Here is a 57,671-nt window from a genome sequence, read left to right on the forward strand (position 1 = left end):
CGGTCAGTCCGGAGCGCATCACGGCCTTGCCCTTGCCCAGGCCGACGAGCGCCGAGGTGGCGGTGGCCCCGATCGACATCATGACAACGGCGCAGGCCAGGATGTAGGGGAAGACGCCCAGTTCGTCGAGGGTGGTCTCCGGCACCCCGCCGATGCTGCCGATGACCGGAACCGCCCCGACCGCGACCGCACCCAGCAGGCCCACGAAGATGCCGAGCCACATGCCGTTGCGCAGGACCGGCAGCAGCGCGTCGACGTCGTCCTTGTGCGCCGAGACGAACGGCATCACACCGCGCATCGCCCCGGACACCGCCGCGGTGGCCGGGCTGAAAACGGCCAGCGTGACAGCGAAAGCCGCGAGCGAGCCCGTGGCATGCCGCCCGAGGACGGCCGTGTCCACCAGCGCCGCCGCCGACGACGCGATCATGGTGAGGTAAAGAGGAAGCGCGGCGCCGACTATACGCCACATTCTCCCTTTCTCCTCGGTCCCGTCCGAAGTGACAGACGCTTTCTCACTCACAGCTCTACACCTTTCATTTCCCGCACCGCCTGCGGCGCGCCCGGCATGGCGGAACACACATCCGCCACCAGATTTTCGGTAAAAATCTTGCTCTGCTCAAAAAGATAGAAATGTCCACCGGGCCAGGACCGAATGTTCACGGCGCTTCGGCTTCTCTCGCGCCACCCGCCGAGGAGCTCGACACCGGCCAGTGGATCAGCGGTTCCCGAATAGACAGATATCGGAGTGCGCAGCGGCGGCCCGTCGACGTGTTCATATGTGTCCACGGCGTACAGATCGCTCCGCAGCACTTCCACCATATAGTCGACGACATCCGGCATGGCGAGCATTTCTTCCGGGGTACCGCCCAGTTCCCGCAGGAACGCCAGGAGTCGCTCGCGCGACCACAGATCCCGCCGCTCCAGACGGCGTTGCGCAACCAGCTGGGGCGCGGGGCTGCCCGACACCCCCAGCCACACGGGTCCGACCTCGCTCCGCTCCAACTCTCTGACCAGCTCGTATGCGACCAGTGCGCCGAGACTGTGCCCGAAAACCGCGATCCGCCCGGTCCCCTGAGCGAGGACCGCGGGCGCCAGCCGGTCCACCAGTTCCGCGATGCTGCGGTCGGCGGGCGGCTCCGCCGAGCCGCCCCGACCAGGCAAATCCACGGCCAACGACCGCCACTTCACCGGAAGGTGGGGAATCAACGGTGAGAAACTGGCGGCCGAGCCTCCCGAATGGTGAATCAGGAAGCAGGTCACCTCCGGTTCCCGCACGATTGTCGGGCGTACACGCCCGGTCCGTAATTCTCTGAACATCAGGTGGCTTGGCATTGTCTCCGGTCCTCATGCTCGATATGGTGAGCCGCCACGGCGAAATCCGCGCTGAACCCAGCTGTCACGACACGTGCGAGGTGGCCATGGACAGGATTGCCTTTCTCTTTCCCGGACAGGGATCCCAGATACCCGGCATGGGTAAGGACTTCGCGGAGGAACACGCGGACCGGGTGGGAAAGTACTACACTGTCGCGGACGAGATACTCGGATTTCCACTGAGCCGGGTGTGCTTCACCGGCGGCGAGGAGGATCTGCGGGACACCTCGATCACACAGCCCGGAGTCTTCCTCACCAGTGTGGTGGCCTCCGCCGTCCTGCGGGACCTCGGTGTGCGGCCCGCCGTGGTGGCCGGGCACAGCCTCGGCGAATACACGGCGCTGGTTCACGCAGGGGTCCTCGCCTGGGAGGACGCCCTGCGCCTGGTCCGCCTCCGCGGCGAGCTGATGGCGGCGGTCAACCGGCGTACACCTGGACGCATGGCGGCGGTCCTGGGGCTCACGCCGGAGCGGGTCGATGAGCTGTGCGCCGAGACCTCCTCCGCGTCCGGCGAGGTGGTGGCCGTGGCCAACTACAACTCGCCCACACAGACGGTGGTTTCGGGCAGCGTGGCCGGGGTGGAGACGTTCACCGCGGCCGCCCTCGCGCAGGGGGCCCGGCATGTGACACCACTGAAGGTGGGGGCCCCGTTCCACTCGCCGCTGATGAAGGAGATCGAGGAGGAGTTCGGCGCGCACCTGGACGCGACGCCGTTCGCCACTCCCGCCCTGCCCGTCGTCGCCAACAGCAGTGCCGGGTACGTCCACAGCGGCGACGAGGCACGGGAGCTGCTGAAGCGTCAGCTGTCCTCGCCCGTGCTGTGGCAGCAGACGCTGGAGCTGCTGGTGAAGGAGGATGTGGCGGCGTTCGTCGAGGTCGGACCGGGCCGGGTGCTGACGAACATCTGCCGCGGCGCCGCCCCGAAGGTGCCGGCCATGACCGTCGGCACGGTACGGCAGGCCGAGCAGGTGCTCGAACGGCTCACCGGTCGGCAACCGTAAGGTCCAGGCCGTGGGCGGCCCGAACCGCGCCGCCCACTCGGGCCGACCGGCCATTCTGTCGGCACGCCTCATGGTCACAGTTCCTCGCACCTTTCCTTCAGCACGGCGAGATGCCGCAGCGCGGCCAGCACTTCGTCCGCGCCCACCCCGAAGTCGATCAGACAGGCGACCTCGTCGATGCCGAGTTCGGCCAGTGACTCGACGAGCGGAAGACAGCCGTCGACGGAGCCGATGAGGCAGCGTGTCCGCGCGTACTCCTCATAGGCGTGTTCCAGCAGCTCCCGCATCGCGGTCTCCGACGGCTGACCGCCGCCGGCCGACTGGGGCGACTTGAGACCGAAGAGGTTCATGGAGGAGCGCATGTACGCCGTCATGGGCGCCCGCGCGGTCTCCAGCGCGGCTCGCGCGTCGTCCGTCACAAAGGTGTGGAGCATGATGGCCACCCGCTCCAGCTCGATGCCGTGGCCCGCCTCCTCCAGCGCCTCGCTGTAGTCCCCGAGATTGTCCTCCAACTGGTCCCAGGACTGGCCGAGCAGGTGGGTGAGCACTCCACAGCCGAGTTCGCCGGCGAGGGCGAAGGTCTGGGCCGATCCCGCCGCCGTGACCCACAGCGGGATGTCGTCCTGGCGCGGGCGCGGATACGTTCGCACGCCGTGCTCCTTGGCGTCGGGGCCGAGCCTGGACATCGCCTCACCGGCCCACAGGGCGCGCAGGGTGTGAACCCCGTCGCGCACCAGTTCCTTGTTCTTCTCGAAGTTGCCCGGGGCCAGGACGAAGTCCTGCGGGTTCCAGCCCGAGGCGAGGGCGAGCCCCGACCGCCCACCGGAGATCTGATCGACGACGGCCCACTCTTCGGCGACGCGCAGCGGGTCGTGCAGGGGCAGCACCACGCTCCCCGCCCGGACTCCGACCTGTGAGGTGACGGCCGCGACCGCCGCCGAAGTCACCGAGGGGTTGGGGAACGGCGCGCCGAAGTCGTGGAAATGGCGTTCCGGCGTCCACACCGCGGAGAACCCCTCGCCGTCGGCGAAACGCGCCGCCTCCAGCAGGAGTCGGTACTGCTCCTGCGTGTCCTGCCCGTTGGCGAAGAAGAAAAGGCCGAATCTCATAGCTCCTGCCCGGCGTCGGCCGAGGCCATGAGGTCCTCGGGAGTGATGTCCGCCTCGAACACGAGGGCGTACAGGGTGGTGCGGTACAGGGCCGTCAGGCGGGCGTCCTGCCGTTCGGTGACGCCGGCGCCGTATTTGAGCAGCGCCCGGAAGGAAGCGGGGCCGTCGGCGACCGTGAAGTGCACGCGCTGTCGGGGGGCCAGCGGGTCGGGGCCCACCGCCCGCAGCCGTTGCCCGCCCAGGCGCAGTTCTCCCCCTTCGTTACGCGCGTAGTTGAACACCACGGGCAGGTCGTGGAAGGCATCGAGCCGTCCGTCGGCCACCGCGAGGTCTGCGTAGGGCACGGTGCGGACGGTGTCCACCTGGTGGAAGACGGTGCGCACGGCCTCCACGGCCCGGTGCAGCGGCCGGTCCCGCTCCAGCCGGAACGGCAGGGGTACGACGTTGGCGAAGGCGCCCACGGTCCCGTCCAGGTCCGGGTTGACGCGCCCGTCGAGGGCGATCGCGCAGACGGACTCGTCCGCCCCCCTCGACCACACCAGCGCGATGCAGAACACGGTGAGGTGCAGTTGGAACGGCGTGACGCGGTACTCCCGGCAACGGGTGCGCAGGTACTGCTGAATCCGCTCCCCCGGCGCCCAGGAGGCGCTTCCGGCGACGACACCGGCAGTTGCCGGGCCCAGTACGTCCAGGTCCCCCGGCGCGTCGGGCAGGAGCGAACGCCACACCTCGGCGGCTCGCCTCGCGCGCTCGCCGCCGACGAGGGCGTGGCGCCAGGTCACGTACCGCAGGAAGCCGTCGTCGGGCGCCGGTGGGACAGGCCGGCCGTCATGGGCGTCGGCGAGGGAGCGGCACAGGGTGTTCAGGCCGCGTCCGTCGAGCGCGGCGAGGTGCACGGTCAGGGACAGCAGGGAGGTGCCGCCGGGCGCGTGGGCCAGCGCGAGGCGTATGAGGGGTTCGCGGCTGGGGTCGATGGGCACGCGCTGGGCCTCGTCGTACAGCCAGGCGGCTGCGGTGACCGGGTCCTTGCCCGCGGGCAACTCGTGTACGGCGACGACCTGTCGGCCGGGCTCCCGCGCGCCGCGGTCCGGATACGGCGGGTCGACGGCCCGGTGCCGGGCGATGACCGCGGCCACGGCGGCCCGCAGGCGCTCTGGATCCAGACGCTGTCCGGTGTCGAAGACGAAGGTCTTCTGCCGGGCAGCCGACGGGCTGCCGTCGATGAGCCGGCCGAGTCCCGGCAGAAGCAGAGACTCAGCGACTTGGGGCAGTTCCTCGCCCGGCTCGCCGGCAGGGGTGCCGGCGGAGACGGCGGCGGCGATGCGGGTGGCGGTTCCGGCGTCGTAGAACTCGTCGGCCGAGAGCCGTACGCCGAACTCCTCGCGGACCGCGTGGATGACGCGGGTGGCGAGCAGCGAGTGGCCGCCGGCGTCGAAGAAGTCCTCGTTCGGTGCGAGCCGTGGCTGGTCCAGCACTCGGCGGCAGATGGCGAGCACGCCCTGCAGAACGCCGCCGTCCGTCCCGTCCATGTCGGCTTCCGGTGCCGGGGCGCCGCCGGGTGCGGGCAGCCGCGCCGTGTCTATCTTGCCGTTGACGTTGACCGGGAGCCGGTCGAGGACGGTGAACGACGACGGCACCATCGCGGCGGGCAACTCGGTCCGCAGCCGGTGGCGCGTGCGCCCGGTGACACCGGCGTCGGCCGACGTCACGAGGTAGGCGTCGATGCGCTGGTCGCCTTCCTGGCCGCGCACCACCAAAGTGACGTCGCGGATGTCGGGGTCCTTGCGGATCGCCGTCTCCACCTCGCCGAGTTCCACCCGGAATCCACGGATCTTGACCTGCTTGTCGCCGCGGCCGAGGAACCGCACATCGCCGGAGGGCAGCAGTCGGGCCCGGTCTCCGCTGCGGTAGCCCCGGCCCTCGCCGGGGACGGCGTGGTCGGCGCAATGGTCCAGGAAGCGCTCTGCTGTCAGTTCCGGCTGCCCGAGGTAGCCGGTGGCCACGCAGACACCGCCGATGACCAGTTCGCCGACTGCGCCGCGTGCCGCGGCCTGCCCGTCGGCGTCCAGGACGGCCAGGGTGACGTTCTGGATGGGCCGGCCGATCGGGGCGTGCCGGGGCCACGTGTGCGGCGGCCCCGTGAAGCGGTAGGAGGTGACGACGTGGGTCTCGGCGGGGCCGTAGTTGTTGATGAGCCGACAGTCCGGCAGGGCCTCGAAGAGAGCGACCATGGACTCGCTCAGCCGCAACTGCTCGCCGGTCGAGGCGATCTCCCGCAGGGAGGCGAAAGGAGAGGCGTCGGAGGCGAAGCGGGCGGCGAGTGCGTGCAGCAGGGACACCGGCAGGATGGCCTTCTGCACCTGTTGGTCATGGACGAAGCCCGCCAGCATGTCGTGGTCGTGCTTGGTCTCCTCGTCGGCGATGTGCAGGGAGCCACCGGAGCACAGGGCGCCGAACATCTCGTGGAACGCGGCGTCGAAGCCGAAGGAGGCGAGCTGGAGCCACCGGCGGGCGGCGGTGTGGCCCTCGGTCTCCCAGTGGATGAGGTTGGTCAGCGCGTGGTGGGGGAACTGGATGCCCTTGGGTCGTCCTGTCGTACCGCTGGTGTAGGTCAGGTAGGCGCCGATGGAGGGGGCCACGTCGTCTCCGGCGGCGCTACGACCGGTGCCCCGTACGTCGGTGAGGTCCGGAAGTTCCAGCGGTGTCGCGGCCGCCGCGAACGCTGCGTCGGCGCTGCGGGCACAGAGCACGAGGCGGGCTCCGGAGTCCTCCGCCATCACGGCCAGCCGCTGCCGCGGGTGGGTGAGGTCGAAGGGCACCGGGGTCGCCCCGGCGCGCAGCACTCCCAGGACCGCCGCCACGACGGGTACGCCGCGTGCCATGGCGACGCCCACACTCTCACCGGGGAGTACGCCGCGTTCTGTGATCAGTTCGGCCACGCCGACGGAGATCCGGTCGAGTACGCCGTACGACAGGGAGGTACGGCCGTCGGTGACGGCGAGGCGGTCGGGGTGCTCGGCGGCCAGGTCGGCGAAGACGGCGTGCACCGGGCGCGGCGGCACCGGCACGGTCGGGCCGGTCAGCGCCGCGGCGGTGCGCGCGGCCGCGGCGGGCGGTTCGGTGGGGATCTCCCGCATCGGGCGGTCCGGGGAGCGGGTGAGGGTGTCGAGCAGGAAGGCGAAGGAATCCTGCCAGTCGGCGACGGTCCGGCGGCCGAAGCTGTCGGTGTCATAGAGGAAGCGACCCGAGATGGCCCCGTCCCGGGCGAACCACCAGTCGAGCGACACCTCGTAGGGGCTGGTGTGCCGGTCGAAGGGCAGCGGGCGGCGTTCCAGACCGGCTGGGGGTTCGGCGCCGCCGGCGTCCAGGCTGAGCATGTTGAACAGCACCTGGAACAGCCCGGCGCCCTGCGGGCCACCGCCACGGCCGAGATGCCGGGTGATCACCTCGACGGGCAGGTCCTGGTGGTCCAGGCCGGCCGTGACCCGTTCGGCGAGCCTGCCGACCAGCGAGCGGAAGTCCGTGGCATCGCCGGTCCTGGCACGGATGGGGAGGGTGTTGACGAAGTTGCCGATCAGGTCGCGGGTCTCCGGCCGGTGCCGGCCGGAGACCGGCACTCCGACGACCAGGTCCGGCCGTCCGCCGAGCCGCGTCAACAGCACCGTGAAGGCGGCGAACACCACCACGAACGGGGTGGTGTCGAGCTGTTCGGCCAGCTCCCTGACCTGCCGGGACAGCCTGGCGGGGAGAGTGAAGTCGAGCAGATCCCCACGGTAGCTGCGGGCGATGCCGGACGGGCGGTCGCCGGGCAGTTGGAGGGGTTCCGGGAGGTCGGCCAACTCCTCAAGCCAGAAACGCAGTTGGCGGTCGGCGTCCGCGGAGGCGAGCCAGTCGGCGGTGAACCGGGCGTGGGTGGCCAGCAGCCCGTCGATCGCGGGCAGGGTGACCGGCGCGCCGGTGGTACGCCCGGTGTAGCAGGCGTACAGGTCGCGCAGCAGGACTCCGGTGGAGTGAGCGTCCGCACAGATGTGGTGCACGGAAAGGGCCAGAACGTGGCGGTCGGCGCCGAGCCTGAAGAGACGGGCGGCGAGGACCGGGGCCTGGTCCAACGACAGCTTACGGTCGAGGAGTTCGGCGAGGGCGGCCCGCAGCGCAGACTCGTCCGCGACGGCCTCGACGGGCAACTCCGCAAGGGCCGTGGGCAGGATCTTCTGGGTCGCGCCGTCCACGGTGGTGCGGAACACCGCACGCAGGCTCTCGTGCCGGGCGACGACGTCGGCGAGCGCCGCGTGCAGCGCCGCCACGTCCAGCGGGCCCCTCAGGTCGGCGAGGACCGGCACGTTGTAGGCCTCTCCCGCCCCGTCGATCTCGTCCAGGAACAGGAACCGCTCCTGCTGGGGGGTCAGCGGCAGCACGCCGCCGGGGAGCGGAGCGGCGGCCCGCTGCTCCGGCAGTCGCTCCGTCTCCGCGGCCAGGCGGGCCAGGTTCTTCGGTGTGGGCGCGCGCAGGAAGGTGCCGAGAGGGATGTTCGCGCGCAGCCGCGAGCGGGCCATGGAGACGACCCGGGTGGCCAGCAGGGAATCGCCGCCGAGGGCGAACAGGTCGTCCGCGGGGTCGACTTCGTCGAGTCCCAGGCACCGGGTGAAGATGTCGACGGCCTGCCGCAGCGCGGTGTCGCCGTCCGGTTCCGCATCCCGGTCGGGCCGCGCAGCGTCGGCCGTCTCCCGTGCCGGGTGGGGCTCCAGCCAGTGGCGCCGCCGGTCGAAGGGGTAGGCGGGCAGGTCGACGATCCGGCCCCCGTCGGCGTCCGCGATGCCCCTGTGGTCTTCCAGCAGTCCCAGGGCCCAGGCTCGGCCGAGGCGCGCGAGCAGCGCGGGGTGGCCGCCGCGCGCGGTGCACGAGCCGTCGACGGCGACGGCCGTTGCGAAGAAGTCGGGTACGGCCGTCGCCGGCAGGGCCCGTGCCGCGCCGAGCAGCACCAGAGCGCGCACGCGGGGCGGCAGGGTGCGGCGGCCCGGTACGACAGCGCCCTCGCCGAGGATCCGGTCGAGGTCGGGAAGGTGTCCGGCCGGCCAGAGTTCGGTGCCGTCCTCGTCGTAGCAGGGGATGTCCGCCGGGCGCGGTGTGACCCGGCGCAGGCTTTCTGCGAGCGGGACGCCGTGGGCGAGGTGCGCGAGTGCGACGGCGAGGTCGTGCTCGGTCAGGGCGCCCGCGAGGACTGCGGCGGCGGGCCGCGCGGTCCGGTCCGTCACGAGGGCGCGCGCCGCCGTGCCCCGGTGCTCGGCCCATACGGCCGCCTCGCCCAGGCACAGCACGGCGGCCACCAACTCCTCGGGTCCCTGTGCGGCGAGGACCTCGAGGGCCTGCCGGAGGCCGGTCCCCCGGGCGGCGGCCCACGGCCCGGCCAGCCGCTCGGCCGTGCGGCGGAAGGCCGGGTGGGCGTCGAGGACCTCGCGCAGCGCCTGCGCGTCCGGCGCGGCGTGCCGCAGCACGAACGCGCACGTCGCCGGGTTCGCTGGCGCCGGGTCCGAGTCGAGTACGACGGGTTCGGCGCCGGGGGTCGTGAGAAGGGCGCGGCGGTGCGTCAGAACGGTGTGCGCTCGCGTGAGGGTGTACGCCATGTCGCGGGCACCGTCGGGAGTCTCGTCCGCGAGCCGCTCCCGCAGGGCGGTCTCCCAGGCATCCAGGGCCGGGCGGGAGGCGGCCGAGAAGGGCAGCAGCCGTGCGGGCTGCGTCGGCGCGACCCGCACGGCCGGCGGGGCGGGCGGTTCCTCGACGAGGAGGTGGACGTTGGTCCCGCCCACGCCGAACGAACTGACGCCGGCGAGCAGGGGGCGCGGGCCGTCCCACTTCTGATGTTCGGTGGTCACGCGGAACGGCGAGGAGGCGAAGTCGATGTGCGGGCTGGTCTCCTCGCACCCGAGCGTCGCGGGCAGCTCACCGTGGCGCAGGGCGAGCACCACCTTGATCAGTCCGGCGATGCCCGAGGCGGAGTCGGTATGGCCGATGTTGGACTTCACCGACCCGATCCCGCAGAAGCCCCGCGCGGCGGTGGTGTCCCGGAAGGCCTCGGTGAGGGCGTTCACCTCGATGGGGTCGCCCAGGGCGGTGGCGGTGCCGTGCGCCTCCACGTACGACACCTGGTCCGCCGTCACGCCCGCCAGCTGATGCACCGAGGCTATGAGCTCGGCCTGGCCCTGGGCGCTGGGCGCGGTGTAGCTGCTCTTGCGTGCTCCGTCGTTGTTGATGTCACCGGCCCGGATGACCGCCAGCACCCGGTCCCCGTCCGCCAGGGCGTCCTCCAGCCGCCGCAGCACCACCACACCGACGCCGCTGGCGAACACCGTGCCCGTCGCTCGGGCGGAGAAGGGTCGGCAGCGGCCGTCCGGGGAGCCGATGCCGCCTTCCACGTACGGGTAACCGAGGTCGGTGGGCTTGATCGCGGCAGCGCCCGCCACCGCCGCGTCCGTCTCGAAGTCCAGCAGGGCACGGCAGGCGTGGTGCACCGCGGCCAGGCCGGAGGAGCATGCGCAGTCGACGGCCGTGCTCGGGCCGGTCAGGCCCAGCCGGTAGGAGATGCCGGTGGCGGTGAATCCGCGGTCGTTGCCCATCAGGACGCGGTGCCAGCCGAGACTCGCCACGACCTCGGGGTGGCTCATCACATGGTGCAGCAGGTAGTCGGAGTGGTTCATGCCGAGGAACACCCCGATGCCGCCCGGGAAGGAGCCGGGGTCCAGGGCCGCGTCCTGGAGTGCGTGGACGGTGGTTTCCAAGAGGAAGCGCTGCTGGGGGTCGGTCGCCGCGGCCTCGGCGGGGGTCATCCCGAAGTAGTCCGCGTCGAAGAGGGACGGGTCCGCGAAAGGCTTGCGGACGGCGACGTGCAACGGGTGGTCACCGGCCTGCGTCGGCAGGCCCGCGCGTCTCAGTTCCTCCGTCGGCACGGCTTCGTGCGGTTCTGCACCGTTGCGCAGCAGCTCCCAGAACGCCTGGGGCGAGTCGGCCCCGGGGAAACGGCAGGCCATGCCGATGATGGCGACGGCCGGGGCATCGGTGTCGTGGTCGGGAAGGTCGGCAGTCAAGGCTCCTGCTCCGGGGTCGAGGCACACGGGTCCGTGCGCCGGGGGCGGGGGCAGCTCTCATAGCACCGGCAGAGTGGCCGTCGGGTGGTCAGTCCGGCTCGGTCGCCGGTGCCGAGGCACGGCGTTGCTGCTTGCGCAGGACCTGTTGTCTGCGCCGCAGTTGGGCCTCGCGCCGGGCGGCCGGTACCGCCGAACGGTCCCTCAGGGGTGTGCCGGAGCCGGTTGCGCCGCCGAGGTGGGCGGCGTATGCCCGGACGGTCGGGTAGCGGAAGAGGTCGACGATGCGGGCGTCCTCGCGGACCCGGGCGCGGACCTCGGTCAGCAGCCGGGCCACGAGGATGGAGGTCCCGCCGGACCGGAAGAAGTCGTCGGCCGGTCCCACGCCGTCGTCCCGCAGCACCGACCGCCAGACCTCCAGCAGGCGGCCCTCCAGGTCGTTGAGGGGCTCTGGTGCTGTCTGCTCGCGGGCGGCGGTGAGCCGGACCGGAGGAAGGGCCTTGCGGTCGGTCTTGCCGCTGGTCGTGGTGGGCAGGGCGGTGCAGGGGACGCAGACTGCCGGGATCATCTGGTCCGGCAGCAGTTCCATGAGGCCCGCGCGCAGCGTCGCCTCATCGGGATGCGCGCCCGGCTGGGGCACGTAGTGGGCTACCAGGACGCCCCGCTCTCCGTCGTGCTGCACACACACCGCCGCCTGGGCGACGTCGTCGAGCGAGTTCAGGGCGTGCTCGATCTCCTCCAGTTCGATCCGGTAGCCGTTGACCTTGACCTGGTTGTCGACGCGGCCCACCAGTTCGATGTCGCCCGAGGGCAACAACCGGGCGATGTCACCGGTGCGGTAGACCGGCCCGTCCGGGTGGACGGCGGGCAGGACGGGGAAGCGTTCGGCCGTCAACTCGGGTCGGCCCACATAGCCGCGGGCCACGCCGGCCCCCGCGAGCACGAGTTCGCCGTACATGCCGACCGGGACGGGATTGAGGGTGGCATCCACGATATGGGCGGCGGTGTTGGCCAGCGGCCGGCCGACGAGGATCGCGTCGGGATCCGCCGGGACCTCCCAGTACGTCGACCAGACGGTGGTCTCCGTGGGCCCGTACATGTTGAGGACGCGCGGGATGCCGAGCCCCTTGAGCCGTGCGGCCAGCGTCCGGTCGAGAGGTTCGCCGCCGACCATCAGTACGTCGAGGCGGCCCAGGGCCTCCTCGGCGCCGGGCAGTGCGAGCACGCCGCGCAGCAGGGTGGGAGTGGCCTGCAGCGCGGTCGCGCCTTCCCTGACGATGAGTTCGGGGACCGTGGCGGGCTCGGCGTCGTCCCTCGCCGGGGTGTGCCGCAGGCTCTCCGCTGTTTCGGCGAGCACCACGAACACCCCCCGGGCCAGGGTCCACAGCAACTCGACCACGGCGATGTCGAAGGTGACGCCGGTGACGGCCAGCCACACGGTGGGAGCAGGCAGCGCGACCGCTTCGTCCAGGGCCGTGAACAGGTTGGCCAGGTTGCCGTGGGTGACCTCCACGCCCTTGGGCTGTCCGGTGGAACCCGAGGTGAAGATGACGTAGGCCGCGGCCGCGGGGTCCGTCTCCGGGGCCGCGGCGGTGCCCGGGGAGGCGAGAAGTCCGGCCGCGTCCAGGCGGCGGCCGGGGAAGTCCGGGCAGCGTCCGGCGTAGCGTTGGTCGGTGACGAGAGCGGAGCACTCGGCCGAGTCGAGCATGCCTGCCAGGCGTGCGTCGGGGGCGGTGCCGTCCAGGGGGACGTACGCGCATCCCGCGCGCAGGATGCCGAGCAGGACGGCGACGAGTTCGGGGGACCTGGTCGACAGGACGCCCACCCGTGATCCTGGCCGCAGCCCGGCGGCGCACAGTCCTGCCGCCACCGACTCGGCGCGCCGGGCCAGTTCGGCGCCGGACAGGCGCCGACCGCGGAAGGCGATGGCCGGTGCGTCGCCGTGTTCCAGCAGCCGACGCAGGATGTGCTCCTCGGCCCGGCCGGATGTCACGGCGCGGACCGTGGCCGCGTGCCAGCCGGCGATCAGCCGCTCGCTGTCGGGGTCGGCCACCCGCAGGGTGTCGAGGGGCGCGTCCGGCTGGTCGCACATCTGCTCGACCAGGTGCCGGAACCAACCGGTGAAGCGCTGCGCGTCGTCCTCGTCGAACAGGGTGTCGTTGAACACGAGCAGGCCCTGGAGGCCGTCGCCGTCCTCGCGCAGCTTGAACATCAGGTCGTACTGGGCGGAGTAGTAGGGGGTGCCGGCGCTTTCGGCCGTCACGCCGGGCAGGGAGAACTCCTCGCCCGGGTAGGTCTGGAGGATGAAGATCGTCTGGAACACCGGAGAGTGCGAACTGCTCCGACCGGGCGCCACCGCCTGCACGACCTGGTCGAACGGCAGGTCCTGATGAGCGAAGGCGTCGAATGCCGCGCCGCGGGTCCGTAGGAGGTGATCGCGAACCGTCCGGGCCTCGTCGATCCGGCTGCGCACGGTGATGGAGTTGAAGAACAGGCCGAGGGTGTTCTCCAGTGCCTCGTAGGGGCGGTTGGCCAGCGGGCTGCCGACCGCGATGTCGTCCTGGCGGGTCATCCGCGACAACAGCAGGGAGTACGCGGCCATGAAGGCGCCGTAGAGCGTCGTGCCGGTCTCGGCGCACAGTTCGCGCACCCGGGCGAGGAACGCGGCGTCGTAGCGGAAGGTCAGCGCGGAGCCGCGGTAGCTCTGGACCGCCTCGCGCTGCCGAGCCGGCGCCAGCTCCAACAGGGGAGGCAGGTCGGCGAGGGCCGTGCGCCAGTAGTCGCGCTGACGGCGGGCCAGGTCGCTGCCGAGCCATGCGCGTTCCCAGACCGCGTAGTCCGCGTACTGCACGGACAGCCCGGGCAGTTGTGGTGGACGGCCGACGACCCGCGCGGCGTACAGCTCCGACAGTTCCTTCTTGAGCAGGCCGGTCGACCAGCCGTCGGAGACGACATGGTGCTGGGTGACGACGAAGGTCCACCGCCGGGTGCCGGTGCGTAGCAGGTCGAAGCGGATCAGTGGGGCCGAGGCCAGGTCGAAGCGGGTGGAGACAGCTTCGAAGAGAGCCTCGGCGCGGGCGCCGGGAGCGTCGGCTCGCCGGACGGAGAAGACGGCGGGGCAGTCCTCGTGGACGGTCTGGAACAGTCCGTCCGGGGTCTCGGTCAGGGCGGTGCGCAGGATCTCGTGGCGCCGCACCAGGTCCTCGGCGGCGCCGCGCAGGGCGTCCTCGTCGAGGTCGCCTTCGAGATCACTGGCGAAGTACATGTTGTAGATGGGCAGGTCCGTCGCGGTCTGCTCGACCAGCCACAGCCGGTGCTGGGCGTACGAGGCGGGGATCGGCGCCCGCCGGTCGACGCGCTGGATGCGTACACCGCGGCGGTACTGCTCCTCCTCGTACTCCCGGAAGAACCGGAGGATCTCCTCGCGTCGGCCGCGGATGGCGTCCTTGACGTCGTCGGTGAGGACGCCGTCGGCGGCGGAGACCGTGAGTCTGCCGTCGGTCGGGGTCACCTGGATGCCCCGTGCGGACAGGTCCTCGAGGAAGCGGGTGACGTTCACAGTTCCACCGTCTCCCTCGTGTGGTCCGGCGTGGAGGTCGAGGCGGCGTAGACGCGCATGGCGGCCAGTTCGTCCTCGACGAGTCGGGTCATTCCGGCCAGCGTCTCGGCGTCCAGGAGATCGCCCAGGGGGACGCGGACCTCGAACCGCTCCCGGATGCGGGTCATGATCTGTGCAGCGAGCAAGGAGTGGCCGCCGAGGACGAAGAAGCTGTCGTCGGGCAGGACCTCGGGCACGCCGAGGACCGTCCGCCAGACACCCGCGAGTTCGGTGGCCACGTCGGCTGTGCCGAAGACGGGCTCCGGGCTCGCCGCCGCCGCGGGCGGGACCGGAGGCTGCGGTGCGGGAACCGCCCAGTGGCGTTCCTCGGCGAACGGGTAGCCCGGCATCGGGACCCGGTGTCCGCCGCGGCTGCCGGGCGTCCCGTCCCAGCGTACGTCGGCGCCGTGCTCCCAACAGTGGGCCAGCAGACGCAGCCACGCCCCCCGGTCGGCCGCCGCGGCGACCAGGTCCGGGCAGTCGGCGGGGAGCGTCGCCTCGTCCTCGCCCATGACGGCGGCGCGGGTCACCTCGATCAGGTGCTCGACGGCGGGCACCCGGTCCGTGGTGAACACCTGCGAGACGGCCGGCGCGCGCACCTCGAAGGCCGGCGGGGCCAGAGGGCAGGCCCGCAACTCCTGCTCGGTCTCGAGCAGCAGCCGCTCGCACGCGCTCAGATCACCGCCGGTCGAGGCCAGCGCCTGGAGGTGCCTTGCGGCGCACCGCAGCGCCACGTCCCGGGGCAGCGCGCCGGCCTGGCCGAGGGCCAGGAACTCACCGCCGTTCACGGCGGTGACCGCGTGGGGGTGAATGCCGAGCCGGGGCAGGGAGTCGAGCAGCTCGTAGCCGGTCCGCACGGTTCGGTCCGGCTCCTCCCTCGCGTCCTCCGACACCCTCTGCAGCTCGGGCAGTTGCCGCGTCAGCCCCGCGTGCACCGGGTGCGGGGCGCCGGCCCCGAGCGCGATCCCGACGACCAGAGGTCCCTCGGCGGTCGCTCCTTCGGGACCGTCACGCAGGGCGGCGGCGAGGCCGTCGCGCGAGTCGGCCACCCACGCGCGGCGTACCGGGTGCGGGGCGCGGCCGTGCTGGAGTGTGCAGGCGGCGTCCCGGAGGGTGGGGCCGGGTGCGGCCAGGGTCGCGGCCAGCCGCTCGCGCAGCCGGTCGAGCGCCTGCGGGGTGCGGGCGGAGAGCGGGAAGACCCGCGGTTCGCCCTCGTCCTCGGCGACGGGCCCGGCGGACGGCGCCGGGGGCTCCTCCAGCACCATGTGGGCATTGGTGCCACCGACGCCGAGCGCGGTGACGGCCGCACGCCGGGGATGCCCGGTCAGCGGCCAGGGGTGGGTGCCGGTGCTGATGTACAGGCCGCTGTCGCCGAATTCGACCAGGGGGTTGAGCGTGTCGTGTCCGACGGTCGTGGGGACGATGCCCTCGCGGACGGCGAGTACCGCCTTGAGGAGCCCCGCCATGCCGGCGGCGGTGTCCAGGTGCCCGACGGACGACTTCACCGCGCCCACAGCGCAGGGCGTGGACGCGCCGAGCCGTTCCCGGGCCTCACGCAGAGCGGCCAGCTCGACCGGGTCACCGAGCGGTGTTCCGGTGCCGTGCGCCTCGACGTACCCGATGGTCGAGGGATCGACGTCGGCGTCCGTGAGTGCGGCGATGACCACGTCACGCTGGCCCCGCACGCTGGGTGCGGCGAAGCTCTGGCGGTCGGAGCCGTCGTTGTTCAGGGCGGAACCGCGGATCACGGCGTGGATGGTGTCGCCGTCGCGCAAGGCGTCGGACAGCCGTTTGAGGACGACGGCACCCACGCCGCTGCCGGGCACCGTGCCGCGGGCCTGCGCGTCGAACGGGCGCAGCGCGCCGTCCGGGGACATGACGCCTCCGTCGTGGGCGCGGTAGCCGTGCTGCTGCGGGAGTTGGACGGAGACGGCGCCGGCCAGGGCGAGTTCGCACTCACCGGCGAGCAGGCTGCGTCGGGCGAGGTGCACGGCGGTCAGCGAGGTGGAGCACAGGCTGCTCACGAAGACGCTGGGGCCCCGCAGGTCGAGGTGGTACGAGACGCGCAGGGGGAGGGCCGCGGGCGTGTCGGACATGCCACGCCGGGTCTGGGCGCCGCTGCCGGAGGTGGGCAGCAGGGCGGCGTAGCGGTTCTCGCCCGTACCGCAGAACACGCCCACCTTGCGGTCATCGCCGCGGCCTGCCCAGCCGGCGTGCTCCAGGGCGTGGACCGCCTCCTGGAGGAAGAGGCGGTGCTGCGGATCCATGGCGGCGGCCTCCGCGGGCGGGATACCGAAGTAGGCCGCGTCGAACAGGTCGACGCCGTCCAGGCCGCCGGCGACCGGCACATAGGCGGGGTCGGCGCGGACGTCCGAGGGGACTCCCTTTTCGTCCAGAGCCTCGGAGCTCAGGGGAGTCAGGGAGGTGCGGCCCGCCAGGAGAGCGGCCCAGTAGGCGTCGACGTCGGGGGCGGCCGGGAAGCGGCAGGCCATTCCGACGATCGCGACGTGCTGACTGTCCTGCACGGAGTTCATGCTCGTCCTTCGTCGTTCTCGGAGCCGCTCACCGCACGCCCGACGGCGGCGACGGTCGGGTACTTGAACAGGTCCGTCACCGAGATTCCGGCCTCGATCTCCGTTCTGAGCCGACGGTGCAGATGGATCAGGGTCAGGGATGTACCGCCCAGTTCGAACAAGCTCCGATCGCGGGGCACTCGCTCCGGCTCGGTGCCGAGGGCTTCCGCCCACAGCGCGGTGAGGCGGCGTTCGAGGTCCGTGCGCGGGCCGCTGTCAGGTGCCGCCGTCCGGCCGACCTCGGGCAGCGGGAGAGCCCCCACGTCCACTTTCCCGGTGGCAGTGACCGGCATTTCTGCCATGACCATGACATTCGAAGGCAGCTGTTCGGGCGGGAGACGATCGGCGAGATGACCGTGCACGTCGGCCGCTTCGCCGCCGGCGCGCGGGACGACGTAGGCGATCAGTGCGTCTGGGGCCTGGGGCCGCACCGTCACCACGGCGTCGCGTACGTCCGGATGTTCCAGCAGCACAGTGCGGATGCCGTCCAGGTCCACGCGCAGCCCGCGGACCTTGACCTGCGCGTCTTCGCGGCCGTGGAAGTCCAGTACGCCGTCCGGGCGGAAGGAGGCGAGGTCGCCCGTCCGGTAGAGCCGGGCCTCGGGGTCGTCGCTGAAGGGGTGCGGCACGAACCGTTCCGCGGTCTGCTCCGCACGGTTGGCGTAGCCAAGGGCCAACGGCAGCCCTCCGATGCACAGTTCACCCACGAAGGTGGGCGGCAACAGCTGACCGCCGGGGCCGAGCACATAGGCCTGCGCACCGGGGATGGGGCGGCCGATCGGCTCCGCGGTCCCCTGCGCGTCGCTCGGGGCACATGTGTGGGAGGTGACGTCGACAGCGGTCTCGGTCGGGCCGTAGAGGTTGACCAACCGCGCGCGGCTGCCACGCCGCACGGCGTCGGCGACCCACGAGTCGAGCGGCTCCCCGCCCGCGAAGACCCACCGCAGGGCGGAACCCTCGCTCCATGCCTCCTCGGCCAGGACCGCTTTGAGGACAGTGGGCACGAACTGGGCCACGGTCACCGCGTACCGACGCATCTCGTCGATCATCAGCGCCGGGTCCCGGTGCGCCTGCGGCGGCGCCACGACCGCGGCGGCGCCCAGAGTGAGCGGTGCCAGGTATTCCCACAGGGACGCGTCGAAAACGGGCGGCGTCTTGAAGTAGAAGCGGTCCTCGGCATGGAAGCCGAACTCGGTGCGCTTCCACAGGAGGTTGTTGGCCAGGGCGCGGTGTGGAACGACGACCGCCTTGGGCAGGCCGGTACTGCCGGAGGTGGTGATGACGTAGGCGGGATCCGCCGGGCCGGGCGCCCGGTCCTCGAACACTGTGGCGGCATCGGGCGGGGCGTCGTCCCAGACGACGGCTGCGAGCCCGTCCGGCAGGTCGACGGCGGCCGAACCGTCCGGCACCACGGCGGCGGCGGCCCCGGAGTCCGCCAGGACGAACGAGCGGCGGCGCGCAGGTTGGTCCAGGTCCACGGGCAGGAAGGCCAGACCACAGCGCAGTACCGCCAGGGTCGCGGCCACGAACCGGGCCGACCTGGGCAGGCACAGGGCCACGACACTGCCGGCGGGCAGGTCCAGCGCGGCGAGGCGGGCGGCCAGGGAACGGGACGTCGCCTCCAGTTCCCCGTAAGTGGTCTCGCACCCGTCCTCGATCAGGGCGGTCCGCTCGGGAGCGGCCAGGGCCTGCCGCAGGAACGCGGCCGGGACGTGCGGTGCGGCCGCCTCGCCGGGGGCCGGATTCCAGCCGTCCAGCACCATCGCTCGGTCGGTGGGTCCGATGAGGTCCACCGCGGTCGCGGGGCCGTCCCAGCCTTCGGCCAACCTGTCCAGGACGACCTCGAAGGCGTGCGCCAGACGGGTCGCGGTCGCGGGCGGGTAGACCGCGGGGTCGAAATCCAGGCGAGCCGTGGCACGGCCGTCGCAGAGGTCGAATACCAGCATCAGCTCCGACTTGGCGTTACGCGCGGTGAGGGGGAGGCGCTCCGCCTTCAGGCCGCGCAGCCGCAGTTCGTCGCCGGTCTCATTGACGGACAGCATGGGCGGCAGCACCGCCCCACCCCCCGTGAGGGTGCGCAGGTGGGCCCGCAGCTTTTCCAGCGAGGCACCTTGATGCTCCAGGCACGTGAAGAGCGAGTCCTGAACGTCCGCCACGTATTTCGGCAGGCTCCGCCCCGGCCGGGGCGGACACCGAAAGACCAGCAGGTCGGTGAAGAGGCCGACGACGGAGTCGTACTCGGACCGACGCCAGTCCACCGCCGGGTATGAGATGACAACGTCGTCCGAGCGCAGGAAGTGCTGCAACGTCAGAGAGAAGGCGGCCAGCAACAGCGCGAAGGGCGTGGTCCGCAGCTGTTTCGCAGCGCGGCCGACGTCCGTGCGGACGGTGACCGGCACTGATGCCTTGACGCCCTGGGCGGGCGCCGTGTCACGGGCTTGGCGCGGCGGGGCCGCGAGGGTTTCCAGGTCGGCCACGACATCACCCCAGAAGGCGGCGCTCGCCCGACCCTCGGCGGAGGCGTCCCAGGCGCGCTGTCGGCGTATGTAGCCGAAGTAGCCGTCGGCCGGGGACTCGCCACCGTCCGGTACGCCGTCCAGCACTGCGGCATAGGCCTCGCCCAAGTCTCTCGACAACTGTCGGACCGACGGGGCGTCGGTCGCCACGTGATCGAAGACCATGAGCAGAACGGCCTCTTCGGGAGCGAGCCGAAACAGGTCGGCACGCAGTCGGCAGGTCGCGTCGGCGAGGAACGGGATCGACAGCGCGTCGTCAATCCGTTTGTCCAACTCGCCCTTTGTCACCTGGTGCACGCTCAGGATCTCGTCCGGCACCGCGCACACGCTCTGACACGTCGGGCCGTCCGCCGCCTGTTGGATCGACACGCGTAGCACGGGATGCCGCCGGAGCACCCGGCGCAGCGCCTCGTCCAGCGCGCCTTTCTGTACGACGCCGGAAAGGACGTACGCGACAGGGACGTTGTAGAGGTCCCCTTGAGGATTGAGTTGCCGCGCTGTCCAGACAGCCTCTTGCTGCCTGGACAGCGGAAAAACACATAAGTCTTCCAAGGACTGAGACATTAGATCCCCCGTTAACCGACCTGACGCCTGCCGCGTGATCTTGCCCTCGGTGACACCACCGACACCACAAGCGATCAAAATGTGACTGGTGCCACAGTCAATGCCGGTGAAAGGCCTGCGAATTCGACTGAAGGAAGAATCGGGACCAAATCCGGCAACCCTTGACACTGCCGTCGACCAACAGAACAACGGCCGTTGGGGCCCGGCCAGGACGGCTGTCCGTCACACCACGCTCACCGGATGCCGGACGACCGCGTCGAACAGGTACCCCTGCGTGTTCGGCACGGCGGTGGCCGGCTGAGTGCGGCCGGCCGTGTCCGTGGCGCGGGCCAGCAGGTGGGTGGCGCCGGGTGCGTCGGGCCGCCAACCGAGGGACCAGCGGGTCCAGGTACCGGCGCGGGGCCGGTCGTGCAGGTGGGCGGGCCGCCAGTTCGCCCCGCCGTCGGTGCTGACGTCGACCCGTGCGACGGCGCCCGCGCCCGACCACGACCGTCCGTGCAGTACATGCCGCTGTCCCGCCGTGAACGTGGCCCCGCCGGCCAGCTCGAAGGCGCTTTTCGTGGCCTGCCGGGTGAGCGGCGCGCTGCCGCCCTCCGGGTAGGAGGAGCCGAACAGCCGGTAGAAGGTGGTGTTCCAGGGCGAGTAGAGCGGCTGCGCGGACACCTCGATGTCGCCGACCCACTTGATCGACGCGATCCCCACCCACGAGGGCACCAGCACCCGCACCGGGTACCCGTGGTCGTACGGAAGCGGCTCGCCGTTCATCTCGTAGGCGAGCAGTACGTCGTCCAGCGCCTTGGCCAGCGGCAGCGGACGCCGTACCCGGCCCAGGCTCTCGCCGCCGCTGACGTACTCGGCGTCCAGGCCACGCGGCTGCACGTCCACGGCGTACGGGGACAGCCCGGCCCTGCGCAGCACGTCCGCCAGGCGCACCCCGCGCCAGCGTGCGACGCCGATGGCGCCCAGGGTCCACGGGGTGCCGGTGACCGTCTCGCCCTGCTGAGTCGTGTAGTAGGAACGCCCGTTGCCTGCGCACTCGACGAAGGCGGTACGGGTGACGGCCGGCAGGGCCCGCAGGTCGTCGTAGCCGAACTCCACCGGCCGGTCCTCGCCGGGGGCGCCGCGCAGCCCGCTCCCCCACAGCCGCAGCCGCCAGTCGTCGGCTTCCAGGACGGGGGTGGCGGTGTGGTTGCGCACGAAGAACCGCTCGTTGGGGGTGTGGTGACCGGTTCCGCGCAGCGCCTCCCAGCGGGTCTCGGCGTTGGTGCCGCGCGCGATGAACCACTCGGGCGGCAGGGGCTTGACGATCGGCCCGGCGGCGGCGTGGGCGGGCCGCGTGGCGCCGAGTGCGGTCCCGGCGGCGGTCGCGGCGAGCAGGGTGAGCAGCCGACGGCGGGTGACCCCGTCGGCCCTTGCCTCACCGGCAAGCCACTGACGCAACCTGCGGCGGTCGTAGTCGGTTTCGTAGGAATGACCGGCGGGGGTGGAGGCAGGCATGGCGTGTCCTCGTCATGGGGGGGGGGAGGGAGATGCACGAGAGCCGTGGCGCGGGCCAGGGCGCGGCCGTCCGTGGGACGGGTGCGGCCCGTGCGTACAAATGGCTTGTCCAGCAGGGTTGTTGACAGAGACGCGAGGAGGCGCGCGATCAGCCGGTCGTCCGACACAGCGCGGCGGCCACCCGGACGAGGTCCACGGCGCGGCGACGGGTCAGCGGCTCCGACAACGGCATGGCGGGATGCAAGCACGTGGGGCGGAGGGTGTCAACGGAGCGGTGGCGGTGGGCCGGACAGGGGCGGGTCAAGTCGCCCGAGCGGGAGGCGGGACTCGGCATGGGCGCGTCACTCCTTTCCCGTGAGCAGCCGCCGTGGATTGGCGATGCGGAAGGCGTACGCCGCGGCCGCGCCCAGGCCGAAGCCGGGGTGGCGTGGGGGCGTCGCGTAGGGCCGGTCCGAGCCCTGGACGACGGCGTCCGGACCCAGGGCGTGGACGACCGCTTCGACGGCGGTCGGACCGTACGAGGACGTCTCGACGAACACGTCCGGATCGGTCTTCTCCCGCGGTCCGCCCCGGGCGGCGAGGCGCTCCCCGTGCAGTGGGGCGAGCCCGGCCAGCAGCGCGAAGCACACCCGCAGACGCGGATGGCGGGGTCGGCCGAAGGCCTGGAAGGCGAACCAGGCGGTGTGCATCTGCTGGACGTAGGGCACCATCGCGGGCCACCATCCGGGCCCCTCGGAACCTCCCGGTGCAGGCCCGGGATGGACGAACAGCGGGAGGTCGCGCTCTTCGAGCAGATCGAGCAGCGGGGCACAGCGCGCGTAACCGGTCGCGTCGGCAAGGGCGTTCGCCGGAAGCTGGAGGCCGACGAACCCCCGCTCCAGCTCCCTCTCCGTCGCGTTCGCGTCGATGTCCCGTACGCAGGCCGCGGCCCAGGCCCCGAACGGTGCGGGCAGCTCGGCCGCGCCGTCGTGGTACGCGTCGAGCAGGGGCCGGGCCTCGACGGCGGGCAGCCACTCGACGCCGATCGGGGCGGACAGGGAGACGAGCGCCCGGCCGAGTCCGTCGGCGACGGCGAGTTCCGTACGCCGCGCGATGTCGTGGTCGGCGGGAGGTATCTCGTAGGGCGGCTCACCGTCCAGGAACAGGGTCCAGCCGTCCAGGAACGGCGGCTCGCGGCGCGATCGCAGGGCCGTCACCAGCGAGGGGGTCCACAGATGCTGGTGGACGTCGACGTGGGTCATGCCGATCCTCCCGCCAGGGCGCGCAGTGTGCCCCGGACCTCGTCCGAGCCGAGGACGGCGCGGCCCACCGCCTCCACGTCCGCCCCGCAGGCCCGGTCGTCGTCCAGGCGGGGCACGATCTTGCGGATTGCGCTGTACAGGAACTGCGGCCCCCGTCCCAGCACGGGCGGGGCTGCCAGATCCACCGCCTGTGCGGCGACCACGCACTCCACGGAGAGCAACTGGCGCAGCCGCACGAGGATCGTGGTCAACCTCCGTGCGCCGAGCGCCGCGTTGGTCGAGTCGTCCTCGACGGCGTGCGCACCATGGCGGGGGTCGGTGCTCACCGGTACGGACAGCATGCGGATCTCGGCCACGAGCGCCTGTGCCGTCTTGGCCAGGGGGGCGAAGCCCGAGCGCTCCGGACCGTACGGCGAGAGGTTCGCGGGCAGTCCGCTGACGGCCGGGTCGAGCAGCCGTCGCATGCGCTCGGCGGAGATCGACGCGGTCTGCGTCAGGGCCAGCGCGAGGGTGTCGAAGGCGAGGGCGAGGGCCGGGGTGTGGAAGTTCCCGGACGAGAGGATCTCGCCGGTGTCGGCCAGGACCACCGGGTTGTCGCCGCAGCCGTTGAGCTCCGGCCGGAGTGCCGCGTCGGCGAAGTCGAGCGCGGTGTGCAGCGCCCCGTGGACCTGGGCCGCGCAGCGCAGGCTGACGGGGTCCTGGACCCGCCGGGCGTTGCGGGGATCGCCCAGCTCACCGCCGTCCAGGAGGGCGAGCAGTTCGCCCGCCGCCCGGGACTGCCCGGGGGCGGGCCGCAGTCCCAGTACCCGCGCGTCGAGCGGACTCGTGTTGGCCCGGAAGCCCTCGTAGGTCAGGGCCGTGACGGCCTGGGCCAGGGTGAGGACGGCGGCCGCCTCGTGCAGGGCGAGCGCGCCCTGACCGGCCGCCAGCGGGCTCGCGCTGCACAGCACGTGCCCGTCCTTCGGGCCCAGCAGGGCCGGGGCCAGACCGGCCCGGCGCAGTGCCGTGGCGCCGTCGAGCACCTCGCCGGCGAACTCGGCGCTGCCCTCGCCGATGACGACCAGACCGACATGGGCCAGCTGGACCAGATCGGCGGCGCCGATCGACCCCACCTCGGGTATCACGGGGTGCACCCGCGCGTTGAGCAGGGCCACCAGCAGCGTCAGGATCTCCGGCTGCACTCCGCTGCCGCCGCCCGCGAGGCCGTTCACGCGGGCGAGGACGGCAGCGCGTACGACGGGGACCGGCAGCGGATCGCCGACCGCGTTGGCCCGCCCCCGGACCGTGCGGGCGCTGAACACCTCGAGCTCGTCGCGCGGCAGTGCGTACGAGGAGCGGGCGCCCAGCCCCGTCGTCAGGCCGTAGGTCGGCACCTGACGGTCGACTACGTCGTCCACGGCGGCACGCTCGCGCGCCAGCCGCGGGAACACCTCGTCCGCCAGTTCGACCCGGGCGCCGTGGTGGGCGACGGCGACGACGTCGTCGTAGGACAGCGTCCTCCCGTCGATGACGACCTCGGTCATGCGAACCGCAGCCTCTGGCCGAGGCCGCGTTCGGCGGCCTTCTTCAGCATGGCGGCGCCCAGGGCGATGTCGGAGAGGGAGAGGCCGCGGTGCCAGAACAGGATCGTCTCCTCGGCGCTCTCCCGGCCGGGCTTGACGCCGGCGACTATCTCCCCCAACTCACCGTGCAGATTCGCCTTGTTGAGCCTGCCGGAGTCGACGTGTACGCGCAGGGCGCCGAACGGCCCGGCGTGCGCCTGGCCCCAGTCGTCGACGACGATCTTGTCCATGATGTCCGTGAGGGTGAGCTCGACGGCGCTGTTCGTCCCGTAGGGCACGACCAGCGCCCCCGGGGAGATCCACTCGGTCCTCAGCAGCGGCTCCGGCCTCCGCAGCCGGGACGCCTCGACCACGATGTCCGCGCCTTCCACACAGCTCTGCCAGTCCTCGGTCACGACGACGGGCTTGCCGAGTTCCTCCGCCAGCCGTCCGGCGAAGGCCTCGCGGCTCTCGGGGCGGCGCGAGTGGACGCGGATCTCGGACAGGTCGAAGATCCGGTCGAGCAGCCGGACGTTCCAGTACGACGTGGCACGGGCGCCGATGTGCCCGAGCACCTTGGCGTCCGGGCGGGCCAGGTGACGGGCGCCGAGCGCGGTCAGGGCCCCGGTGCGCATCTCCGTGATGGCGGTGGCGTCGAGCACGGCCACCGGCATGCCACTGCGCGGATCGAAGAGGTTGAGCAGGGCCATCTCGGAGGGCAGCCCGGCCTGGTGGTTGTCGACGTAGTCGCCCACGATCTTGACTCCGGCCAGCGCCAGCGGAGCGATGTACCCGCGCAGGACGTTGAAGTGGCCGTTGAACGCGGGATCGGGCATGAGGTGGACGCGCGGTTCGATCACCGTCTGGCCAAGACCCTGGGCACGCAGCCCGTCCTCGACGGCGTCGAGTATCTCGGTGTCCGTCAGTTCGAGCCGCTCTATGTCCGCGCCGTTGAGGAAGGTGAACCAGACAGGTTCCATGGGCTGTCTCCCTACGTCTGAACTGCTGGTTTGCTGATTTCGTACGAACGTAATACGCCGTTTACAGGCAGCCATTGACTGTCATTCACTCACCCGCGACTCTGCATGACCATATGCAGTCGGGGTAAGGGGCAACCTTGATCAGGTTTGACGCGGTGAGCAAAAACTATCCGAACGGCACCACGGCCGTGGACGAACTTTCCCTGGAGCTCGCCGAGGGCGGCATCACGGTCCTGGTCGGTCCCTCCGGCTGCGGCAAGACCACGACCCTGCGCATGATCAACCGCATGGTCGAGCCGACCGCCGGGACGGTGAGCCTGCGCGGCCGGGACATCCGCGAGGTCCACGCCCCCGAGCTGCGCCGGGGCATCGGGTACGTGATCCAGCACGCGGGGCTGTTCCCGCACCGCACCATCCTCGACAACATAGCCACCGTCCCGCTGCTCCTCGGCTGGAGCCGGAAGAAAGCGCGGGCACGGGCGGCGGAGCTGCTGGAACTGGTGGGGCTGCCTGCGGAGATGGCCAAGCGCTACCCGAACCAGCTCTCCGGCGGGCAGCAGCAGCGCGTCGGAGTGGCCAGGGCGCTGGGCGCCGACCCGCCCGTGCTGCTGATGGACGAGCCGTTCAGCGCGGTCGACCCGATCGTCCGGGCGGAGCTGCAGGCGGAGTTCATCCGGCTGCAGAAAGAGCTGCACAAGACGATCGTGTTCGTCACCCATGACATCGACGAGGCGATCAAACTCGGCGACAACATCGCGGTGTTCCGGACCGGCGGCAAGCTCGCCCAGTTCGACACCCCCGAGCGGCTGCTCGCCCACCCGGCCGACGCGTTCGTGGCCGGGTTCGTGGGGCAGGACCGGGGCATCCGCCGGCTGTCCTTCGTCAAGGCCGCCGAGGTGCCGCTGCGCCACGGTCCGGTCCTGGCGGCCACCGCTCCCGTCGCGCAGGCCCGGGCGGCCGGCGAGGCCTGGCTGCTCGTCGTCGACGACGACCGACGGCCGCTCGGCTGGGCCGCGGCCGAAAAACTGCCCGAGAGCGGCACGCTGGCCGATGCCCCGCTGGCCCCCCTCGGCCACACGTTCAGCCTCGCCGACGACTCGGCACGGGCCGCCCTCGACTCCGCCCTGCTGTCGCCCGCCCGGCTCGCGGTGGGGGTCGACGCGGACGGCGCGGTCGTCGGCGTCGCGGACGCCCATGAGCTGTCCGCCGTGACGGCCGCCGAAGCCGACGAGCCGGCGGCCGTCACGACGGACAGCGCGAAGACGGACCGCGCGAAGGCCGACGGTGCGAAGGCCGACGGTGCGAAGGCCGACGGTGATGACCGATGAGAGACGGTGAGCCGCTGGTCCGGTGGCAGTGGATCGGCGACCACGCCGGCGAGCTGGCCGACTACACCGGCGTGCATCTGCGACTGGGCCTGCTGCCGGTGCTGTTCGGGCTGATCATCTCGGTGCCGCTGGGGATCGCGTGTCACCGCTGGCGCTGGCTGTACGCGCCGGTGCTGACCGTGACCAACATCCTGTACTCCATCCCGTCGCTGGCCCTGTTCATGATCTTCGTGCGGTACACGGGGCTGACCGAACGCACGGTGATGATCCCGCTGACGCTGTACACGTTGTCGGTTCTGGTGCCCAACGTCGTGGACGGCCTCGCCTCGGTCCCCGAACCGGTCCGGCAGGCGGCCACCGCGCTGGGATTCGGCACGGTGCGCAGGGTCGTCCAGGTCGAACTGCCGATAGCCGTACCCGTCGTCATCGCCGGTGTACGCGTCGCCGCCGTCTCCTCCATCAGCCTCGTCGCCGTGGGCCAGCTGATCGGACAGGGCGGTCTCGGCTACTACATCACCCGGGGCCTCCAGCTCGACTTCCCGACCCCGATCGTGACCGCGATCGCGCTGATCATGCTGCTCGCGCTCACCACGGACGCCCTGCTGGTCCTCGCGCAACGGCTGCTCACCCCGTGGTCCCGGAGCAAGGTGACGTCGTCATGAACGATTTCCTCAACCAGGTCCGGCTCGTGGGGGAATGGCTGACGTCCTCGCAACAGTGGCACGGCGACGACGGCATCCCCCACCGGCTCCTGGAACACCTCACCTACAGCGGTGTGTCGCTGCTCTTCGCCGCCCTGATCGGGCTGACGTTCGGGCTGCTCGTCGGGCACACCGGGCGCGGCGCGTTCGCCGTCGCCAGCGTCGCCAACCTCGCGCGGGCCATCCCCACCTTCGGCCTGGTGGTCCTCGTCGTCACGCTCGCCGGGCTGAGCACCACACCGGTGCTGGTGGCCCTGGTCGCGCTCGCGGTCCCGCCGATCCTCATCAACACCTTCGAGGGCGTCCGGGGCGTGGACCCCGCCACCCGGGACGCGGCCCGCGGGGTCGGCATGACCGAGTGGGAGGTCCTGGTCCGGGTGGAGGTGCCGATGGCGCTGCCGCTGATCCTCCTCGGCCTCAGGATCGCCGCGATCCAGGTCGTGGCCACCGCGACCGTCGCGGCCTACCCCGGCCTCGGCGGCCTGGGCCGCTTCATCGTCGACGGACTCTCCCGCAACGACTACCAGCTCGTCATCGGCGGTTCCGCCGTCGTCGTCCTCCTGGCGCTGGTCGTCCAGATCGTCTTCACCGCGCTGCGGCGCGTCATCGTCTCGCCGGGCCTGCGGGTCTCGGCGTCCAAGTCCTGAGTTCCTCCGAGCCCGAGCTTTCCCGAGCCCGAGTTCTTCCGCGCCCTGAGAAAGGAAACACCCATGAGTCCCAAGAGAGCTGTGTACCGCGCCGCCGCGTTCGGCCTGATCGCCGCCTTCTCGCTGACCGCCTGCGGCGATGGCGGCGACAGCGACAGCAACCCGCTGGCGGGCGGCAGCAGCGCCGCCGGCGACGGCAAGACCCTCGTCGTCGGCTCGGCGAACTTCCCCGAGAACCAGCTGCTCGCCGAGATCTACGCCGAGGCGCTCGAGGCCAAGGGCCTGAAGGTGACGCGCAAGTTCGACATCGGAGCCCGTGAGGTCTACTACGACCAGATCGTCAAGGGCGGCATCAGCGTCTTCCCCGAGTACAACGGCGCCCTGCTGGCCGTCGCGGTCGACAAGACGAGCACCGCGACCGGCACCGAGGAGATCAACGCCGAGCTGAAGCAGAAGCTCCCGTCGTCGGTGGAGATCCTCGACTCCGCCGAGGCCCAGGACAAGGACTCGGTCACGGTCACCGCGGAGACCGCCGCCAAGTACAACCTCAAGACCCTCGCCGACCTCAAGCCCGTCGCGAGCAAGCTGACCCTCGGCGCCGGCTCGGAGTTCAAGACCCGCCAGCAGGGCTGGATCGGTCTGCAGAAGGTCTACGGCGTCGAGTTCGGGAAGTTCCAACCGCTCGACGCGGGCGCCCAGAGCACCCTGCTGAAGCTGCTGCAGGACGACAAGGTGCAGGCCGCCAACATCTACACGACCGACCCTGCCATCGTCGAGGACAAGCTGGTGGTGCTGGAGGACCCGAAGAACCTCTTCTCCTCGCAGAACGTCACGCCCCTCGTCTACAAGTCCGCGGTCGACGACACGGCCAAAGCGGCGCTCAACGGCGTCTCCGCCAAGCTCACCACCGCCGACCTGCAGGACATGATGAAGAAGCTCGTCAACGACAAGGAGGACGCCGCCACGGTCGCGAAGGAGTGGCTGACGAAGGCCGGCCTCGTGAGCTGACGGGTTCGGCAATGCTGAAGCTGAGGGTCCGGCAATGCTGAGGCTGACGGATCCGGCAACGCTGACCGGTTCGGCAACGCAACGGCTGGGGGAAGCGGATGAGTGAAGGCGCCGGCACCGACATACCTGCGGGTGTCGGCGCCTCCGCACGGCTGCACCAGCTCTTCGAAGGCCGTCGGCTCACCCCGACGCAGCGTCGCATCGCGCACTGCCTGGTGCGGCGAGCGGCGGACGTGCCCTTCCTGTCGAGCGTGGAACTGGCTCAACTGGCCGGTGTGAGCCAGCCGTCGGTGACCCGTTTCGCGATCGCCCTCGGCTTCGACGGCTATCCGGGGCTGCGCAGCCATGTGCGACAACTCGCGCCCCCCGGAACCCCGTTGGACCAGGAGCCGAGCAACCCGTACCAGCAGGCGGTGCGGGCCGAGATCGACAACCTGCGGCAGCTGGCGTCCCTGCTCGCGGATCCGGGGCCCGTGGAGCGCGCCGGTCGGCTGCTCGCCGCCTCCCGGCCACTGCCGGTGCTCGGGCTGCGCGCCTCCGCCGCTGCGGCGCGGGGCTTCGCCTACTTCGCCGCGAAGGTCCACCCCGACGTGCGCCTGCTCGACGAGGGCGGTTCCCTGCTCGCCGATCGTGTCGACGCGGCCCGGCACGCCGGCGCCAGCGCGCTCCTGTGCTTCGCGCTGCCCCGCCACCCGCGGGAGATCCTCGCCGCGCTCGGCCACGCCCGTGCCACGGGGCTGACCGTGGTGACGATCGCCGACGGCACGTTCGCCCCGGTGGCGGCGCACAGCGATCTGCTCCTGCCGGCGGCCGTGGGGACGGGCCTGGTGTTCGACACCGTGAGCGCCCCCATGCTGCTGGGGCAGGTCCTCCTGGAAGCGATGTGCGACGCCCTGCCGGACGCCCAGGCCCACCTGGAGGAGTTCGACGCGCGGGCCGCGGCGCGGGGGCTGTTCGTCGACTGAGCCGAGGGCGCCCGCAACCCTGTCGAGGCATCTGGGACTTGTCCCCACGGCACTGCGTTCCCTATATTTCCTATCGATTTACTAGGAAAGCATTGACGGCCTGCCCGGCGGGTGCCGAGGATGATGCACATGCCCCACAGGCAGCAACGATTCACTCCATCGGGTGGGGACGTGACTCTGCCGCCGACCGTGAGGAGACCACCGCCATGGGCGTTGCCACTGCGCCGTCCGGACCCGCCTCGGAATCCGACCGGACGGGGCCCGGCCGTGTGCACTGGCTGCAGGTGGCCCGCGAGACGGCGGACGACCTGGCCACGGACGCGGTGGCCAGGGAGCACGCGGGCAAAACCCCGTTCGACGAGGTGTACCGACTGCGCGAAGCGGGACTGCTGACGCTCCTCCTCCCGGCCGAGTTCGAGGGAGGCGGCGCGGACTGGCGCACGGCGTACGCCGTCGTCCGGGAGATCGCCGCCGCCGACGGCGCCATCGGTCAACTGCTCGGCTGTCACTACTTCCTGTCGTGGAGCGCCCGGTTCTTCACCGAGCCCGCCCTCGCCGCTCGGTTCGAGCAGAAGTCGGCGGCGGAGCAGTGGTGTTGGGGTGGCGGTCTCGCCCGTCAGGAGCTGCCCCTGGCGCTGACCAGGAAAGCCAGGGGCCATGTACTCGACGGTCGGCAGAGCTACGCCACGGGGGTCCTGGTCGCCGACCGCCTCGTCGTGCGGGCCGAGCGGGCCGGCACCGGCGAACCACTCGCCGTCGTCGTCGATCCGGCCCACCCCGGCGTGCGGATCGACGCCGACGTCGACACGTTCGGCCAGCGGCTCGCGGCCGGCGGCAGCGTGGAGTTCGACTCCGTACCGGTCGCCGCCGACGACGTACTCGGCTCCCTGTCCGCGGACGAGGACGTCCTGTCACCCCTGGTCGCTCTCATATCGCCGATCGGACGTCTCCTGTCCGTCCAGCTCCTTCTCGGCATGACCGAGGGAGTGCTCGCCGAAGCGCGTGAGTACAGCAGGGCGGGCCACTCCCCCTGGCATCCCGCCTGGCCGGTCGGCTCTCCCCAGGACCCGCAGACGCTGACCGTCTACGGAGAACTCACCGTCCTCGCCCGCGCCGCCTCCGCACTCGCCGAGCAAGCGCTGGAGGCCCTGCACGCCGGGCTGGCACACGGCCCGGACCTCACCTACGACGAGTACGCGGACATCTCGGTCCTCGTGACCATGGCCGAAGCCGCCGCTTCCAGGGCGGCGCAGGAGTCCACCACCCGCGCCCTGGACATCGTCGGCTCCCGCTCCGCGTCCTCGCGGCTGGGCTTCGACCGCTTCTGGCGCAACGCGCGGACCCACACCCTGTACGAGCCCGCCGCCCACCGACTCCGCGATGTCGGGGACTACTTCCTCAACGGCGCGCACCCTCCGTTCGTCCTGCCTGTCTGACCACGGGCATCGAGGGCGCCCGAAGCAGTACGGGATTACGGGATAATGCGCGCATGCGGATCTCAGCCAGGGCGGACTACGCGGTACGTGCCGCGCTGCAGCTCGCCGCGTCACGGGATGACGGGCCACTGAAGGCCGAGGCCATCGCCGACGCCCAGGACATCCCGCACAAGTTCCTCGAAAGCATCCTCAACGACATGCGCCGAGGCGGTCTCGTGCTCAGCCAGCGCGGCGGCAACGGCGGCTACCGGCTGGCCAGGCCCGCCGACTCCATCAGCATCGCCGACGTCATACGCACCGTGGACGGACCACTGGTCTCGGTACGCGGGGTCCGCCCGCCGGATCTGTCCTACACCGGCCCCGCCGAGTCACTGCTCCCCTTGTGGATCGCACTGCGGTCCAACGTGCGCGAGATCCTCGAAGGCGTGTCGCTCGCCGACGTCGCATCGGCCCAACTGCCCGCCGATGTCTCCGCGTTGACCAATACACCAGGCGCTTGGGTCAACCCCTGACCCGCCGGGCCACCCACGACTGATCTCACAGAGTGAGAAGGTTGTGTCCGTCATACGAACACCCCCTTGGGATGGACGCCACCTTCTGCCACGATCCCCATCATCCAGGTAGGAAAACTAGGGATCTGCGGGGGTGGTGGCCATGAGAACGCTCGACCATGTCGGCCGGATGCTGCCCCTTCTGACCTCGCGTCGTCATATCGACCTCGGCCGTACGTCCAGTGCCATCTGTCGGCCCCTCCGACACCACGGATCCTGACGCTCTCCGAACCGGCGCCGTCGCCCTGCCTCCCCGCCGCGTCGGCGGGCCGGACACGCTCACGTTCCATTTCTCAGCACCCGACGGCATGTCTGCCGCCGACGACCGAGAAGTGGAGTGCCGTCGCCTGCCGACGAGCAGTCGCCTCACACTTCGCACCTCACATTTCGCACCTTTCTGATCGCCCATCCCTGATCGCCCATCCCTGATCACCCATCCCTGATCACCCATCCCTGATCACCCATCCCTGAGAGGACACCTCTGTGTCTGCCGCGAGACCGCTCACCGCCCTGCGCACCACCGCCGTCGTAGTCGCGCTTCCCCTCCTGCTCACCGCCTGCGGCTACGGTTCCGAGTCCACCGACGACGGCAAGCAGGCCGCGGTCGCGGCAGGCGCCAAGAAGCTCTCCGCCGACGAGGTGAAGATCGGCTACTTCCCCAACCTCACACACGCCACCGCCCTGGTGGGCGTCCAGGAGGGCCTGCTCCAGAAGGAGCTCGGCGGCACCACGATCAAGGCGGCCACGTTCAACGCCGGCCCCTCCGAGATCGAGGCGCTGAACGCCGGCTCCATCGACATCGGCTGGATCGGCCCCTCCCCCTCGATCAACGGCTACACCAAGTCCAACGGCAAGAACCTGCGCATCATCAGCGGTTCCGCCTCCGGTGGCGTGAAGCTCGTCGTCAACCCGAAGAAGATCAAGTCCCTGGACGACGTCAAGGGCAAGAAGATCGCCACCCCGCAGCTCGGCAACACCCAGGACGTCGCGTTCCTCAACTGGATCGCGGAGAAGGGCTGGAAGGTCGACGCGCAGAGCGGCCAGGGCGACGTCTCCGTCGTCCGTACGGACAACAAGGTCACCCCGGACGCCTACAAGTCCGGCTCCATCGACGGCGCCTGGGTGCCGGAACCGACCGCCTCCAAGCTGGTCGCCGAGGGCGGCAAGGTGCTGCTCGACGAGTCGACGCTGTGGCCGGACAACAAGTTCGTGATCACGAACATCATCGTGTCGCAGAAGTTCCTCAAGGAGCACCCCGACGTCGTCGAGGCCGTACTGCGCGGGTCCGTGAAGACCAACGAGTGGATCAACGCCAACCCGGAGAAGGCCAAGGCGTCCGCCAACGCGGCGCTGGAGAAGCTGTCGGGCAAGGCGTTGCCCGCCGACGTCATCGACGCGGCCTGGAAGTCCATCACCTTCCTCGACGACCCGCTGGCCTCCACCCTCAACACCGAGGCGGAGCACGCGGTCAAGGCCGGCCTCCTGGAGAAGCCCGACCTGAAGGACATCTACGACCTCGCACCGCTCAACAAGGTCCTCAAGGCCGCGGGCAAGACCACGGTCGACGCCGCCGGTCTCGGCGCCGAGTAACGACAACCGCACCCGACGCCGTTCCCAGGAAGGTGACGGCCTTGGCGACCACCATCGCCAAGGCCGTCACCTTCCTGGCCGTCAAGCTCCTCCACCCGAACCAGGGCCCCTGTCCCCTTATCAGGCTTGAGTGTGGAGTGCTCCAGTAACGGGTTGTTCGTCCCCTCGCTGCGACTTCCGGGTATATGTCTCGAAGGTCAATCGGCTCCCGGTATCGAGTGCACCGTCGCGCGTGCACCCGGCGGGAGTGCTTCCGGGGGAAGGAACTGCATGTCGAGGCAAGTGCCTGAAGCGTTGTTCTTCGGCAGGGTGGAAGAGCTGGCACAGATGGGGGCCAGGTTGGTCCGGGCCGCGGAGGGTGAGCCGCAAGCCGTCCTCATCGACGGGCCGGCAGGCATCGGAAAGACCTCGCTCGTGCGGTGTTTCCTCGCCGGTCTCGGCACGGATCACTGCCTTTTGCAGGCGAGCGGGGACGAACTCGAGATGCATCTGCCGTACGGGGTCGTCACGCAGCTGCTACCGCACCAGACGCACGGCGTCGCGGACGCCGGAGCCTCTCTGCCGGACCCCATCGCCGTCGGCGCGACCCTCATCGACGCTCTGGGCAGGTTCCAGGACCGTGCGCCGGTCATTCTGGTGATCGACGACGTCCAGTGGGCGGACACCCCTTCACTGCACGCGCTCACGTTCGTACTGCGGCGCCTGCGCGTGGACCGGGTGCTCACGGTGCTGGTGACCCGCGACGCGACCGACCCGCGGTTGCCGCACGGACTGCACCGCATCTTCGAGGAGGACACGACCGCCAGACTGACGCTGTCCGGACTCGGCGTCGCGGAACTCGCCGAGCTGAACCGGGCGCTGGGCCTGTCACCGCTGCCCCGCTGGGCCCTCGCTCGGCTCAGGGACCACACCGTAGGAAACCCACTGCACACCAAGGCGTTGCTTCAGCAGTATCCGGGCGAGCTGCTGAGCGCGGGCGACAACTTCTTGCCCGCACCACGCCGGTACGAGCGGCTCGTCGCTGAGCGGCTCGACGGTTGCGCCCCGTGCACACGTCGACTCGTGGGCGCCGTCAGTGTCCTCGGCATGTCCGCTCCGCTGCATGTGGCGGCGGAACTCGGCGCCGTTCCGGACCCGTTGGAGTCGTTGGCGGAAGCCATGACACGGGAACTGCTTGCAGAGGGCGCGGTCGGCGCCATGCCCAGGGTGGCCTTCCCTCACCCACTGCTGCGGGCCGCCGTGTATCGCGGTCTGGAGCCCGGCGAACGCTCCCGCCTGCATCAGCTGGCGGCCGGTCTCTCGGACGATCCGAGCATCACGCTGCAGCACCGGGTGTGCGCCGCGGTCGGCCCCGACCGCGGGCTCGCGGACGAACTCGAGGGGTTCGCGGGGCAGCAGGCGGAGGAGGGCGCCTGGTCGGCCGCGGCCTCCGCCTCGATGTCGGCCGCACGGCTGGGTCCGGACCGCTCCCGCAGCGCACAGCGGATGCTCCAGGCGGTCGAATACCTCCTTCTCGCCGGGGACGTCAGTCAGGCCGCCGAACTCGAACAGGAAGTCCGGGAGACTGATCCCGGCGCCGAACAGCACTATGTGCTGGGCCATCTCGCCCTGACCGCCGGACGGCTGGACGAGGCTCGCCGTGAACTCTCGGCCTGCTGGGAAAGCTGTGACGCGGCGACCGGTACCGAGACCCTCCGCAAGGCCGCCGAGCAGTTGGCGTGGCTGTGCCTCATCCAGGGTGACGCGCCGAACATCATCGAGTGGGCGCGCCGCGGACTCGGCCTGCCGCCGGGCACCCGATCGTCCTTCCTGCGGGACTCCCTCGCGATCGGATTGGCTGTCTCCGGCGAGTACGAGGAAGCCATGAAATCCCTTGCTCATCTGCCGCTGTCAGGGCCGCGCAACAGCCCCGAGCAGTTGGACGGCCTGCTCGCACGCGGCATGCTGCAGTTGTGGAACGGGCAGCTGAGCGAGGCGTGTCGAGATCTGAGGGACACCTTCGCCTCGCACCGACGCGGTGGACTGCCGTACGCCGCCCTCGTGGCACTGGGGTTTCTCACAGATGCCGAGTACCGGGCCGGATCATGGGACGACGCCGTCGCACACGGCACACAGGCCGTCTCCCTGGCCGAGGACACCGACCAGATTTCCATCCTCGCCGTGGTGCACGCCGTGACCGCCTTTCCCCTCGCCGGACGGGGCGACTTCCGGACGGCCGAAGCGCATGCAAGGGCCGCAGCCGTACACGCCCGGATGCTCGGAGACATCAACGACACCGCGTTCGCGGCCACGGCACTCGCCATGGTGCACACCGCCCGCGGCGACTACGAGAACGTGGTCACCGGGTTGAACCCGTTTCTGGGACAGGAGATCGTCCACCGCAACGGCATCGAGGAGGTCGGCCTCCTCCCCTGGCGTCCGCTGCTCGTGGAAGCCCTGGTCCGCACCGGTCGTGCGGCCGAGGCACGAGACGTGCTCATCCCCTACGAGCGCCGCGCCACCGAGCGCCGCCGATGGCTCGACCAAGCGGCGGCCGCGCGCTGCCGCGGCCTCGTGGAAGAGGCCCTCGGAAACGTCGAAGCCGCCGAGCGCGCCTTCCACGACGGGCTGGCCCACTGCGAGCGGGGTGAGCCCTGCTTCGAGAAAGCCCTGCTGCTCCTCGCCCACGGCACCTTCCTGCGTCGCGCCCATCGCCGCACCGACGCGGCGGCCGCACTCGAACCCGCCTCCCGAACGTTCCACCGGCTCCAGGCCACGCCGTATCTCGAGCGATGCAACAGGGAGCTGGCAGCCTGCGGCCGAGCGGCGGCGGCACGCCCGGAGGATGTCGCACATCCCGTGCTCACGTCCCAGGAACTCACCGTCTGCAGGCTCGCCATGCAGGGCATGACCAATCGTCAGATCGCCCGCGAACTGTTCCTCAGCGTGAAGACCATCGAGTACCACCTCGGCAACGCCTACGCCAAGCTGGGCATCACCTCCCGCATGGGTCTGATGGACAAGCTCGGACGAGACGGCTGAGACACCGCTCAGCGGCAGCCGCCGGCCTGTCAGGGCACCGACCCTGGGACGGCGACTCGCAACCCTGGGGACAACCCCGGGGTCATCCCCAGGGTCCCGCCGGTGGCTCCCTCCGTAACGTGCTGAGCGAGGCAGCAGCCGTCCGGCGACGGGGTCGGAACGGCGACGCCGTACGTGATGTGCAGGAATGCGAGGGGGGCCGGTCGCCCATGAGCGACAACAAGGAACGTCTGGACGCGGTGCTGCGCCGACGGCGGGCACATCTGCCGGTGGTCGACGAACAGGTCGGCCGCTGGCGAAGGATTCACCAGTTGGCCACGGAGCTGGGTGCCGCCGTCCTCGGTGGCGACCCGTCCGCGGACGACCCGGCTCAGGCCGTGCTGAACTCTCTCGACGCGGACACGATGGTGCGGGCGGCGCAGGACTGCCTGGACGTGCTTGCCACGGTCCGCGCCAGGGTCAGCCGCGCCACGGTCGACATCGGCGTGAGCGGCCGTGCCCGCAACGGCAAGAGCACGGTGCTGCAGTCGCTGTCCGGACTCGACGACCGGCAGATTCCCAGTGGGCGCGGCCGGCCGGTGACGGCCGTCCGCAGTCGCATCCACCACTCGGCCACCGACCGTGGCGCCCGGTTGGCGATGCACAGCGAGACGTCGTTCCTCCAGGACGTGATCGGTCCGTACCACACCGAGCTCGGCCTGCTGCCGGCGCCACGTGACCTGTCGGAATTCGTGAACTACGCTTACCCGCGCGTCGATGGCGTGAGCGGACCCGAACAGCCGCGGCTGGCACCGCTCCTGGCCCGCGTGCGCGAGGCCCAGGATGCCCTGGCCACGTACCGGCACTGTCTCACCGGCGAGGTCCGCGGCGTGGACCTGTCGGACATCAGGGAGTGGGTCGCCTACCCGGAGACCGGCCAGGGCGGCGCTGTGAAGCGGCCGTACCTCGCGGTCCGGGACGCGACGATCACCTGTCCCTTCCCGATCGAGGACGTGACCGCCCTGGGGCTCGTGGACCTGCCCGGCCTCGGCGAACTGGTGCCGGCGGCGGAAACACATCACGTGGACGGTCTGCGCAACGACGTGGACTTCGTGATCGTCGTCAAGCGCCCGACCGACACCAACGCCATGTGGGCCAAGGAGGATGCCGACGCACTGGAGCTCGTCGCGAGCGTCTGCGGGGTGGCCGATGTACGGGACTTCGCTCTCATCCTGGTGAACACGGGCGAGTGCCTTCCCGAGAACGTCCGGGCGCTCGACGACGACCTGCGGGAACGCCTCAACGGCTCCGATGCCGACCGGGGTTACTGGGTGATCCTCGCGGACGGCGCCGACCGTGACCTCGTCCGCGACGAGGTGCTCCAGCCGGTCCTGGAGCACCTGGCGACCGCTCTGCCGCGCATGGACAAGGCGGTCATCGACGACGCTGTCGGAGTGTGCCGCGACCGCACGGCCCGCATCCGGGCCCAACTGGCCGACTGGTCCGACGCGTTGCGGACGGCGGCTGTGCCCACCGCCACGGAGCAGGTGATCGCCCGTGCGGCCGCGCTGCGCGAGGAGGTGGCCGCCTCCGTCCAGGCCTGGGTGGACACCCTTCGCGAACGGACCGCGGACGACTACGAGGACACCGAGTACTTCGCCCGCGTCACCGAGGTCCACGAGGACGTCCGCGAGTGGGTGCTCAGCGGATTCGGCGAAGGCGTCGAGGCCTGGCAGCGGCGGGCGCTGAACCGCTTTCGCGTGGACCGTGCTTCTCTGCCGTTCGCCGTCGCCCAGCTCAATGGCGCACGGGTGGAGATCGCACGCCGCTGTTCGGCGGTGGACGATCTCCTGACGCAACGCCGGGACGACTACTGGACGGGTCTGGTCACGGCGCTCGGCCCCAGGCTGGCACGGCTGGTCGACGAGGCCGGCCCCGCACGCCCTGTCCGCCCCCAGGACTCCCTGATGACCTTGTCGCGTGTCCTGCGCGACGCATCCGACCCCTGTCCCACCCTGGCCGAGACGCTCGAGGTCGCGTTGGACATCCGGCTCGACTACCACACCCGGGTGCTGCCCAGGCTGCGGCGTGCCCTCGACGTACTGTGCCCCGAGCCTGACGACCCGTCCCGCGAGACGGGCCCCACCAGCCTGCTGTCCGTGCCGCGTACGGCCGACGGGGCCGAGTTGCTGCTGGAGCGCATCACCCAGCTGGCCCGGCAGGCGGCGTACGACGCCCAGTCGGTCCTCGCCCAGGAGCCGGCGGCAACGGCTCAGGCGCTCTTCGCCTACGGCGAGCAGTTCGAGGACGCCTTCGTCCGGTCCGAGTCCTCCGAGGCGGAGTTCCGTCGTCTGGTCGGCGGATTCCACGGCCGCATGTGGCCCGGCGACCGAACAGGGACGCGGGCCGCTACGGAGCGGGTGCGTCAGGTCCGGGATCTGGTGACCGCTCTGCGCGAACTGCTCACCGACACGGACCGGTACCCCACTGGTGCAGAGGAGATCGGGCGTTGACTCCGTCGTTCAAGGTATCGATGGTCGGTCCGTCCAGGGCCGGCAAGACGACCCTGCTCACCGCCATCCTGGCCGAGACGCAAGCCATGTTGGCGGGCAGCGGAATCACCCTCGTCATGGACGAGGAGACCGAGATGAGGGTCCGCAGGAACCAGAAGAGTCTGCGCCGGGCCATCGAAGCGCGCGAGTTCGATGCCGGCGCACTCGGCGGGACTCAGTCGCTGGCGCTCTACAACGTGGGGCTGCGGGCGCTGGGGAACGGTACGGAAGGCATCCCGTTCAGCATTCTCGACTACCCGGGCGGCTGGCTCGACCCTTCCGCCCGGGCCCGCGTCGTCGAGGCCAGGGAGAGGTGGCCCGAGTGCGAAGCGCACATCGCCGAAAGCCTCATGCTGCTGGTGCCCGTGGAATCGGCCGTCCTGATGGAGGCTGCGACCCCGGCCCAGCGCCGGGCCTCGGCCGACCTTCTCGGTTTCGAAGACATCATTCCGATGGCTCGCGCATGGGCTCAGGCGCGCAATCTTCCCCAACATCGCGACGAGCCCGCCACTTTGCTGCTCGCCCCTCTGAAGTGCGAGACGTATTTCGACGACAACGGCGGAAAAGGCCGTGAGGCCGCACAACTGCGGCAGCTGGTCCGGGAGAAGTACAGGACGATCGTCGAAACCGTCGAGAAGGAAAGCAGGAATCGCCCGGTGAGGGTGGTGTACGCACCGATCGACACCTACGGATGCGTCGACCTGATGGAGGGGAAGTGGAGCGAAACGACCGACAGCGACGGTGATCCGACTCTGGACTTCCGGGGACACTATCGCTTCCGAGGCATTCCGCCCGAGGTGAAACCCAAGGCAGCCGGCACCGTCATGCAGGAACTGTGCCGGTGTGTCATTTCCGGCCAGGTCACGGCAGAACGCCGACGGGCCGCCACCGCAAGGGGCACCTACCAGGCCGCGCTGGAACGAAAGTCGGAGCGCAAAGGGTTCTGGGGAACGCTGGATTACTACCTCTCCGGCGAGGCACGGGCCAATGCAGATACCCGAGTGACAAGCCAAGAAGAGATGGAAGCGGCGACCCGGCGCCGAAGGCTGCTGAAAGCCGCACTGGAGCACATCGCCAGGGAACCCGCCGACGAGCGAGTAGAGGAATGGTGAACACCATGCGCGCCCATCTGATGACCCGGGGCACCCGGCGACGCCACGACTATGCGTTCCTGGGCGAGGTTCCCCCCGACCAGTGGTGGAAGGAACTGGCTCGCTGGGTGCTCCTGGAGAGCGAGGAACTCGTCGTCCGGCGCCAGGAAGACGGCAGGACCGGTCTTGTCGTCAGCGGCATCCCCTCCCGGCGCACCGACGCGATCGGCACGCGCATCCGGCACACCTTGGTGGTCGACGCCGTGCACGAGGACCAGCGGCTCGCCCGGTGGCTGGTGCGGTGCGGACTGGACGACGCGGAGCGGACACGGCTGGGCGAGGCCCTGGACGCCGCCTTCGACGGCGACCTGGTGGACGCGCTCATGTCCGGTGAGGACGGCGAGGTCGACACCCGACTGCTCGACACGCTGCTGAAGGCTGCAGGCGACGCAGAGGGCGGTGAGACGTCGCAGGACGTCCCGGGGTCCTGGGCCGGTGACGTCCATGATGAGGCTTCGGTCCGGGCGTTCATGGCGCGCGTACGGCGCCTGCTGACGGAGGAACCGGCAGGGTACGCCTTCACCACACATGCCCTGGGCTCCGTGAGCGGTGCGGAGCGGGCGGCCTCGGCCCTTGCCGACGAGGTGGCCGTACTGCTCCACGACGGTGCACTGCGGGGAGTGCAGCACCTGGGAAAAGGTCCCGCCCCGGCGCGGGGCCCGGAGAGGACGACGGGCGACCGGAAGGCTCGCGCGGCGGTACTGACCCTGGTCGGCCTGGCGGTGGCGCTGGGACTCTGGTGGGTGTTCCGGCGCAGCTGAGGAAGCTCCTGGCGGCCGTGGTCGACGGGACGCAGGCGTCGTACAGCCTGAGGAGGGAGGGAGCCGTCGGCGAGGTCGTCCTCACCCTGCAGGGAAAATCCGGCGGATTCCGTCTCGTGCTCGATGCGTCGCTGGCGGAGGAGCTCGTAAATCCGGTCGTGTGGCTCCGGGACGCGGCCGCCCGACGCGAACACGACGGCTAGGAGCAGTGGCATGACCAGTGCGCTTGATCATCCGGCCTGGCCCCGCCCCACCCAGCGGCCGACGAACGACGGCGAAGGGCTCGTCCCGATACCGGAGTGGGCGGCTCCCCTGGTGGACGACATCGAGGTCGCCATGGCACGAAGCGACGTCGGCCTCATGCTGCATTCCCTGCGCCGCCTCGTCGAGTCCGCCCGGCCCGACAGTGACTCACGCTGGCTGTGGGCGGCGGCTCAACAGGAACTCGGGGATGTACTCGCCCAAGTGTGCCGGCCCCATGACAGACCGGGGATGCGGGAGGTCATCGCCGCCTACCGAGCGGCGTTGGAGGTATACACACCGGGGTTCTGCCCCGTCGAATTCGCCACGGTGCAGAACAACTTGGGCAATGCGTACCGCATGCTGCCGGGATCGGACGGCCCGCACGGCGGCGAGGAGGCGGCCGAAGCTGTCGAACAGGCGATCTCCGCCTACCTCGCGGCGCTCGCCGTCCGGACCCTCGACACGGACCCCTACGGCTGGGCCAGAACCCAGAACAACCTGGGCAGCGCTTATGCCGAGCGCCTGCGCGGCAGGTCGGCCGACAACAGGCAGCGGGCGCTACAGGCATATCGCGCCGCGCTGGAAGTGCACGACATCCTCGAGTACCCCGACGACTACGTGATGGCGCAGACCAATCTGGGTCTGCTGTACCTCGATTGCGCGGACGGCACACGGCCCGATGTGCTGGACCTGTCGATGGCGGCCTTCCTGAGCGCGCTGCTGGTCCGCACCCCCTGGACGGATCCCCGGCGGCGTCAACGACTCGTCCGCAGCATGTACGACGCGTTCCGGTCCCGTCTGGGTCTGACGCCGTCCGGTCTCCGGGAGGAGACCATCGCCCGTCTCGCCCCTGTCGTCGAGGTGCTCGCGCAGGCGGGAGCACCACTGAGCACCGAGAGCACACCGGTCATCGAGGACTCCTCGGCCTTCGACGATTCCTCGGCCGTCGTCAACTCCACCCGGGTGGACCCTGACCTGTTCGTCTCCTACTGGCACGACTTCCACAGGGTCATTCCCCTGCCGGAACTCATCGGGATGATCACCTCGCCGGAAGCCGACCGGCAGCCGCACGTGCGGATCGCCATGCTGCGCGCCGCCCTCCAACGCGATGACGTCGTACTGCCTTCCTTCCGCGCCGACCTCCTCGACGAACTGGCCCTGGCCCTGCTGCACCATCCGTCGGACGACGCGGCACAGCACCAGGAAGAGGCGATCTCCGCCTTGGAAACGGCGCTCGAGGCATACACCCGCGAGGACGACCCGCTGAAGTGGGGGACGATCAAGAACCACCTCGGAGCCGCCTACGGCCAGCGGCTCTCCGGGGACCGCGCGGAGAACCTAGAACGCGCCGTCCGGCACTGCACCGACTCCATCGGGACACGTCCTGTCGGATCCCTGGACTGGGCGCTCTTCACCGGCCAGCTCGGCCAGCTGTACCGGGACCGGCGGTTCGGTGATCCGAGGGAGAACCACGACCGCGCCGTCGCGGCCTTCGAGCAGGCCCTGACCGTCTTCGACCGCGAGGATCATCCGTACGAGTGGGCCAGACTGCGCAACAGCACGGGGTACACGCGGCTACGCCTGCGCCGGGACGAAGCCGATGCGATCGAGAGGGCCGTCGAGGACTTCCAGGCGGCACTGACGGTCCTGACCTGCGAGCAGTACCCGGTGCCGTGGGCGGGCACTCTGTTCAACCTCGCCTCCGCACTGCTGGAGCGGCCGTCGGGGGACGCCTCGAAGAACATCGAGCAGGCCATCGACAACCTGAACCGGTCCCTCACGGTACGCACGCGCGAACGCGATGCCGTCGAATGGGCACACACCCAGCACAACCTGGGCCAGGCCTACTACAGAAAGCTGTCAGGAGAACGCACTGACAACCTGAACCTCGCGGCGCGATGCCTGCGGGCCGCCCTCGAGGTGCTCACGCTGGCCGACCGGCCCGCCGACCACCGCAGCACGGTGGGCACGCTGGGCATGATCGAGGCTCACCGCGGCAACTGGCAGACCGCGCACGAGGCCTTCGCCTCCGCCTGTACCGCGGGAGACCTGCTCCTGTCCCGGGTCAGCACGGGCACCTACGGATTCGACGACGTGGTGCGGCGAGGCCATGAGGCCGGCGAGCTGGACGCCTTCGCTCTCGCGCAACTGGGACGCCTGGACGAGGCCGTTGAGTCACTCGAGAACAGCCGGGCGCGGTCACTCGCCGAGGCACTGGCGGTGCGATCCGCCGACCCCGAGCGCATCGAGGACCAAGACCGCAGGAGGCGTTTCGTCGAAGCACACCTGGCGCTCACCACCGCCCAGTCCGCCGTCGACGACCTGGGGTGGCGCCAGTGGGATCCCGCGGCCGGCGACGGCACGGACGCGGGCGGCGAGACCGTCGCGTTGGCGCGGGCGGAGGCGCTGGGAGATGCCAGGCGACGGTTCCAGGCGGTGGTCGCCGAGATCCGCTTGGCGAAGGATCCGGCCGACTTCCTCGACCCCGTACTCAGCGCCGACCGGATCGCCGCGGGTGCAACCCACCCGATCGTGTATCTGCTGGCCACGGAATGGGGCGGCCTGGCCCTGGCCGTGCGTCCCTCCAGCAGCCCTGCCGGGGCGGGGAGGATCCTGGCCCTACCCTTGCCCGAGTTCACCGACGCGTTCGCGCGCGACCTCGTCCAGCTGGTCGTCGATGACCGCTCAGGGCGCATCGTGGGCGGCTTCGGGCCGGCGCAGGAAGGCATCGGACTGGGCTGGATCGTCCATCAGTGGCCGGGCGACACATTCATGGCGAAGGCCGAGCACCTGCACGACGTGTGCCGGCAAGCAGGGACGGACAGCACGTTCGGCGCAGCCGCGCTGGCCTGTTCACGGCATCCCGGGCTTGAGGAGATCGCCCGTCGGCCGCTGCGCGAACTGGATGCGCAGAGCCTGTCCCGGCTTGCGGCGACGCTGCATCATCACATCCTTGCCGGTGAGCTGCGCCGCTGTCTGCCGAAGCTGGCCGAGGCGGCCATGGAGCCGCTGACGACCTGGCTTCTCGAGCAGGGAATGACGAAAGTGACTCTCGTCCCGTGCGGCTTCCTGCCGGCCTTTCCTCTGCCGTGTGTGCCCGTGTCGGTGCCGCAGACCGAAGCGTCCCCCGCAGAGGTGCGACGCACGGTGGGCGACCTCCTCTCCATGACGGTCGCACCGAGTGCCCGCACCGTCCTGGATGTCACCAACGGCACTGGCAGGTCCGGTGTTTACGCGCTGGGTGATCCGCATCCCACCCACCGGCAACTGCGGTGGAGTGAAGCCGAGGCCCTCACCGTCGCGGCCCTGGCCGGCGATTCGGCCCGCGCCCGTGTGCATGAGGCCGCGACACGGGACTGGCTCGTCGAGAGTCTTCGCAAGGGGACCGTGGTCGTCGCTTCGTGCCACGGCGAGTTCGACGGCGTGGACTTCCTGAATTCCCGGCTGCTGCTGGCCCGTGGACAGACGCTGACGCTGCGCGACGCCCAGGGGGACATGGTCCACCTCGACGGCCTGCGACTGCTCGTCCTCTCGGCGTGCCAGACCGCGGTCATGGACCTCCGCGGGGCACGGGAGGAGGTCCGAAGTCTGGCGGCCGGAATGCTTCGAGCCGGGGCCCAGGCGGTTGTGGCTCCTCTGTGGGCGGTGGACGACCGCGCCACCTATCTGCTCATGGTGAGGTTCGCTCAGGAGTGGCTGCCCGCCATGGAGGAAACCGATCTTGCGGAGGCGCTGGCCAAGGCGCAGGCCTGGCTGCGCACCGTGACCTACCGCGAACTGGCGGCCTGGAGCACGGACCTCGCGCCCTCGCAAGCCCCACGGCAGGCCCCGGCTGCGCCGCGCGGCCGGGGCCTTCGATTCTCCGCCGACGCGGCGGAGAGTCTGATCGGGGAGTTCGCTGAGCGCAAGGCGGCGAGCTCACCGGACGAGACGCCCTATGCCGAGCCCTGTTTCTGGGCGGGCTTCGTCGTGCACGGGCGTTGACCGGATCCGAACTCAGCAGAGAGGGATGCTCGGCTCGTCGGTCAGCACACCAGAGCGGTTGCGCCCCCGAAACAGCATCAACAGGTCGACGGGAGCGAAGCCGTGACTGCCCATCATGAACTGAACCGTCGCACTCAAACCGAAGGTGGCTTGTACAGTGGTGCCCTTGGGTTTGCGGACAAGCATGAACAGTCGATGCGGCCCACTGATCTCCCGCTGTTCCGTGCGGCGGAAGTTCCACGCCGGCCGGGTGCCGCGGAGATCGAAGGCTTCGACTCGACTGGTGTACTGGATCCCCTCCTCCATACGCTCACGCGACGGCAGCGTCAGTGTCGCCTCGACCGGCTCGAAGCCGAAGGTGACGTCCACTCCCGGACGTTGCGAGGTGACCGTCACGGTTCGGGCCTCCTCCAGCCGCAGCGGGAAGAGGTCGTACGCGATGGCCTGCGCCCCGGTCGACCGCTCGCCCCCGTCGACCGTGGTGACCAGCTCCGTGGTGAACCGCGCTTGGGTGAACCGGGAGCCGACCGCGGCCTGGAAGGAGCACGTCAACTGCACTTGGTGGAACTCGAAGTCGTCGAACTGACGCCTGAGCTCGACTGAAGCCTCGACCTGCGGGTCCAGCGCGACGACGACGGGCTCACCGATCGATATGTAGCTCGGCTCCCGGAAAGGCAAGGCGACCTCTCCCTGCCCTCTGTCGACGGCACCGGGCCCCAACTCGTCTTCCATCAGCAGCACATCCACCTCGGATGCACGCCCCTCCGCCACGAAAAGTGGCCCATGTTCGCCCATATACAGAATTATTCTTCATACACGGAGATCCTGAAGGCACAGTCCCCGCTTCTGTGCCGGTTCGTTGGAGGTCTGGGGCGGCGAGGTCGGGCCGGCAGCCAGCGTCGAGGGCGTCCTCGGGGCGCCGGTGAACGTTCCTCGGCGCCGGCCATCCCTGGGTTCACCGTCATGTCAGCGTGGCGGTGGTCGGCGCCCGTCGGCCTCCTGTCGGGATTCCGGGGCCTTGCCTGATCGCGTCGAGGAGGCGGAATACCAGCAGTACCTGCGTAGTTGTCCGCCGTTGTCGATCAACAAGGAGGGCCTGTGCCTACGATCCGTCGTCCCCGTGCGCTGCGTTCCGGCGATCTCGTGGTCGTCGCCGCGCCCTCGGGCCCGCTCGAGCCCGATGAGGAGCCGCTGCTCGCTCGCGGTGTGGCGATATTGGAGCGGATGGGTTTCCGCGTGCGGGTCAGCCCGATGGTCGACCCCGCGCAGAGCCGCTGGTGGGCGGCGGGCGCTCCGGCGGAGCAGGCTGCCGAGCTCAATGCGCTGCTCCGGGATCCGGAGGTGCGGGCCATCGTCGCGCACACCGGTGGTCAGGCGACCATCGGTTATCTCGATCTGATCGATCTGGATGCGGTCCGGGCCGACCCGAAGCCGATCCTCGGCTACAGCGACATCTCACTGCTGCACATGGCGTTGTACGCCAAGACCGGCCTCGTCGGCTTCCACGCCGACATCGTCACCCACGGTTTCGGCAGCGATTGGTACACGTTGGGCGACGAGGCCCGTCGGTCCGAACTCGTCGACCTCTACGCCCGTGTGCTGACCAAGGCCGAGGCGCCGGGCGTGCTGCCGGCAGGGGGGACTTGGGAAACCTGGCAGCCGGGCCGCGCGCAGGGACCACTGGTCGGCGGCCTGCTGAACCGCCTGGTCCAGTTGCAGGCGACGCCATTCGCACTGGCCGCCGAACGGTTCGACGGCGCCGTCCTGTTCTGGGAAGAGCTACAGCGGCCGGTCACGCGGATCTGGTGCGACCTGCATGCCTTGCGGCTGTCCGGTGTGCTGGACCGGATCGCGGGCATGGTGGTCGGCATCCCGAGTGAGGTCACGCCCTACGAGGGCGGCGGAGACCAGGTCGGTCTGCGCGACGTCGTGCTCGACGTCCTGGCGCAGCGTGACATCCCCGTCCTCGCCCAGGTCGACTTCGGCCACACCTCGCCGAACCTGCCGCTGCCCCTCGGCGTCCGTGCAGACGTGGACGCGGACAACCGGACCCTGTCCCTGCTCGAGTCTGCGGTCGCGGAACGCTGAGTTCTGTCGGATCCCGGCACGGGTCTCGGCGGGCTGCGGCCCGTCGTGATCCGCTTCTCCCGATCGGCCCGCCTGCCATGCCCGTTGCCCCGGCCTGCCCGACAATCCCGACCGCCGCCGAACGTGAGCGGTTGAAGAGGACGGCTTACGGCCACAAGATCGAGCACCGGCTACGGATACGCGCGCAGGTCGTCCTGCACGCGGCACAGGGACGCTCCAACGCGCGCATCGCCCACGAGACGGGCCTGCACTGGGACACGGTCCGCGTCCGGCGCGGCCGCTTCGCCCGCGGCAGGCTGCGGGCCCTGGCCGACCGCAGACGCTCCGGACGTCCCGCCCTGTTCACTCCCGTGCAGGTCGCCGAGGCCAAGGCGCCGACCTGCCGACTTCCCGCCGAGACCGGCGTACCGCTGTCGCGCTGGTCGTGTCCGGAACTAGGTCCTGTCGTTTGGATCACGCCGCAGACGCGGGGTGTGGCACGCCCATCTGCACTGATTCAGAGATCTTATGGCGTGGGAACATGCGGCTGCGCAAACTACTTACTCTTGTCCCAGATCCGCACTTCCCCGTCGGCGTAAGCGGCGATTCGGGAGGCGTCCGCACTGAACGCGAGGGCGGTAACCGTACTACGGTGACCGGTCACCGAACCGATCCTGGTGCTGGTTCGGGTGCTGGCGTCGACGATGTGGAGGGCGCCAGATGATACGCCCACAGCCAAGTAACGAGTAGCCGCACGATAGGGCTTGGGACGTGCTGGCCTGGCGGTTCGGCTTGGGAGTGGATCAGCAGGCCGTCGCGCGGACGAGGTCGAGTTCCGTGCTCGGCCTGCTGCGGGTTGGGCGCTTTGCGCTGCGGTCGGAGACCAGGGTGCCGATTGCGGCGATGACCTCGGGCAGGCCGTCGCGCTCGCCGGTCCAGCGTTGCAGCGACCGCCACTGCTTGACCTCTGCGTTGGCGTGCTCGACCATGATCCGCCGTTGGGATTGGCAGCGGCGCGCGTGGTCGTAGAAGTTGCGCTCGGACGGCCCGGCGTCCGCCGCTGGTTTCTTCGGCGGGGCGCTGACCTGGCCGGGGAAGTCGCGGGCCAGGCCGGCATAGCCGGAATCGACTTCGGCTTTCACGTTCGGGTGCAGCCGCAGCTGCTCCTCGATGCCTCGGTGCGTACTGCGGTGGCATCGTGCATCCGGCCCGGGCGGATCGCCCCGAGCCACAGCTCCCGGCCCTGCTCGTCGCTGATCTCCATGTGCGCCTCGACGAGGTCCTCTACTTCCTCCTCGACCTCAGCCAGACGCGGCACGACCTCGGTCACGCCGCTTTGCGTGTTGAACAGCTTCAGCCCCACCACTCCCCTGCACGACCACGATGCCAGAGGGCAACGCCAGCAGGATCAGGGATATTTCCGCCACCGAAATCCGTCTTGAAAAGGGCCCAACACCCAGACATGCATACACAGAACAGCGCGATACAGGTTTCCCGGTACAGCCCCACGCACATCCGTGCCACCTGGTGCGGGACAGGGAGCGTGGAGGAAGCATCCAAGGCGTTCGCATTCTCGAGGGCGAAGGGCTACGACCGCGTTCGCCAGGGGAAGTTCCCGTGCCGCGTGCTCCGCATCGGCCGCAGCACGCGGGTCGTCACCACGTCCCTGCTTCGGGTGCTCGACAACGGCGAGCCCGAGTACAACCCAGCCCACGAAGGAGCCCTCAGAGCATCTTGACCAGCCACACGAAGAGGCCCCGCCGGAGCAACCGCGTCATTCCGAAGGAATGCGAAACTCGCATTCGGGACGGTCCCACGGCACGGCGGGCGGGTTCGCAAACGCGGTCCCGGTCCGCACCGCACCCACGCGGTGGTAGAAGTCCTCGGCGGGAACATGCGACACGACCTTGACACAGTCGAGCCCGGCGGCACGGGCCTCGGACTGCATGTGCGCCACGAGCAGCCGTCCAATACCACGTCCTTGCGCTTCGTCGGCGACGAACAGCAGGTCGAGCTCCGGTGGAGCGAGGACGAGCGAGTAGAACCCGAGGACCCGGCCTCCATGCTCGTCGGCGCCGACGGCCACGAAGGCGCGGTGGGCCTCGATGTAATCAGGACCGACCCGGTAGCCCGCCACTGCGGCCGCGTACTTACCCTCGTAGGCGCCTGAGCCACGCACGAGCCGCGTGAGCCGTTTGGCATCCCGCGCGACGGCCCTCCCTATCGTGATCGGCTGGCTGATCGGGGAAGTGCGTGAACTCGTCGGGGGAGTATTTCGCACCGGGGTGTGCCTTCGTGCGGCGGGTCGGCTGCTCGGGCAGGCGTTCCCGCACCGCTTCCGGGAACCGCTCGCCCAGGCCCCGATCGGCCACGTCACTGCCGTCGAATCGGCCGCCCGCCAGCAGCAACTGGCCCCCTAACCGATGCAGAGGAACTGGAGAACGGCGTGGTCGACGGCTGCTCTCCCTGGGCCTGCCGTGGCGAAGCCGAGCCGGTACAGGAAAGTTCCGAGCCAGCCTCGTGAGGCGGATCATCCTCGACGTGTTCGCCGTCCCCGGCGGCTGGACCACACCCGCACCGTCCCCGAGGCCCGCGACATCGGCCTGGAGTGGGACAGCTGGGCCTACAAAACCCGGGCCTGAGTCGTTCAGTTGACGATCCAGACCGATGTCGCCCGCTATTCCGTATGGATCTTCTCCAGTCGGATTCCCGGGCTGACCACCTCCCCTGGAAGGGGCGTCTACGGCGAGGTGAATCTTGGTGGTCAGCCCGCGCCCAGCCGCTCCCACTGTGCATCCGTCAGATCGCCACGAGACATTCGAAGATCGTTTCACGATCTTGATCAACACCTCAAACACGCCCGCACGGCCCATCCGAGACCCAACCCGAAGGTCAGACGATCGGCGCGCTCACGATCCCGCCGCTCGAGCGCCCTCCAGCCGTACGCCACGCTCGCACTGTACATACCGCATGCGTCCTCCGCTGTCGATTGCGCAACGGCCTCGATGCGCCTTGCTACCTCTCCTCGTTCACCTCACAGCGACCCTCTGCCTCACCATCGGAGATCTCGTGTGCCGACCGGCTGCCGGTGCACCGCAACCGGAACCGCATCCAGGCGCACAATCGAGAGCAGGCTTGCCGCGGTCGGCGTCTGCTGCGAGCGCGTCACGCCAGGCGACGCCCGCGATTACGTTCGTGCCTCCGGTGTCCTGGCCGGTCCGAGACGGGTGTCCGCGCTTCCGCGTCGGTGCAGGTCATCGACTATGGCCCCGAGCGGAATCGGGAGGGCGCCTCACGCCGCGTACCAAGCACCGACGCAGGTCACTGTCACACGAGCAGCGCCTCGAGCCCCGGAAGTCGGCCGAACAGGTCGGGGAGGCCGCGCACCCCGTTGCGCACGGACTCGTGCGACAGCGCGAGGTCAGGGCCGGTGCTCGCCTGGACACCGGCGAGGCACCGGAGGATGTTCCACCTCGTGTGCCCCAGCCAGCCGCCGATCATGAACACAAACCAGCTCGGACCTGACGGCGGCAGCGCTCCGCCCCCCGCGACATAGCCGTCCAGAACCGAGCGGAAGATGGCGGGCTTGATGTCGTCGAAGCCAGGTCCCTTCGCGAGGCTCAGCGCGGTCGAGCCGAGCTCACCGGCCAGGTCGAGCATCCCCGAAAGCTCCCAGTCGAGCACCACCGGCCGACCCTTTCGAGCGAGCAGGTTCCACGGTTGGATGTCCCTGTGGGTCAGCACGACGGGGCCTGGCCGTTCGCAGGTGTCGACGAAGTGGGCAATCGCGAGGAACGTCTCGACGTGAGAGGCGAGCTCGTCGGCCCACGGCTGTCCGGTCGCCGCCGCCCGCGCGGCGAGCTCGGGCCAGTCCCGTGACGTCGGGTCCTCGATCGACACATGGGTCCACGCGACGTCGAGCGCGTGGATGCGCGCGAGGATCTCACCGATCTCAAACGCGTACGCCGCCGACACCGGCGCTTCGGGCACCTTCTCGCCCTCGACCCATACCCTGGTGGCGGCGGTGCGCAGGCGGCGCCGCCTCTGGTGCTCCCTCGCGCTGCTGGGGCTGCTCGTCGGCGCGGCGGTGGCGTTCCTGCTGCCGCAGCCGCCGACCGCGGTGACCAAGGTGCTGGTCGCGCATGAGGAGGACCAGCCGAACGACCCCGGAACGCTGATCCGCACCGACGTCGCGCTGCTGCAGACCACACGGATCGCCGACAAGGCCCTGAAGTCCCTCAAGTCCCAGGAAGAAGCCGAGGACTTCATGCAGGACTACAGCGGTATCGGTCTGACCAACAACGTACTGCAGATCACCGTGACCGGTGACAGCGACGCGGAAGCGGTGGCCCGCGCCCAGGCGTTGGCCGATGCGTTCGTCGCGGACCATGTGAGGCGGATACAGGAGACCGCGGACGCCGAGGCCAAGGCCCTGCTCGACCAGCGCGACCAGTTGAAGGACCAACTGACCCAGGTCAACAAGGCGATCGGAGACGGAACGCAAGCGAGCGGGCCGGAGTCGTCGGCGGACCTGGAGTCGCTCTACGCCCGCCGGGCCGAACTCACCTCGCAGATCACCGATTTCAGCCAGCGCGCCGCGGAAGCGAGCATCGGCACGCCCCGGCTCGTCGCCGGCACGCAGATCGTGGACGCCCCTCACATGGTGCGGCACTCCCTGCCCAAGACCGCTGCCACCGACGCCGGGATCGGGCTCTTCCTCGGGCTCTTCCTCGGGCTCGCGGTGGCCGCGGTCGGCGCGGTGGTCGCGGACCGTCCCGTGCTGCGCCGGGAGATCGCCGTGAACCTGGGCGCCTCGGTCATCGCGGAGCTGCCCCACCGGTCGACCGGGCGATGGCAGCGCCGCCGGGTCCGGGCGGCACGCGAACGGCTCACCACGTCCCTGGCCCGCGCCGTGCGCGGCTCCGCGGAACCCGTGTCGCTGCTGGAACTGGGCTGCGCGCGCAACACGAGCGTGATCGCCCTGGACCTCGCCAGGGCACTGGCGGCGGAAGGGCCCGTGGTCATCGTCGACGGTCTGCCGGGCCGGCAGCTCGCCGGCCGCCGCCCGAAGCCGGGGGACCCGGCCGTGGTCACCGGCAAGCGTGCCGCGGCCGGGCCACACCAGGAGCGCCTGCTCGGCGTCGGCTCGGTGGCGCCCGGCACGGCGTGGACCGACCTCCAGTACCTCGGCACTCGGACCGTGCTCGTCGCGCGCGCCGGGCACGGCAGCGCCGCATGGCTGCACACCGTGGCGCGGCAGCTCGCGGACCAGCACATTCCGGTGATCGGTGTGGTGCTGATCGACCCCGATCCGCGTGACCGGACCGACGGCACGCTGTGGGACGGGCCGCACACGGCGCTGCGCGGCCAGAACGAGCGGCCGGCCCGGCAGAACGATGGGGGTACCTCCCACGCCGTTCAGGCAGTGAGGGAGGGCCAGCGGTGGCCGGAGCGGCTGCCGATGTGGGCGGCACGGGTCCCGGACAGCGACCAGGAGGCGCGGTAGCACATGTGTGGCATCGCAGGCACTTACCGATGGCCGGACGGGAAGGTCGTGACCGACCGGCTCACCGATACCCTCGCCCATCGCGGTCCGGACGGGACGGGCCGGTACAGCCACCCCGTCGGTGACGGCGAAGTGCACCTCGGACACCGCCGGCTGGCCATCATCGACCTGTCCGGGACCGGCGCCCAGCCGATGGTCTCGGGCGGCCTCGTCCTGACGTACAACGGCGAGCTGTACAACGCGCCCGAGCTGCGTGCCGAGCTGGCGGCGGGCGGGGTGCGCTTCCGCGGTACCTCCGACACGGAGGTGCTGCTGGAGGCCTGGCGGCGCTGGGGCACGGACTGTCTGCCCCGGCTGCGCGGCATGTTCGCGTTCGGGATCTTCGACGAGCGAACCGGTGACCTGGTGCTCGCCCGCGACCAGCTCGGCATCAAGCCGCTGTTCCTGCTCCGGCGCGGCGAGGGCCTGATGTTCGCCTCCGAGCTCAAGGCGCTCGCTGCCACGACCGGCGGGTCGCTGCAGGTGGACCATGCGGCGCTGGTGGCTTCGCTGCTGTACTACTGGGTGCCCGACTCACGGTGCGCGTTCCGCGAGGCGGAGAAGCTGCCGCCGGGGAGCTGGCTGCGGTGCCGGCCCGACGGCCGGGTGGAGCGCGGCCGGTTCTGGAACCTGAAGGACGTCGCCGCCGAGGGCCAGGAGCGGGCGCGGTCCGGCGAACAGCCGGATCTCGCCGCCGTCGTCGAGGATTCGACCCGGCGCCACCTGCTCTCCGACGTCCCCGTGGCGACCTTCCTCTCCGGCGGACTGGACTCCAGCTACCTGACCGCGCTGGCGGCCCGCGACCGACCCGGGATCTCCGCCTACACGATCGGGTTCCGCGCGGAGGACTCCCGGTTCGAGGCGATGCCGGACGACCTGCGCTACGCCCGGCAGGTGGCCGAGCGGTTCGGCGTCGACCTGCACGAGATCGAGATCGCTCCGAATGTGCTCGACCTGCTGCCGCAGATGACGTACCACCTGGACGAGCCGATCGGCGACCCTGCCGCGATCAACACGTTCCTGATCTGCTCGGCCGCCCGGGAGGCCGGGGTCAAGGTGATGCTCTCGGGGATGGGCGCCGACGAGCTGTTCGCCGGTTACCGCAAGCACCTGGCCAACACGATCGCGCTGCGCTACCAGCGCGTCCCGCGGCCCCTGCGGCGCGGCCTGTCCAGGGCCGTGGACCGGCTGCCGGTCGCCACGGCCCGCCGGGGGTACCGGTCGGTGCGCTTCGCGAAGCGGTTCCTCTCCTTCGCCGATCTGCCCGAGGAGACCGCGTTCCGGCGCAGCTACACCATGTACGACCGGCGCGAGCTGCTCGCCCTGATCGATCCCGACCTGGCCGGGACGGTCGAGGACGTGCTGACCGAGCACGCGGACGTCTACCGGGACAACGACCTCGACGACTTCGTCAACCGCATGTGCCTGACCGACGCCCGGATGTTCCTGCCGGGCCTGAACCTCGCCTACACGGACCGGTCGAGCATGGCCGCGTCGACCGAGGTGCGGGTGCCGTACGTGGACGTCGAGGTGGTCAAGGCGGCGTTCGCCGTGCCCGGTGATCGCAAGATCGTCGGACGGCAGGGCAAGGCCGTCCTCAAGGAGGCGGCCACGTCGATCCTGCCCCGGGAGATCGTGTACCGGCCCAAAGCCCTGTTCAGCGCCCCGCTGCGCGCATGGATGAGCCGGGATCTGGCACCGCTGGTGCGCGAGGTGGTGAACGACGGTGTGCTCGTCAGTTCCGGGCTCCTGCGCCGCGACGCGCTGGCGCGCATGGTCGCCGAGGACGCCGCCGGGCAGCGGGACTTCTCCAAGCATCTGTGGCATGTGCTGACCCTCGAGCACTGGTATCGCGGCGCGACCTCCGGGGCCGGCCAGAACTCGTCCTTGACGGCATAGAGACAAGAGGACTTCGGGTGAAACAGGTTGTGCAGAACTACAAGAGCGGCGAGCTGGCGGTGCTCGACGTGCCGGTGCCGGGGTGCAAGCCGGGCGGTGTGCTGGTCCGCACCGCCTACTCGCTGATATCCACCGGGACCGAGCTCATGAAGGTGTCCGAGGCCGGCATGTCGATGCTGGGCAAGGCCCGCTCGAGGCCGGACCAGGTGGCCAAGGTCATGCAGAGCGTGGCCACCAACGGGCTGCCCGCCACCTACCGCAAGGTGATGGGCAAGCTGGACTCCTACACACCGCTGGGCTACTCGCTGTGCGGGGTGGTCGAGCAGGTCGGCACCGGGATCGACGATGTGAAGGTCGGCGATCTCGTGGCCTGCGCCGGCAATGAGCACGCGTTGCACGCCGAGCTGAACTGGGTGCCGAAGAACCTCTACGCCCCGGTCCCCGACGGTCTCGCGGCGCGACACGCGGCCTTCGGCACCGTCGGGTCGATCGCGATGCAGGGCGTCCGCCGCGGCGAGCCGCAACTCGGCGACGTGGCACTGGTCATCGGCCTCGGACTGATCGGGCAACTGGTGGTGCAGCTCCTCGCCGCCGCGGGAGTCCGCGTGGTCGGAGCCGACCCGGACCCGACGCGCTGCGAGCTCGCCGAGCGCCTGGGCGCCACGGCCTGCGGCGACCCCGCGTCCCCGGCCGTGGAGGCCGCCGTCGCCGAACTCACCGACGGCCACGGCGTGGACCAGGTGTTCCTGGCCGCCGGCGGCGGCAGCAACCAGCCCGTCGAGCTGGCCGCCCGGCTGAGCCGGGACCGCGGTCGGGTCGTCGACATCGGCAAGTGCCGCCTGGACCTGCCGTGGAACGCGTACTACGAGAAGGAGCTCGACGTGCGGTTCTCCCGCAGTTACGGCCCCGGTCGCTACGACCCGGAGTACGAGCTCGAGGGCCGGGACTACCCGATCGGCTACGTGCGCTGGACCGAGCGCCGCAACCTGGCGTGCTTCCTCGATCTCGTCGCCCGCGGCCGCGTCGACGTGGAGCCCCTGGTCTCCCACATCGCCGACTTCGATGACGCCGTCGAGACGTACCAGCGCCTGAAGGACGGTGACCTGAAGGCCGTGGCCGTGCTGTTCCGGTACCCCGAACACGCGGGGGAAGCGGAGGAAGCGGGGGCCCCGGCGGTGGCCGTGCCCACGGTGAAGCGACCCGGCGGCGGAGCGTCCACCCCGGCCCGGTCCGCCAAGGCGCCGGTGCGCCTGGCATTCGTCGGCGCGGGAAACTACGCGACGTCGATGCTGCTGCCGCACCTGGCACAGCGCGACGGCGTGGAGCTGTCCACGGTCGTCACCACGACGGCGTTGTCCGCGGCCAACGCGCAGCGGAAGTTCGGCTTCACCGAGGCGACCACCGATCTCGACGCCGTGCTCGGCGACATGTCCATCGACGCGGTGTTCGTGGTCACCCGGCACAGCTCGCACGCCGAACTGACCCGACGGGCGCTGCTCGCCGGCAAGACGGTGTTCGTGGAGAAGCCGTTGGCGCTCACCGAGGACGAGCTGGCCGACGTGGTCGCGGCGGTGGAGGAGTCCGGCAACGACCGGCTGCAGGTGGGCTTCAACCGCCGGTTCTCGCCGCTGCTGCAGGAGGCCAGGCAGCGGTTCGGCGTCCGGACCGGTCCGGCGAGCCTCCGCTACCTGGTCAACGCGGGCCGGCTGCAGCACGGCAGCTGGTACCTCCAACAGGGCACTGAGGGCTCGCGGTTCGTCGGTGAGGGCGGGCACTTCATCGACACGGCGAGCTGGCTGCTCGAGGCCGACCCGGTCTCGGTGTACGCGGTCGCCGCGTCCGGCAACGAGGATCTGCAGGTCGTGCTGCGCTACCCGGACGGGTCCACCGCCACCATCAGTTACGTCACCACCGGCTCGCCCGGCTTCCCCAAGGAGACGCTGGACCTCGTCGCGGACGGCAAGGTGCTGCGGCTCGACGACTTCGTCCGTGCCGCTGTCTACGACGCCCGCCGCAAGCGGTGGGTCAGTTCGCGGCTGCCCAAGGCCCGGGACAAGGGACAGTCCGCCGAACTGGCCGCATTCATCAAGGCCGTGCGGACCGGCGGTCCGATGCCGGTGCCGCTGGAGTCGCTGGTCGCCACCACGGCGGCCACCCTCGCCGTGCAGACCGGCCTGGCCGGCGGCGCGCCGGTGACGTTGGCGAGGGCGCGATGACGGTGAGCTCGGGGAGTCCGGGCTGGTACCTACGGCGGCTGTCCCGGATGGGACCGCGGGAGGTCGGCGGCCGGGCGGGCGACGCGGTGCGCAGGCGGCGGTGGCGGTCGGCGCGGCCGCACGGCCCGGGCGTGACCGGCGCCCGGTTCACCGCGGTACTGCCCGCGGAGGCGATCGCCGCGGTGCCCCCGGACGCCGCGAAACGTCTCATCGCCGAGGCGGACCGGCTGATGGCCGGGCACGCCGAGTATTTCGGGGTGGTCCGCGACGACCTGGCCGACCCGGACTGGTGGTACGACCCGAAGACCGGGCGCCGGGCTCCGTGGGGCTACGCCTTCGACGTGCCGTACCGGAACGAGGACGCGGTCGGGGACATCAAGCAGATCTGGGAACTGTCCCGCCATCAGTACCTCACCGTGCTCGCCGCCGCCTACGCGATCACCGGGAACGAGCGGTACGCCGAGCGAGTGGCCGAGCACCTGCGGTCGTGGTGGAGGGGCAATGCGCCGCTGCGCGGAGTGCACTGGACCAGCGGCATCGAGCTGGGGATCCGGCTGCTGTCCTGGGTGTGGATCCGCCGGCTGCTCGACGGCTGGCCGGGCGTGGCCGCTCTGTTCGAGGGCAACCCGGTGGCACTGAACCAGATCTGGCACCACCAACGCTGGCTGGCCGCCTTCCCCAGCCGGGGGTCTTCGGCGAACAACCACGTCATCGCCGAGGCCGCCGGGCAGGCCGCCGCGGCCTGCGCCTTCGGGTGGTTCCCCTCGTCGGCGCGCTGGCGGGCCGACGCGCTGCGGTCGCTGGAGCGGCAGCTGCGCGCCAACACCTTCGGCTCCGGCCTCAACCGCGAGCTGGCCACCGAGTATCACGGACTGGTGCTGGAGCTCGGCCTGGCCGCGGTGGCCGAGGCGGATGCCGCCGGTGTGCCGGTCCCCGCGTCGATCCGGCTGGTGCTGCTGC

At 70.6% G+C, this 57,671-nt stretch carries 40 protein-coding genes (2 of these 40 cut by a window edge); 23 read left to right on the forward strand and 17 right to left on the reverse strand.

Features of this window, described 5'->3' with window-relative positions; translation table 11 throughout:
* Together ABZ725_RS46820 and ABZ725_RS46825 are read right to left on the reverse strand one after the other, a co-directional pair.
* A protein-coding gene (locus ABZ725_RS46820; protein ID WP_358808480.1) for an MATE family efflux transporter crosses the window boundary here: on the reverse strand, window positions 1–469 show its beginning. 848 nt of this gene lie to the left of the window's left edge; 469 of the gene's 1,317 nt are visible here — the first part of the coding sequence; the start codon lies at window positions 467–469; the stop codon falls past the left edge of the window.
* Window positions 470–516: 47 nt separating this feature from the next.
* Window positions 517–1,275 carry an alpha/beta fold hydrolase gene (locus ABZ725_RS46825; protein ID WP_358808481.1) on the reverse strand — a complete coding sequence of 253 codons (759 nt, stop codon included), beginning with the start codon at window positions 1,273–1,275 and terminating at the stop codon, window positions 517–519.
* 143 nt (window positions 1,276–1,418) lie between these two features.
* Between ABZ725_RS46825 and fabD the strand changes: the two genes are divergently transcribed.
* Window positions 1,419–2,372, forward strand: coding sequence for an ACP S-malonyltransferase (gene fabD / locus ABZ725_RS46830; RefSeq protein ID WP_358808482.1), 954 nt, complete (start codon window positions 1,419–1,421; stop codon window positions 2,370–2,372).
* A 74-nt stretch (window positions 2,373–2,446) separates the two neighbouring features.
* Here the strand turns inward: fabD and ABZ725_RS46835 are convergent, their stop codons facing one another.
* The 9 genes from ABZ725_RS46835 to ABZ725_RS46875 all read right to left on the reverse strand — a co-directional run bounded on the left by ABZ725_RS46835 (window position 2,447) and on the right by ABZ725_RS46875 (window position 25,067).
* Window positions 2,447–3,481, reverse strand: a complete 1,035-nt coding sequence (locus tag ABZ725_RS46835) for a MupA/Atu3671 family FMN-dependent luciferase-like monooxygenase (RefSeq protein WP_358808483.1) — start codon at window positions 3,479–3,481, stop codon at window positions 2,447–2,449.
* Window positions 3,478–10,560: an amino acid adenylation domain-containing protein gene (locus ABZ725_RS46840; RefSeq protein ID WP_358808484.1), complete on the reverse strand. Its 7,083-nt coding sequence runs from the start codon at window positions 10,558–10,560 to the stop codon at window positions 3,478–3,480. Before ABZ725_RS46840 ends, ABZ725_RS46835 begins: the two co-directional genes overlap by 4 nt.
* 88 nt (window positions 10,561–10,648) lie before the next feature.
* Window positions 10,649–14,116: an amino acid adenylation domain-containing protein gene (locus ABZ725_RS46845; protein WP_358808485.1), complete on the reverse strand. Its 3,468-nt coding sequence runs from the start codon at window positions 14,114–14,116 to the stop codon at window positions 10,649–10,651.
* Window positions 14,113–16,689 (reverse strand): beta-ketoacyl synthase N-terminal-like domain-containing protein, encoded by a 2,577-nt coding sequence (locus ABZ725_RS46850; protein WP_358808486.1) that lies wholly within the window; start codon window positions 16,687–16,689, stop codon window positions 14,113–14,115. Before ABZ725_RS46850 ends, ABZ725_RS46845 begins: the two co-directional genes overlap by 4 nt.
* The gene (locus ABZ725_RS46855) at window positions 16,686–19,808 is read right to left on the reverse strand and encodes an amino acid adenylation domain-containing protein (protein ID WP_358808487.1); all 3,123 of its coding nucleotides are present in this window, start codon (window positions 19,806–19,808) and stop codon (window positions 16,686–16,688) included. Before ABZ725_RS46855 ends, ABZ725_RS46850 begins: the two co-directional genes overlap by 4 nt.
* Window positions 19,809–20,030: 222 nt before the next feature.
* On the reverse strand, window positions 20,031–21,305 hold the full coding sequence (locus ABZ725_RS46860) for a sulfite oxidase (protein ID WP_358808488.1): 1,275 nt from the start codon (window positions 21,303–21,305) through the stop codon (window positions 20,031–20,033).
* Window positions 21,306–21,646: 341 nt separating this feature from the next.
* Window positions 21,647–22,546 (reverse strand): amidohydrolase family protein, encoded by a 900-nt coding sequence (locus ABZ725_RS46865; RefSeq protein WP_358808489.1) that lies wholly within the window; start codon window positions 22,544–22,546, stop codon window positions 21,647–21,649.
* Window positions 22,543–24,069, reverse strand: coding sequence for a histidine ammonia-lyase (gene hutH / locus ABZ725_RS46870; RefSeq protein WP_358808490.1), 1,527 nt, complete (start codon window positions 24,067–24,069; stop codon window positions 22,543–22,545). Before hutH ends, ABZ725_RS46865 begins: the two co-directional genes overlap by 4 nt.
* A complete protein-coding gene (locus tag ABZ725_RS46875; protein WP_358808491.1) occupies window positions 24,066–25,067 on the reverse strand; it encodes an ornithine cyclodeaminase family protein in 1,002 nt (333 codons plus the stop codon). Before ABZ725_RS46875 ends, hutH begins: the two co-directional genes overlap by 4 nt.
* Before the next feature lie 137 nt (window positions 25,068–25,204).
* On the opposite strand from ABZ725_RS46875, the gene ABZ725_RS46880 reads away from it, so the two are divergent.
* From ABZ725_RS46880 to ABZ725_RS46950, 15 genes are all read left to right on the forward strand, one after another.
* On the forward strand, window positions 25,205–26,395 hold the full coding sequence (locus tag ABZ725_RS46880) for an ATP-binding cassette domain-containing protein (protein WP_358808492.1): 1,191 nt from the start codon (window positions 25,205–25,207) through the stop codon (window positions 26,393–26,395).
* Entirely contained in the window at window positions 26,392–27,057 is a 666-nt protein-coding gene (locus tag ABZ725_RS46885; protein WP_358808493.1) for an ABC transporter permease, read from the forward strand. Before ABZ725_RS46880 ends, ABZ725_RS46885 begins: the two co-directional genes overlap by 4 nt.
* A complete protein-coding gene (locus ABZ725_RS46890) occupies window positions 27,054–27,743 on the forward strand; it encodes an ABC transporter permease (RefSeq protein ID WP_358808494.1) in 690 nt (229 codons plus the stop codon). The genes ABZ725_RS46885 and ABZ725_RS46890 overlap by 4 nt, the downstream gene beginning before the upstream one ends.
* 63 nt (window positions 27,744–27,806) lie before the next feature.
* Window positions 27,807–28,751: an ABC transporter substrate-binding protein gene (locus ABZ725_RS46895; protein ID WP_358808495.1), complete on the forward strand. Its 945-nt coding sequence runs from the start codon at window positions 27,807–27,809 to the stop codon at window positions 28,749–28,751.
* Between the two features lie 98 nt (window positions 28,752–28,849).
* Window positions 28,850–29,716: a MurR/RpiR family transcriptional regulator gene (locus ABZ725_RS46900; protein ID WP_351916830.1), complete on the forward strand. Its 867-nt coding sequence runs from the start codon at window positions 28,850–28,852 to the stop codon at window positions 29,714–29,716.
* 206 nt (window positions 29,717–29,922) lie between these two features.
* Window positions 29,923–31,152, forward strand: a complete 1,230-nt coding sequence (locus ABZ725_RS46905) for an acyl-CoA dehydrogenase family protein (RefSeq protein ID WP_358808496.1) — start codon at window positions 29,923–29,925, stop codon at window positions 31,150–31,152.
* A 53-nt stretch (window positions 31,153–31,205) separates the two neighbouring features.
* The gene (locus ABZ725_RS46910) at window positions 31,206–31,664 is read left to right on the forward strand and encodes an Rrf2 family transcriptional regulator (RefSeq protein WP_351916826.1); all 459 of its coding nucleotides are present in this window, start codon (window positions 31,206–31,208) and stop codon (window positions 31,662–31,664) included.
* A 169-nt stretch (window positions 31,665–31,833) separates the two neighbouring features.
* Window positions 31,834–31,923, forward strand: coding sequence for a putative leader peptide (locus ABZ725_RS46915; protein WP_358808531.1), 90 nt, complete (start codon window positions 31,834–31,836; stop codon window positions 31,921–31,923).
* Window positions 31,924–32,186: 263 nt separating this feature from the next.
* Window positions 32,187–33,293 carry an aliphatic sulfonate ABC transporter substrate-binding protein gene (locus tag ABZ725_RS46920; protein WP_358808497.1) on the forward strand — a complete coding sequence of 369 codons (1,107 nt, stop codon included), beginning with the start codon at window positions 32,187–32,189 and terminating at the stop codon, window positions 33,291–33,293.
* Window positions 33,294–33,563: 270 nt separating this feature from the next.
* Window positions 33,564–36,314: an AAA family ATPase gene (locus ABZ725_RS46925; RefSeq protein WP_358808498.1), complete on the forward strand. Its 2,751-nt coding sequence runs from the start codon at window positions 33,564–33,566 to the stop codon at window positions 36,312–36,314.
* Between the two features lie 209 nt (window positions 36,315–36,523).
* Entirely contained in the window at window positions 36,524–38,806 is a 2,283-nt protein-coding gene (locus ABZ725_RS46930; protein ID WP_358808499.1) for a hypothetical protein, read from the forward strand.
* Window positions 38,803–39,957: a hypothetical protein gene (locus ABZ725_RS46935; protein ID WP_358808500.1), complete on the forward strand. Its 1,155-nt coding sequence runs from the start codon at window positions 38,803–38,805 to the stop codon at window positions 39,955–39,957. Before ABZ725_RS46930 ends, ABZ725_RS46935 begins: the two co-directional genes overlap by 4 nt.
* Window positions 39,958–39,962: 5 nt before the next feature.
* Window positions 39,963–40,757, forward strand: a complete 795-nt coding sequence (locus ABZ725_RS46940; RefSeq protein ID WP_358808501.1) for a hypothetical protein — start codon at window positions 39,963–39,965, stop codon at window positions 40,755–40,757.
* A 17-nt stretch (window positions 40,758–40,774) separates the two neighbouring features.
* Window positions 40,775–40,960, forward strand: a complete 186-nt coding sequence (locus tag ABZ725_RS46945; protein WP_358808502.1) for a hypothetical protein — start codon at window positions 40,775–40,777, stop codon at window positions 40,958–40,960.
* Window positions 40,961–40,970: 10 nt separating this feature from the next.
* Complete coding sequence (locus ABZ725_RS46950) at window positions 40,971–44,984, forward strand: CHAT domain-containing protein (protein WP_358808503.1); 4,014 nt, start codon at window positions 40,971–40,973, stop codon at window positions 44,982–44,984.
* A gap of 12 nt (window positions 44,985–44,996) precedes the next feature.
* Here the strand turns inward: ABZ725_RS46950 and ABZ725_RS46955 are convergent, their stop codons facing one another.
* Window positions 44,997–45,779, reverse strand: a complete 783-nt coding sequence (locus ABZ725_RS46955; RefSeq protein ID WP_358808504.1) for a hypothetical protein — start codon at window positions 45,777–45,779, stop codon at window positions 44,997–44,999.
* A 348-nt stretch (window positions 45,780–46,127) separates the two neighbouring features.
* On the opposite strand from ABZ725_RS46955, the gene ABZ725_RS46960 reads away from it, so the two are divergent.
* Window positions 46,128–47,072 carry a S66 peptidase family protein gene (locus tag ABZ725_RS46960; protein WP_358808505.1) on the forward strand — a complete coding sequence of 315 codons (945 nt, stop codon included), beginning with the start codon at window positions 46,128–46,130 and terminating at the stop codon, window positions 47,070–47,072.
* 77 nt (window positions 47,073–47,149) lie between these two features.
* Window positions 47,150–47,650 carry a helix-turn-helix domain-containing protein gene (locus ABZ725_RS46965; protein WP_358808506.1) on the forward strand — a complete coding sequence of 167 codons (501 nt, stop codon included), beginning with the start codon at window positions 47,150–47,152 and terminating at the stop codon, window positions 47,648–47,650.
* On the opposite strand, the gene ABZ725_RS46970 is transcribed toward ABZ725_RS46965, so the two are convergent.
* The 4 genes from ABZ725_RS46970 to ABZ725_RS46985 all read right to left on the reverse strand — a co-directional run bounded on the left by ABZ725_RS46970 (window position 47,608) and on the right by ABZ725_RS46985 (window position 49,332).
* Window positions 47,608–47,784, reverse strand: a complete 177-nt coding sequence (locus tag ABZ725_RS46970) for a WD40 repeat domain-containing protein (protein WP_358808507.1) — start codon at window positions 47,782–47,784, stop codon at window positions 47,608–47,610. The genes ABZ725_RS46965 and ABZ725_RS46970 overlap by 43 nt on opposite strands.
* 70 nt (window positions 47,785–47,854) lie before the next feature.
* Window positions 47,855–48,193 (reverse strand): transposase, encoded by a 339-nt coding sequence (locus tag ABZ725_RS46975; protein ID WP_358808508.1) that lies wholly within the window; start codon window positions 48,191–48,193, stop codon window positions 47,855–47,857.
* The gene (locus ABZ725_RS46980) at window positions 48,190–48,414 is read right to left on the reverse strand and encodes a hypothetical protein (protein ID WP_358808509.1); all 225 of its coding nucleotides are present in this window, start codon (window positions 48,412–48,414) and stop codon (window positions 48,190–48,192) included. Before ABZ725_RS46980 ends, ABZ725_RS46975 begins: the two co-directional genes overlap by 4 nt.
* 411 nt (window positions 48,415–48,825) lie before the next feature.
* Complete coding sequence (locus ABZ725_RS46985; protein ID WP_358808510.1) at window positions 48,826–49,332, reverse strand: GNAT family N-acetyltransferase; 507 nt, start codon at window positions 49,330–49,332, stop codon at window positions 48,826–48,828.
* Here ABZ725_RS46985 and ABZ725_RS46990 point away from each other — a divergent pair.
* Window positions 49,238–49,471 (forward strand): hypothetical protein, encoded by a 234-nt coding sequence (locus ABZ725_RS46990; RefSeq protein WP_358808532.1) that lies wholly within the window; start codon window positions 49,238–49,240, stop codon window positions 49,469–49,471. The genes ABZ725_RS46985 and ABZ725_RS46990 overlap by 95 nt on opposite strands.
* A gap of 907 nt (window positions 49,472–50,378) precedes the next feature.
* Here ABZ725_RS46990 and ABZ725_RS46995 read toward each other — a convergent pair.
* Window positions 50,379–51,179 (reverse strand): aminoglycoside phosphotransferase family protein, encoded by an 801-nt coding sequence (locus ABZ725_RS46995; protein ID WP_358808511.1) that lies wholly within the window; start codon window positions 51,177–51,179, stop codon window positions 50,379–50,381.
* On the opposite strand from ABZ725_RS46995, the gene ABZ725_RS47000 reads away from it, so the two are divergent.
* The 4 genes in view from ABZ725_RS47000 to ABZ725_RS47015 are tightly spaced (at most 17 nt apart) and all read left to right on the forward strand, a layout consistent with a single transcriptional unit that may run on beyond the window.
* A complete protein-coding gene (locus ABZ725_RS47000; protein WP_358808512.1) occupies window positions 51,076–52,557 on the forward strand; it encodes a Wzz/FepE/Etk N-terminal domain-containing protein in 1,482 nt (493 codons plus the stop codon). The genes ABZ725_RS46995 and ABZ725_RS47000 overlap by 104 nt on opposite strands.
* A gap of 3 nt (window positions 52,558–52,560) precedes the next feature.
* Window positions 52,561–54,495 carry an asparagine synthase (glutamine-hydrolyzing) gene (asnB, locus tag ABZ725_RS47005; RefSeq protein WP_358808513.1) on the forward strand — a complete coding sequence of 645 codons (1,935 nt, stop codon included), beginning with the start codon at window positions 52,561–52,563 and terminating at the stop codon, window positions 54,493–54,495.
* Window positions 54,496–54,512: 17 nt separating this feature from the next.
* Window positions 54,513–56,711 carry a bi-domain-containing oxidoreductase gene (locus ABZ725_RS47010; protein WP_358808514.1) on the forward strand — a complete coding sequence of 733 codons (2,199 nt, stop codon included), beginning with the start codon at window positions 54,513–54,515 and terminating at the stop codon, window positions 56,709–56,711.
* Window positions 56,708–57,671: the 5' end (the start) of an alginate lyase family protein gene (locus ABZ725_RS47015; protein ID WP_358808515.1), read on the forward strand. Its footprint extends 1,022 nt past the window's final position; only the first 964 of its 1,986 coding nucleotides appear in the window; the start codon lies at window positions 56,708–56,710; its stop codon lies beyond the right edge, outside the window. The genes ABZ725_RS47010 and ABZ725_RS47015 overlap by 4 nt, the downstream gene beginning before the upstream one ends.

This window comes from Streptomyces sp. NPDC006872, from assembly GCF_040635845.1.
In the GTDB taxonomy this organism is placed as follows: Bacteria; Actinomycetota; Actinomycetes; order Streptomycetales; family Streptomycetaceae; genus Streptomyces.

Bases quoted from the DNA above. Each gene is read 5' to 3' on its own strand.
- hutH (WP_358808490.1), bottom strand. From the start codon at position 24,069: ATGACCGAGGTCGTCATCGACGGGAGGACGCTGTCCTACGACGACGTC.
- ABZ725_RS46865 (WP_358808489.1), bottom strand. From the start codon at position 22,546: ATGACCCACGTCGACGTCCACCAGCATCTGTGGACCCCCTCGCTGGTG.
- ABZ725_RS46850 (WP_358808486.1), bottom strand. From the start codon at position 16,689: ATGAACTCCGTGCAGGACAGTCAGCACGTCGCGATCGTCGGAATGGCC.
- fabD (WP_358808482.1), top strand. From the start codon at position 1,419: ATGGACAGGATTGCCTTTCTCTTTCCCGGACAGGGATCCCAGATACCC.
- ABZ725_RS46860 (WP_358808488.1), bottom strand. From the start codon at position 21,305: ATGCCTGCCTCCACCCCCGCCGGTCATTCCTACGAAACCGACTACGAC.
- ABZ725_RS46900 (WP_351916830.1), top strand. From the start codon at position 28,850: ATGAGTGAAGGCGCCGGCACCGACATACCTGCGGGTGTCGGCGCCTCC.
- ABZ725_RS46930 (WP_358808499.1), top strand. From the start codon at position 36,524: ATGAGCGACAACAAGGAACGTCTGGACGCGGTGCTGCGCCGACGGCGG.
- ABZ725_RS46915 (WP_358808531.1), top strand. From the start codon at position 31,834: ATGCTGCCCCTTCTGACCTCGCGTCGTCATATCGACCTCGGCCGTACG.
- ABZ725_RS46835 (WP_358808483.1), bottom strand. From the start codon at position 3,481: ATGAGATTCGGCCTTTTCTTCTTCGCCAACGGGCAGGACACGCAGGAG.
- ABZ725_RS46910 (WP_351916826.1), top strand. From the start codon at position 31,206: ATGCGGATCTCAGCCAGGGCGGACTACGCGGTACGTGCCGCGCTGCAG.
- ABZ725_RS46955 (WP_358808504.1), bottom strand. From the start codon at position 45,779: ATGGGCGAACATGGGCCACTTTTCGTGGCGGAGGGGCGTGCATCCGAG.
- ABZ725_RS46895 (WP_358808495.1), top strand. From the start codon at position 27,807: ATGAGTCCCAAGAGAGCTGTGTACCGCGCCGCCGCGTTCGGCCTGATC.
- asnB (WP_358808513.1), top strand. From the start codon at position 52,561: ATGTGTGGCATCGCAGGCACTTACCGATGGCCGGACGGGAAGGTCGTG.
- ABZ725_RS46855 (WP_358808487.1), bottom strand. From the start codon at position 19,808: ATGTCTCAGTCCTTGGAAGACTTATGTGTTTTTCCGCTGTCCAGGCAG.
- ABZ725_RS46950 (WP_358808503.1), top strand. From the start codon at position 40,971: ATGACCAGTGCGCTTGATCATCCGGCCTGGCCCCGCCCCACCCAGCGG.
- ABZ725_RS46890 (WP_358808494.1), top strand. From the start codon at position 27,054: ATGAACGATTTCCTCAACCAGGTCCGGCTCGTGGGGGAATGGCTGACG.
- ABZ725_RS46905 (WP_358808496.1), top strand. From the start codon at position 29,923: ATGGGCGTTGCCACTGCGCCGTCCGGACCCGCCTCGGAATCCGACCGG.
- ABZ725_RS46940 (WP_358808501.1), top strand. From the start codon at position 39,963: ATGCGCGCCCATCTGATGACCCGGGGCACCCGGCGACGCCACGACTAT.
- ABZ725_RS46875 (WP_358808491.1), bottom strand. From the start codon at position 25,067: ATGGAACCTGTCTGGTTCACCTTCCTCAACGGCGCGGACATAGAGCGG.
- ABZ725_RS46965 (WP_358808506.1), top strand. From the start codon at position 47,150: ATGCCCGTTGCCCCGGCCTGCCCGACAATCCCGACCGCCGCCGAACGT.
- ABZ725_RS46925 (WP_358808498.1), top strand. From the start codon at position 33,564: ATGTCGAGGCAAGTGCCTGAAGCGTTGTTCTTCGGCAGGGTGGAAGAG.
- ABZ725_RS46885 (WP_358808493.1), top strand. From the start codon at position 26,392: ATGAGAGACGGTGAGCCGCTGGTCCGGTGGCAGTGGATCGGCGACCAC.